Here is a 56,962-nt window from a genome sequence, read left to right as displayed (position 1 = left end):
GGCAAGCTGCTCGCTCCAGCGCGCGCTGCCGGCGAGCAGCAGGTGCAGGTGCGCCGCGCGATGTCCGTCGACCACGAGGACCAGGAACCGGCGGTACGGCCTGGCGTCGAGCTCGGCAGGGACGAGGTGCCAGCCTGCAGGAGCTAGCACCCGCGCGATCAGCTCCGCGCACCCGAGGTCGAGGACCGCTGCCTGCACGTCGAGGATCGGCTTCGCAGCCAGGCCCGGCACCGCCGTCGAGCCGACGTGCGCCACCGGAGATTCGAGCCATGGCGCGAGGGCGACGTCGAGCTGCATGCACAGCCGTTCACCGCGCCGCTGCCAGGCCTCCTGGGGCGACTGCACGTGCACCTGCTCGGTTGCCCACACAGGCCAGAAACCCACGTCCGCAACATCCCACGACGGCGCCGCGACGGGAGCAATCGTCCAACAGACCCTTGTTCCGCCAGCCGATCCGTAGCTGGGGATCCCGGTTCGGGGAGGGCCGCTTCTCCTGCGTCTCGCACGGGTCGTGCGTCTAGCGTGACGGGATGCCGCAGCAGCGAGGGGTGGTCCTGACCGGCGCGGCTGGACTGATCGGTCGTTCGGTGAGCCAGGAGCTGGCTGACGCGTGGCGGCTGCGCCTGACCGACAAGGTCTTAGAAGGGCCGATCGAAACCTTGGACGTGACCGACCTGGACGCCTGTCGAAAGGCCTTCGCCGGTGCCGACGCAGTCGTCCACCTCGCGGCCGTGCCGGACCCTGAAGCGACCTGGGAGCAGCTGCTCCCAGCCAATGTCGTGGGTGCCTACACGGTGGCACGTGCGGCGATGGACGCCGGTGTCCGTCGACTCGTGCTGGCGAGCAGCCTCCAGGCGGTCGCCGGGCTACCGGAGCACGCCCAGCGGCGGGCCACCGACCAGGCGCGCCCAGCAAACCTCTACGGCGCAACCAAGGCATGGGCCGAGGCCCTCGGCTCCTGGGTGGCCGCCACGTCACGCACGTCGGTGGTCGCCCTCCGCCTGGGCTACTTCCCCGGCAGGCGGCTGGACGTGGCCACGACCCCGGTCTCGGAGCTTTCGGCATGGCTGAGCGCTCGTGACGCTGTCGGCTTCTTGCGGGGAGCAGTCGAGGCCGAAGTGGAGGGCTTCCTGGTCGCCAACGTCACGTCGGCGAACCGGCACCGTGTCGCCGACCTTCACGGGACAGAGGAAGCGCTTGGCTATCAGCCCGTCGGCGGCGCCTGGACGCTCGACTGATCCAGGTGCCGGGTCAGCCTTACCGCCCAGCGCGTCCCGACAACCGATCCTCTGTATGACGGACGCCGGAGGCCTGCGGCCGGTCCCGCGCGAGAGCTCTCGCCGCCGGACAGGGGTCGGCTGTCGGGACGGACCGAGGTGCAGTCGACGCGGGCCGCAGCCAGCCCGTCAGGTCCAGGTGTGGAACAGGTCCCCCAGCGTCCTGGGCCCGGGGGTCGGGAGGAGCACCCGTGAGGCGATGACGGCGACGGAAGCCATGGGCTCGCTGTCGTCGACGGGTAGCCCGGTCACGACGGGATGGTTCTGGTACATGTACCCCCGCGCCCGGGCATGCCCGGCTACCCACCGGGCCGTGGGGACCTCCCTGACGAGCGTCTCACCGAGGTAGCGAGCGAGGCCGTCGATCAGCGAGAGGGACTCTGCTGACCACCGCGCCCACCCGGGCACGACCGGGTCGAACCAGCTCGGTAGCTCGTCCTCGGGTTCCAGGACGTCGAGGGGGACACGGCCCCCCGGCTCCCCTGGCGCCGGCGGCGTGTACCCGTCGCGCCAGGACAGCAGGGGCGCAGCCCAGCCCCAGAGCGGGTCCAGCGACGCAGCGCTCAGGTCGAAGATCCCTGGTCGCGGTCCGTCGAGGCTGGCAGCGAGCTCCACGGTCCGGGCCAGGGCCTGAGGGGTCTCCCCCAGGAACCGCTCGAGGTAAGCCGCGGCCTCGGGGCGCGACAGCGCCACGAACCGCACCATGCGGCGATCGTAGGTCCGGGCGGTCAGCTCGTCCGCCCTGCGCCGGCCGATGCCGGCCCCCGGTGCAGCCCGCAACGAAAGGACGGGCCCCGCTCACAGCGCTTCGCCGCTTGACGATCATCTGCGGGACGAGGTAGCCAGGTCCGCCAGCCGTTGTCCTGCGACGCCGGCGTCACCGGGCAGCACGACGCCGCTGCGAACAAGCCGCCCCGCCCGAAGATGAGACCGGCGCCGCCCCTTCTCCGGCCGCTCAGGAGCTGTAGCCAGCGGAGGGCGGGCGCACAACGTCGGCGGTCACCTCCACCCGACCCCGTTCACCACCGCCTATCTGCAGTGAAGTCGACGGGTCGGCAGTTGGTGCGGCAGGCGGCGCGACGGACCCGGCTGCTCGGGCCGCGACGGCCCGGAGCCGTGCGACCTCTCGAGTGCTCAAGGCCCCGTCGGCGCACCAGTCGACGACCTCGCGGACGGTGAGGCGCTCCTGCTGAACAATCCGGTCCAAAGCGGCGCCGGCCCGAGCCTCGGCGGACGCGATGGCTGCGTCCCGCTCCCGGACCGCCACTAGCACCTCGACCACCAACGCCTCGACACGTTGCTCGCGCTCGGCGCGCTCACGTCGCCGCGCGGACTGCGCGTCCAGCACCGCCCTTCGCGCCGCCTGCCGCACCGACTGCCGACCCGTCGACCTCACTGCCTGCTCATTCACGCCTGCTCACCTGCTCACTCCAGTGTGGTTCGCCTACGGACTCCGACTCCCCCACAGGTACCTAGCCACTCCCCCGGCGGTCACCTCCACCCGATCCCGTTCACCACCGCCGATCTGACCTACGCGGACCGCGGACCCTGACCCGACGCAGAGCTCCGCGCAAGCCGACCGTCTCAGCGCCCCTTCGTCCCCCCTCCAGCGCGACGAGATCCATGTGCCACACACCTCTTGCATTTCCGGTGCGACGTCCGGGCGTCCCCTGCTGACCGCCGACGGCGTTCCGTTGCCGTGTGGGGGTCGTGATGAGCGTCCACAAGCTGACGGCGGGGTCGGGGTACGACTACCTGACCCGTCAGGTCGCGGCCATGGACGCCACCGAGAAGGGCCATACCGGGCTGGCCAGCTACTACACCGACCGCGGTGAGACCCCAGGGCAGTGGGTGGGTTCCGGTATGACCGGGATCGATGGGCTCGCCGTGGGAGACGTCGTGACCGCCGAGCAGATGCAGGCCCTGTTCGGCTCCGGGCACCACCCGCTCGCCGCGCAGAGGCTGGCCGCGCTGGAGGCGGCCAACCCGGACCAGCCAGGTCGGCCCGGGGGGCTGAGCGTGCGGGACCGGCAGGCCGTGACCCGGCTCGGGGCGCCGTACAAGGTGTTCACCGGCGACGTGAGCCCGTTCCGCCTCGAGGTCGCCAAGCGCATCGCGGCTATCAGCACCGACGCTGGGCTGCCAGGGGACTGGCCGGTCCCGGCCGAGGAACGGGCGCGGGTGCGCACCGAGGTGGGTCGGGAGTTCTTCCTCGCCGAGCACGGCCGGCAGCCGTTGGACGCCCGTGAGCTGGCCGGGGCGATCGCGCGGCACTCACGGTCGAAGACGACCGCGGTGGCCGGTTACGACCTCACCTTCTCCCCGGTGAAGTCCGTCAGCGCCCTCTGGGCGATCGCCCCGCCGGACATCGCCGCCCGGATCGAGCGAGCACACCAGGGCGCGGTCGCCGACGCGCTGCGGTTCATCGAGACCCACGCCCTGTACACCCGGACCGGGACCAACGGCGTGCGTCAGGTCGACGTGCGGGGCCTGGTCGGGACCGCGTTCACCCACCGCGACAGCCGTGCCGGGGACCCCGACCTGCACACCCACGTCGCGATCGCCAACAAGGTCCAGACCGTCGGGCCGGTCGGCAGCGAGGCCCCTGACGGCGCCCCTGACGGCGCCCCGGACGGTGCCGGGGTCGAGGGCGGCCGGTGGTTGGCGATCGACGGCCGGATCCTGTTCAAGGCGGTCGTCACCGCCTCGGAGACCTACAACACGGCGCTGGAGACCCGGCTGCGTGACGACCTCGGCGTGCAGTTCGACTTCCGCGCTGACGACCGGGCGAGCAGCCGGGCTGAGGCGCAGAAGCGTCCGGTGCGGGAGGTCGTCGGGTTCGAGCCGGTCCTGCTGCAGCGGTGGTCGGCGCGGCGGGCGAGCATCGAGGTGCGTCAGGGCGAGCTCGCCACCCGGTTCCAGCGTCAGCACGGTCGCCCGCCTACCCCGGTCGAGGCGCTGCAGCTGGCCCAGCAGGCCACCTTGGAAACCCGGGACGCCAAGCACGAACCACGCACCCTGGCCGAGCAGCGCGCCGCGTGGCAGGCGCAGGCCGAGCACGTCCTGGGCGGCGCCCAGCAGGTCCAGCGGATGCTCCGGGGAGTCCTCGACCCCTCGACGCGTCGCCCGTCGGCACAGCATCGCGGGCTCGACGTCGCCAGCCCGGCGTGGCTGTCGGGAGCTGCGGGACGGACGCTCACGGCGATGCAGGAGCGTCGCTCTACGTGGCAGGTCTGGCACGTCCGGGCAGAGGCGCAACGGCAGGTCCGCAGCGCCGGCGCCGGAGCAGAGGTGAGCGGACGGGCGGTGGACGCCCTGGTCGAGGAGGTCCTGAAGCGGCGTTCGGTGTCCCTGGCCGTGGCCGAGCGCGACGTGCGGGGGCGTGCGCTGACCGAGCCGGGGCAGCTGCGTCGGGCCGACGACAGCAGTGTGTACCGGGTCGCCGGCGCCGACCTGTTCACCTCCGCCGCCGTCCTCGCTGCCGAGCAGCAGATGGTGGGGCTCGCCGGCAGACTCGACGGGCGGGTCGTCGACGACCGTGCCGTGGACGTGGCGCTGTTGGAGGCCACGGCCAACGGGAGGGTCCTGAACGCCGGCCAGGTCGCGCTGGTGCGTCAGATGGCCACCTCCGGTGCCCGGCTCCAGCTGGCGGTCGCACCGGCCGGGTCGGGCAAGACCACCGCCATGTCGGCGCTGGCGGCGGCATGGACCGAGGGCGGCGGGCACGTCGTGGGGCTGGCCCCCTCGGCGGCCGCCGCGGCCGCGCTGCGGGAGCAGACCGGCACCCAGACCGAGACCCTGGCCAAGCTGACGTGGTCCCTGAACCAGGAGGCGCATGGGTCACCAGGACCCCTGCCGGAGTGGGTGCGACGGATCGACGCCACGACCCTGGTGGTGATCGACGAGGCCGGGATGGCGGACACGATGTCGCTGGCGACCGCGGCGGCGTTCGTCATCGAGCGCGGCGGCAGCGTCCGGCTCGTCGGCGACGACCAGCAGCTCGCCGCGATCGGCGCCGGCGGTGTCCTGCGCGACATCGCGGCGACCCACGGCGCAGTCCACCTCAGTGAGCTCCTGCGCTTCCGCGACCCCGCCGAGGGCGCAGCCACGCTCGCGCTGCGCGAGGGCCGCGCGGAGGCGCTCGGCTTCTACCTCGACCAGGACCGGGTCCACGTCGGGGACCTCACCACCATGACCGACGAGGTCTTCCAGGCCTGGCGGGACGACCGCGCCGCCGGCCTGGACTCCATCATGCTGGCGCCCACCCACGACCTGGTCGCCGACCTCAACCAACGCGCCCGTGCCCACCGCCTCAGCACCGCCGCCGAGGACAGCACCAGCACCGTCGGCAACGAGTTGACGTCGGGGACGCCCGCAGCGGCGGTGGTGGTGGTGGTGCGGCTGGCGGACGGGCTCGAGGCCAGCGCCGGGGACCTGCTCATCACCCGGACGAACGACCGGTCGCTGCGGACGACGTCGACGGACTGGGTGAAGAACGGTGACCGGTGGACCCTGACCGCCGTCCACGACGACGGCGCGATCATCGCCCGGCACCTAGGCAGCGGGCGCAGCGTGCAGCTGCCGGCCTCCTACGTGCGAGCCTCCGTCGAGCTCGGCTACGCCACGACCGTCCACACCGCGCAGGGCGTCTCTGTGGACACCATCCACGGCCTCGTGGGAGGCCAGCAGGGCGGGCAGCAGTCCCAGCTGTCCCGCCAGCAGCTGTACACGATGCTCACCCGCGGCCGGATGGCGAACCACGTGTACCTGGAGGTGGTCGGCGACGGCGACCCCCACAGCGTGGTCCGCCCCGAGGTAGTACGTCCGCTGAGCGCGACCGAGGAGCTCGAAGCCATCCTCGCCCGCGACGGCGCCCCGACGTCGGCGAGCACGCTGCAGCGTGAGCATGCCGCCCCAGCCGTCCTGCTCGGCCAGGCCACGGTCCGCTACGTCGACGCGCTGCACGCCGCCGCGCAGCACGTCCTCGGCCCCGACGTGGCCCGCCGGATCGACACCGCAGCCACCGACGTCGCGGGCGTCGTCGACGGCCTGCCGACCTCCCCCGCATGGCCCGTCCTGCGCGCCCACCTCATGCTGCTCGCCGCGGCCGGCACCGACCCCGTCGACGCCCTGCACCGCGCCGCGGAGATCCGGCCCCTGGACGGGGCAGCAGACGCCGCCGCGGTCCTCGACTGGCGCCTGGACGCCTCCGGGTCCCGCAGCAGCGGCCCCGGGCCGCTGCCATGGCTGCCCGGCGTCCCCACGCAGCTCGCCCAGGACCGCATCTGGGGCACCTACCTGAAGGACCGCGCCGACCTGGTCGTGGACTTGGCGGCGCAGGTACGCGCGAGCGTCGGCGACGCGTCAGGCGTGCCGGGGTGGCTGGAGCAGGCCGGTCCGAGGCCGCCGGCAGACGTCGTCGCCGACGTCGAGGTGTGGCGGGCTGCGATGCAGGTCGAGCCGGGAGACCGCCGCCCCACCGGCCCGCCACAGCTGCAGAAGGCGGCCCGCACCTGGCAGCGCACCCTGCAGGAACACCTCGACAGCGGCCGCACGCCCGCCATGGCCGAGTGGGGTGAGCTGCTGCGCCTCACCGCGCCAGCCGTCGCCGCCGACGCGTTCACCCCTGTCCTGGCTGGACGTCTCGCCGCGCTGTCGCGCGCCGGGATCGACGCCCGCCCCCTGCTGGTGGACGCCGCCCGGGTCGCTCCGCTGCCCGACGACCACGCCGCGGCCGCCCTGTGGTGGCGGATCAGCCGGCACGTCTCCCCCGCTGTTGCCCTGGCCGTCGCCCCCGACCACCGGCCCCCCGCCCCTGACGTCAGCGGCCAGCCGCTCCCCGTGCCATGGGCGGACCGCGTCGCTCAAGTGCTCGGACGCCACGGCGCCGAGGCTGTGCAGGCCAGCACCTTGTGGCCGGCGTTGGTGGCCGTGGTCGAGCACGGCCTGCAGCGCGGCTGGCAGGTCGACGCCCTGCTCAGCGCCGCCACCCCACCCGGCCTGGCCGCCGTCGGCACGCCCACGGCCGCGTCCGAAGCTAGTTCCGCGGCGGTGCCGGCCGAGGAGATGTGCCTGGCGATGGTGTGGCGGGCCTCCGTCCTCACCGACCCGAGCACCGCCCCCGGCACCAGCCAGCACCCCGACGTCTCCGAGAACCCGCCCCCGACAGACCTGTGGGACGGCGTCGACCCCGACCTCCCGGTCCGCGCCGGCGACGGGCCCCCCATAAGCGTGGAGCCGGCGCACATCGCCCCCCACGACGACCTGCTGCACGCCTTGTCAGTGCGGGGGGACTTCGGGGTCTCCGGCCACCCCGCATCGCCCGCTGCCGTGCCCAACCCGGTCGACCGCACAGACGTCCCCGACGCCCCAGCCGCGCTGGACCTGCACGACCATGCGGCCGCCGTAACGGCCGACCTCGCGGTACAGGCCCGGCTGCGGGACGTGCTCGGTGCGCCAGAGCCCAGCGCCGGCGACGTCGAGCGGCAGCTGCAGCGGGCCTACGAGCTCGAGACCGCCCCGGTCTCCCGCGAGCGGGTGGTGCAGGTCAACCAGCTCGCCCTGGACTGGTTCCAGAGCCAGTACCGCGGCTCGTGGGCACAAGCACACCTGCTGGAACGGTTCGGGCACGACCTCGTCGACGACCCTGCCGACGACCCTGTCGAGGGCCCTGCCGCCCGGCCCGGCTACGCACCCCGCGGCTGGAACGGGCTGGTGAGCCACCTGGGACACCTCGGCGTCACGGACGAGGAGATGCTGGCCGCGGGCGTCGCCACCACAGCCACCACCGGCCGGCTCATCGACCGCTTCCGCGACCGGGCCGTGCTGCCCATCACCCACCACGGCGAGGTCCTCGGGTTCATCGGCCGCCGTCATCCGCACGTCACCGACACCGAACAGCGTGGACCGAAGTACCTCAACACCGCCACCACCCTGGCGTTCGTCAAGGGTGCCCAGCTGTACGTCGCCGGCGAGGACCTCCTGCGCGGCGGAGCCGTCCCGGTCATCGTCGAAGGACCGATGGACGCGATCGCCGTCACCCTCGCCACCAGAGGCAGCCACGTCGGTGTCGCGCCGCTGGGGACCGCGCTGACCGACCAGCAGGCCGCCCAGCTCGCCGCCCAGATCACCACTCAGATCGCCACCCATGTTGACCCGGTGAGCGGCCCGCTGGCCGTCCGTCCCGTGGTGGCCACCGACGCGGACCTCCCTGGCCGGATGGCCGCCGAGCGTGCCTACTGGACCTTGGCCCTGCACGGCCTTGACCCCGCCGTGGTCGAGCTGCCCGACGGCACCGACCCCGCCTCCCTATACACGACCCGCGGCCCTGCGGCGCTAAGGCAGACCCTCAGCCAGGCCCGTCCGCTCGGTGAGGTGCTCCTCGAGGAACGGCTGAGGAACCTGCCCCCCGGCCAGGCCGTCGGTGAGGCGATGGCCGTGGCGGCCGCCCGACCGCCACACGAGTGGCCTGCCACCGCCGTCGAGGTGTCGCGTCGGCTGGACCTCGGCCGCGCCGAGGTCGACCAGCAGCTCCTCGAGCACGTCAGGGCGTGGAACGCCGACCCCCGGCGCGCCACAGACACGGCCCTGCAGGACGTCCGGGCTGTTCGGGAGCGGCTGCAGACCGCCACCCGGACGGGGACGCACGGATCCCCGGCAGCCCTGGGGACAACTACACCCTTGGTTGGGGCGCCGGCGGAACGCTGGCACGAGGTGGCCGCGACCCTCGACCCCCGGCTCGTCACCCAGGACGACTGGCCTGCCCTGGCCCACCTCATGCAGGCCGCCAGCGACCAGGGTCACGACGTCCCGGCCGCCACCCGGCAGGTCGTGCAGGCCGCGCCGCTCGGCGACCGCCCCGCCCAGGAACTCCGGTACCGGCTGGTCGCCCACCTCGACCTGCCGATGCCTGCGACCGAACCCACCGTCAGGCACCGGACCGACCCAGAGGCGGCCGCGGAGACGTCGCGGGCCGTGTCCTCGCCCTCGGCGTCCCCAGCGCCGCGGCGCTGAACCCGGCAATCGGGGCCAGACCAGAACGCCACCGAGCCCAAAGTCGGGTGCAATCACTCAACTGGGCCGGTGGAGGCGGACGGTCGTCCTGGGTGACTGACGGCCTCAGACGCCTCCTTGCCCTGTCGCAGCACCGCGGCCTCAGGCCAGGCTGGCCCCGTGCTGGTTGCTGTCACGGGGAGGCGGGTGCAGCGGGTACTGCCGCGCCTGCCGCCCCAGGGCGCCCTGCCCGCGGTCATGGAGGTGGCCCTCGCCCACGCTCTTCCCTTGCGACGACGAGACCAGCTGCTCGTCCTGAACGACCTTCTGCAGCCACCGCAGCCTGGTCCCCAGCCGGGGCCAGTGGTGGGTTCAGACCGGGTCAGTCAGCTGCGGGCCGAGGCAGCACGTTTCGCGCGGGGCACACCGGTCCCGCGCGCGATCGAGCAGGTCGCCGGGACGTTGGCCCGGGCGGGGGTCCGGACAGTCGACGACGTCGTTGACGAGCTCGTCGGAGCCGGTGCGCTCGAGCGCCCGCTGTCGCTGCCGGTGCTTCAGCGGCTGCTGGCCTTCTACGGCGTGGACGCCCCGGGCACGGACGTCTTGTGGCCCACCTCAGCGAGCCGCGGGAGACCCGCTGAGGCGTCCCCGGTCGACCGGGTCACCGCGACGCGACGGGCAGCCGCCGGGTCGGCACCCGCAGCGCGGACCGGCCCGGCTCGTGCCGGCGGTACGGCCAGCGGGGTGCTGGTCCCCGCGGTCGACAAGGCCGCGGCGATGAAGCTCGTGACAGGGGCGGTGCGCCGGCTGCAGTCCGACCTCGCCGTCGTCGTGGACACACCGTCGTGGGTGGCGGGCCCAGTTGCGCTGGCGGGGCTGCTCGCCGCGCACCCGTCCCTGCACGTGCTCCCGGTGCATGCCCGGCAGGTGTGGGTGTGCCTGGCGTGGACGGGAGGGCCCCGCCCGGGCACCGCGGCACGGACCGCGCGGCGCGTCCTGTCGGCGGAGAGGCTCAGCACGCCGCAGCTGCGTGCCTGGCTGCAGGCGGCGTGGGAGCAGCAGCCGTCCACCACGCGCGGCCCGGGCAGCGGCCCACCGCCCGTGCCGGTCCTGCGTGCGTGGCTGGGGTACGTCGCCCAGCAGGACCCCACCCTCGTCCCGCCCGGATCACGGGCCCCCGGCGCAGGGGTTCCGCCGCGAGGCCGGGGCCGCGGCTGGTGGTGGGACCACCCGCCCGACGCGGACGCCGCGCTGCGCCGAGCTGCGACCGCGGCCGAACCAGGCAGCGTCACCACCGACTCGCTGCTGCAGGTCCTCACCCGCCTGGGGTGCTCATTCCAGGCCGCGACCCAGGTCCTCCTGCGGTGCCCGCTGCTCGAGCGCGTCAGCAAGGGCCGCTACGTGCGTCGGCGCCGAGGCTGCTCGGGTCGAGCCGCCGCGAGCTGAGGACACCCTGGTCGGTGGTCACTCGTGGCAGAGCAGGCGCGAGCCCTCGATCAGGGGTTGAGCTCTCCCGTTTCCAGATCGACGACGCTGAGCCGGGCCGGTCGTGGCGGGGCCGGCGAGGCCCCTGCCTGGGAGGCGAGGGCGTCCGCGTCGTACACCTCGGCCCGGGCTCGGTGGGCCGCCTCGGCGGTGTGGCGGGTGTGGCGTCCCTTGGCGGGCCAGGGCTCGTGCCCGTCCTGGCAGTGGCCCTTGGTGCGGGTCCGGGTGCGGTCCTGGAAGGCGGGCAGGCTGTAGCGGTGCCAGTCCTCCAGGGCCTCGCTGGTCAGCTCTGCGCCCGTGCGGCGGCGCTGGTCGGCGAGGACGGCGATCTCGTGAACGAGGTGGGGGTGCTGGGGCCAGCAGGGCAGGACGGCGGCCTCGGCGTCCCACACGTATTCGGAGTTGAGCCAGGTGACGACCTGCTCGAGCCACTCCCACACCTGTCGACGTAGCTGCGGCTGGATGCACGAGGCGGGGTCCCACGGGCGCGGAAGCAGTGCCGGGTCACCGAGGGCAGCGATCTGCTCCTTGGTGCCGGTGGCCGCGATGTGCAGCTCGCGGTAGGCCAGCCGCACCAGCTGGGCCGGCTGCGGGAACGGCGCCACCATCAGGCCCGCGGAAGGCCGGGGGGCAGTGGACGGGGTGGTCACAGGGGTTCCTCTTCGTGGGCGGCGAGGCCGTGCCGGCGGGCTTCGGCGTGGGCGGCGACGGCGCGGGCGGCTGCGCTGACGGTGCCGCTGCGGGTGGCGCAGACCCGGTCGCGCTGCTCCTGCTGCTGCTGCAGCAGTCGTCGGCCCGGCCGGCCGTCGATGCACCGGTGCAGGCGGGCGATGATGGGTTTGCCGTTCTCGGCCACCACCAGGGCGCGCCCCTCGGGCAGTTGGCGAATCTCTTCTGGGCGCAGGACGGCGATGTCGTCACCGGACACGGTCCGGCCACCTCGGCCGGTCTGCCAGCTGCTGCGGGACACCCGTGTCGTGCCCACCAGGTCGGACACCTCCTGGTTGAAGGCGACGTCCTTGGAGCCGCCGAACATGACGAGGACGTTGGTGAGGCCGAACAGGGCTCGAGCCTCCGGTTCGCCGAAGATGGCCGAGAGCTGTCTCCAGGTCTGCGCGGCGTAGATGAACGAGATCCCGAGGGCCCGCTCGTTCGCCATCCGGGTGCGCAGGGTCGGGATGGGTGCGGTGGAGGGCAGTTCGTCCAGGCACGCCAGCATCGGCGGGCACAGCCGTCCCCAGGGGGACTCGTTAGCCAGGGTGAGGGCGGTGTCCAGGACGTGCTCGGCCAGCGCCGTCATGAGGGGTGAGGCGGAGGCGTAAGGGTCTTCGCGGCCGAGGAGGTAGATGGTGCCGTGGCGGCGGATGACGTCGGCGATGTCGGTGCTGGCCCGCCCCGGGCCGGGGGTGCAGCGGGTGCGGATGTCGGCCTGGAAGAACAGGCTCATGGCCTGCTGCACCGTCGTGGTGGTGTTCCCGGCGGTGCGGTCGTCACCGTGGAGGGCACCGTGGAGCAGGCCGTGCCAGAACGGTGCGGCGTGGGGGTGTTCTCGCAGGATCTCCGACGGCTCGCTGGCGCTGCGGGGGTTGGCGACCCAGCGCAGCACATGTTCAAGGGACCTGCCGGTCAGGGCGGCGGCGTGGAAGAACGCCTGGATCACCTTGGCGGCTTCCGCGGCGTAGAAGCGGGCGGCGGTGTCGTCCCCGCCGCCGGAGCTCACGGCTGCCTTGACGGTGCCGGCGGTGAACGCCTTGGCGCGTCGTTCGGCGACCATCGGGTCGACGCAGCCTTCGATCGGGTCCCACACCAGCTCCGGCAGGCCTGGTGCCAGGCCGAACGGGTCCAGGACGACGCAGGGACGATCACCCTGCCGTCCGTCGCGGGAGCGGGCGGTGACGCTGAGGAGCAGGTCGTCGACCTTCGTCAGGGTGACCAGGGCCGCGCCGTGTGCGCCCAGCAGGGCCGGGGTGAGCAGGTCCAGGGTCTTCCCGGACCCTTGGGGGCCGATGACGCCGGCGGTGCGGTCCCACGGCACCCACAGCTCGCCCCCGCGGGGTTCCTGCGCCTTCCCGAGCCGCCAGCCGACCTCCCGGCATGCCGCCGCCTTCACCTGCGCCGCCCGGAGCCCGCGGGGGCGGCAGCCGTCGGGAGAGACGAAGGGACAGACGCAGGGTGCCGGGCGGTCGGGGTCCCGTGGTGGCGGCCGTAGAGGTCGGGCCGGATGACGGCCCGGTTGGCTCGCAGCCGGGACCGGCCGAGCATGCGTCCCACGTCTGCGGTGCTGGCCATGCCCTTCAGGCGGCCCGGTCCCCACCGGGCCAGGGCCTGCCAGCCGAGCAGCCCCATCACTACTAGCGCCCCGACCTCGACGGCGGCGATGCAGGCCCACAACGTGCCGGTGGTGGCCACCGTCTCCGCTGCGCCTGGTCCGGGTGCCAGCGCGGGCGGGGTCTGGAGGCCGGCGGCAGCGTCGCCCCGGAGGAGGGCGGGCAGGCTGGTGAACAGCTCGGTGCGCGGCGGGAAGCGCCAGGGCTGCCCGGCGAGCAGGTTCGCGACGGCGCGGCCGCAGTGGGCGGCCAGCACCAGAACCATCACCACGGCGACGGTGATGCCGAGCGGGAGCTCCCACGTCCACGGGTAGGGGTCGTGACGGCGTGACCGCTGCATGCTCATGCTCCCCACACGTCAACCCGGCACCCTCGGCGGTCACCAGTGCGGGGGGTCCTCGGGCGCGTGCGGTGGCGCCCCTGTGCGGGGTGCGGCTGGCTCAGGTCCGGCTGAGGGTGGCGCCGTCGGAGAGGTTGCCGACGCGCCAGATCTCGAACCGGTTGCGCTCGGGTCCGTCGGCGTAGCTGAAGGTGCCGGTTCCGTCGCGGCGGTCGCGGGCCTCGATGGTGCTGAAGGTGGCGGGGTCGGCGACGAGCATGACGTGCCCGATCCGGTCGGGTCCGAGGTAGGAGTCCCAGAAGACGAGGTCGCCGGGGCGCTCCTGGCCCAGCTGGACCCGGTACCCGTTCCCTGCCGCGAGCCAGTCCCGTTGCGCGGCGGCGGTGCGGGGTGCGCTGATCCCGATCTGGGCCAGGGCGGTCTGGGTGAAGGAGGAGCAGTCCCAGGAGTCGGGGCCGTTGGCGCCGAAGACGTAGGGCTCACCGTCCTGGGCGTGCGCCCAGGTGAGCATGGTGACCACCCGGGCGTCGTCGATCGGGGGCAGCAGGGGGTTTCCGCCGGCGGCGGTGCTGGTGGTGCCGGGCCCGCAGTCGGTGAGGTCGCCCAGGACGTTCCCGCCGCCGTAGGCGTGCGCGTAGGCCAAGACGTCGTTGACGTACCAGTCGGCGCGGTTGTAGGCGAAGAGTGCGGCGCGGACCCCGTCGGGTCCTTCGGTGAGCCCGGAGACGGTGAGGTAGTGCGCGGCGGAGTGCACGCTGTCGGCGTCGTTGGTGATGTCGGCGCGACCGTCGCCGTCGCCGTCCACGCCCATCGTCGTCCAGGTCGCGGGCATGAATTGCATCAGTCCCCGGGCCCCGGCGGAAGAGGTCGCGGTGAGCCGGCCGTGCGCGGTCTCGGCCATGCCGATGCCGGCGAGCACGGTCCACGGGATCGCGTAGCGTTCGGCTGCCGCGCGGTAGAGGGCCTCGACGTCGGCGGGGACAGGGACCGGCGCGTTGATTACGGAGGCCTTTCGGGGTTGTCCTGCCGGGGGCAGCTCGAAACCCACACCGCCCTCGCCCGCCTCCCCCGAGGCGTCCGGCTGGGTGGCGGTGCCGGCGAGGAGGGATCCGGTGAGGACGGTCCCGGCAGGGGGGACGTCGTCCGGCGCGCTGGCCCGGGGGGGGACGGCCGTCCCGTCCAGGGGTGCGCCTCGCTGGGCCATGAAGGCGACCGGGTCGACCGCGGTGCCGTGGCGGAGGACCTCGAAGTGCAGGTGGTTGCCGGTGCTGGTGCCGGTGGAGCCCTCGACGCCGAGCCGTTGCCCGGTGCTGACCTGGGCGCCGGCGCTGACGGCGGGGTCGATGCTGGCCAAGTGGGCGTAGCGGGTGCTGATCCCGCCGCCGTGGTCGATGTCGACGACGTTGCCGTACGCGCCGCCGTCACCGGCCCGGCTGATGAGGCCGGCGGATGCGGCGACGACCGGGCCGGGTCCGGGCCGGGAGACCAGGTCCTGCCCGGTGTGGGGGCGCCACTCGCGGTGGATGGGGTGGAACTGCCGGCCGAAGCCACGGTTGGACACCGTGTACGCCTGCTCGAACGGCACCCGCCACTCCCCGGCCCCGGCCCCGGCCGCACCTGCACCGGCCGGGGTGCTACCCGGTCCGGTGCACGCGAGCGTGGCCAGGTGCGCGCCGACGGCTGGGGCGGTGACCGTGGCGAGGAGCAGCGCGACGAGGAGTGGGCCGGCGAGCAGGCTGGCCGCGACGGTGGCGACGGTGACCTTGACCATAACCATCTCTTTGTCCGCCGTCAGCCGGCGCCCTGGATGGCGTCGTTGGTGAACGTCAGCTGCTTCTCCAGGGGGTGCAGGACGGTCTGGACCTTGTACAGCTGCTCCCCGACCCCCCACACGGCGCGGCCCTTGCCGTGGCGGGCCCAGCCGGTGACGAGGTTGCGGGCGATCGGGCCGAGGGCGAGGAGCCGCTCGAGGTCGTCGCCGACGGCGGCGTCCTGGCCGTGGAGGATCTTGATGTCGGCCAGGTGCAGCATCTCCTTGGCGATGACGGCGGCCTGAGAGCCGGCGGCCCCGGCGGACGGCAGGTCGCCGGGCTTGTGCGCGACGGCGATCTGCAGGTCGCCGCGCCGGGACAGCCGGAGGTCGGCGTCGAAGCTCTTGACCGCGTCCGGGCCGAGGCGTAGCTGGCGCCACGACTCGTCCCGCACGACCAGGCGAAGGTCCCCGGGTGCCGCGGTCTCCCGCATCGCCCGCCCCCAGGAGTTCAGGCACAGCAGGGCGATCCCGACGGCCTCGTCGCCGAGCGGTTCCAGCCGGGACAGGCTCAGCGACTGGATCGGGGCGCGCCAGTCCACGTCGATGCTGGTGTGGTCGTCGAACAGACCGGCCAGGGCGCCGGTGACGAGCTGGCCCAGGGCGTCGCGCAGCAGCCGGGTCTCGTCGAGGAACTGCCTCTGCGAGGCGTACCGGCACTGCGTGATCAGCCTGTCGGTGGGGTTGTCCAGCAGGTGCCACAGCTGGGGGATGGTGACCTCCACCAGCCGCGAGCCGCCGGCTGCGTAACCGGTGAGCTCCTGCAGGGCTGCGGTGACGACGACCTCGTCGCTGGGCCCGAACGGCACCAGGCTGTCCCCGATGCGCTGGCTGCCGACCAGACCCCGGACCAGGGTGAGCCACCGCCCGAAGACGAGCGAGGACCGGCGCTGCACCTCCACCGGGTCCAGGTCCGCCCACCCTTGCCCGAGCGGGCCGAACGCCAGCGGGTTGACCCGGGCGGGCAGTCCCGGGCCGATGGTGAACGGCTCCACGCCGACCGCGTGGCAGAGCTTCTCGTACTCGTCCTTGACATCGCCGAGGATGAGCGCCCGGTACCCGAAGTCCAGCAGCCGCAGGACCATGGCCTTCACCGTGGCGCTCTTGCCGACCCCGGGGTTGCCGAAGCAGAAGATGTTGGGGTTTGTCACCTGGATGTCGTCGCGGACGACCCACCCGAACGGGTCGACGTAGAAACTGCCGCCGCTCAGCTGGTCGATGCCCATCCAGGCCCCCGTCGGGGGCAGGCCGGGGGTGGCGATGAACGGCCACAGCACCGGCGCCTGGTCGCTGGTCATCCGCCACGTCGACACCGGCGCCGGCGCCGTCGCCCACCCGCGGCCCGCGCGCCGGGGTCCGCGTCGCCCGGCGTACCGGAACAGCCGGGCGTCCTTCTCCTCCATGGCCGGGGCTGGCGCGACGGGCAGGTCGTGCCCGAAGTCAGCCAGCAGCCGACCCACGTCCCGGCCCGTAGCGCTTCCCTGGGCGCGGCCCGTGGCATGGCCGTTCATGCGGCTCAGGACGCTGCTCATGCGTCACCGCGGCGGCTGAGGCTGACGCCGAGCGGCACGGATGATGCGGCGAAGCCGAGGTCCTGGGACAGGTCCAGGCGCAGTGGGGCGAACCCGGCCCTGCGCACCGAGGCGTCCAAGCGGCGACCGAACTCCTCCACGCGGGCGGTGCTCGGCACGGTGACGGTGCACACCGCGTACGGGCGGGTCATGGAGTGACCGCGGGCGAACTTGCCGTCCAGTCCGCGTGCGCGGGTGGCCTCGGTCCGCTGCCGGGCGCGCATCTTCACCCCGGCCTTGGCGCGCAGCTCCTCACCAAGGTCTGCCGACCACTCCCGGGTGGCGCTCTGCCGGTCCGCGGTGGCCTGCCGCAGGATGGGGTAGGCCACCATGAAGCTGCGCCGCTCCCCCGGCTCAGAGGGTGTCAGCACCGGTGCGAGGGCCCCCATCACGGCCCCGCTGTCGGGCAGGGTGATCGTCGCGCTGATCGAGCTCCACGCGTCGTGGGTGTAGTGCCTCGTGGTGGCCTCCGCCCCGGCCGGGCCGGCCAGTGCCCACGGCACGTCCGCGGCGATGCGCGGGGCGCCGCTCCCGTCACGATCAGAACCGCCAGAGCCACCAGCGGCGCCGGGAGCACCGCTGGAACCAGCGGCGCGGGCGGCGTCGGCCTGATCCCGCTCAGCCAGTGCGGCGACGACGCCTGCCCGGTCGCCGGGGGCGAACCCTGTCCGGCACGCCAGCGCCAGCTGCGGTGACGTCAGCCAGCTGACCTCGTTCATGGCCATCCCTGCGCGCAGCTGGGCCTCGACCTCCCCCATCAGCCCGTACAGGACCCTGGCCCGACCATCGAGCCCTCCACCGCACTGCCTGGCCGCGCGGGCCATGCGGGTCTCGGGCACCACGACCGTCACCCAAGCCTCGGTCCGGACCGATGCCTGCGTCAGGGCCTGGCGAAGGTCGTCGTTGACCGCCCGGGCCAGCGGGGGCCCGTCGGCCCGCCGGTGCCGCAGCATCCACAGATCCCGCTCTGCGCCGTCGTCGGGCACGGTGCGGACGGTGAAGAGGACCTCGTCGATCAGCTCGGTGTGCGAGGCCAGGTCCAGCAGCCCGCCCAGGCCGTTGGCCTGGTGGGCACGTTCTTCCGCGTCGACGAACCCCAGGCCGGGGTGGACGACGGCGGCGGTGACCGCCCACGTCCGCGCGGCGTGGTCCTGGACGATGGCGGCGCGGGACAGCGACGCCCCGCGGGGCGGGCCGTCGTGGACCTCGATGCCGTGCAGGACGCCCGGCAAGTCGGGTGCCTCCATCACCCCGGCCCGCCCCACCGAGGCCCGGGCCCGGAACTGGGTCCAGCCCGCGACGGTCCCGACGAGGTAGGACAGCGACGCGATCAGCCAGCCGGTCGCCGGGCGGCCCCTGACCGGGACCACCGTCACCAGGAGCACCAGCAGCCACCCCCCGCTCAGGGCGGCCGCGGTGAGCCAGAGGCCGGACCGGACAGCGAAGAACACGGGCAGGCTGGTCGTCACCAGGGTCGCCAGCTGCCAGCCGTTCAGGCCGAAGAACCAGCCGATCCGGTCCCTGCTGTAGTCGTCGAACACCAGCGCCATGACATGTCCTCTCAGGGGTAGATCAGTGGGTGTCGCCGAGCAGCCGGGCTGGACCGCCGGTCACGTCTCAGACGGGGACGATGGGCACGGCCGCCGCCGCCCCCCCGGCACCTGCACCGGCCCCGGCACCTGCACCTGCACCTGCACCTGCACTTCCGGCGACGGTTCCGCCGGCGCTGCTGGGCCCTGCGGGCGCCGGTGCGGCGGGTACGGGCGGAGCCTGGGCCGGCGGTGTGGACGCTGAGGACCGTGCGGGTGCGCTGGCCGGGCTCCCTGCAGCGGGGGCGCCGCCCGAGCCGCCGGTGCCGTCGACGTCCGGGGAGCTGGTCGGGTCGCCGCCTTGGTTGCCTCGGCTGCCTCCGCGACCAGGTCCTCGGTCGGTCGAGGTGCCACCGCTACCGGTTCGGTTGCTATGGGGTCGCTCCCCGGGGTCAGGGAAATAGTTGGAGCTGCCGACACCCATCTGGCTGGCGGCGTCGGCACCGACCGCGGCGCCAGCGGTCCCGGCTCGCTGCATCAGGCCTAGCCCGGAGGCGGCCGCGGTTCCTAGGGCCCCACCCGCACTGCTGAGCCAGCCACGCTCGGCCTGGCCGAAGCGGGCGCTGGTCACGTCCTCCCCCGCGGACTCCCCGGAGGAACGGCCGCCGTCCGAGGCCTGCACCGAGGCCCCACCTCCGGAGCCCGCACCGACGCCGCTGGAGGACCCGCCGCCCAGCAGGCCCTGCACGCCCCCGGATACGGCCAGCCCTCGACGCAGCGCCGCACCGGAGGAGGTGCCCGGGTCGACGAAGGCGAGCAGCTTGAACAGCGCCAGCGGGGAGAAGCAGGCGATGAGGATGAGCAGCACTCCAGGGATGGCGGTACCGATCGCGGCCATGGTCCCGTCCGCCAGGCCGTTGGCGACGCCGGTGGTGGCCTGCACGCCGGCCCCGAGGACCAGGACCATGAGGACGGGGCTCAGGGCAGCAGCGTGGGTCCAGCGCAGGCTCTTCCAGAACCACGCCCGTCCGGCGTCGGACAGCAGGCCGGCAGCGGCGATCGGCGCGGTGGCAGCGAGCACCATGAGCGCGCCGGCACGGGTGAGCATAACCAGCAGGTGACCGAGCGCGGCCAAGCACAGCAGCAACCCCAACAACCCCAGGACGGTGGCGACGGTGCCGTCGACGACGTCCTGCAGGGCGATGTCCTCGAACGGCTTCCACGCCGACCATGACGTCACGTCCAGCAGGGCCTGCATCAGGGCGCGGGTGAGACCGCCGCAGGCGGCGACCAGGGCCACGATGTAGCTCAGCCACCCGCCCCAGACCACGGCGAACTGAGCGAAGCCGATGCCTACCCGGGCGAGGCTCTGCCCGTCGCGGCGGGCGGCGGTGACACCCAGCTGGAGCATGCCCATGAGCAGCACCAGCGCACCCGCCAGCCAGAGCGTCGTCCGGTACAGCTCCGCGCCGGGCCCGTCTGCCCGCAGGTCGGGGGTGACGAAGGCGTCCATCAGGTACAGCACCATCCGGAGCACCCACAGCCCCGCGTTCCACATCGCCAGCATGGCGACCGTCCAGGCGTCGGTCACGATCTTCCCGGCCGTGCCCGCGAGCACCCCGAACGGGTCGAACCACTCCTCAAGCACCGTCATCGCCCCCGGAGCCGCCATCCAGCCACGGAGCGCCGGGACCTGTGGACGGCGGGAGGACGTTGTCGTCCCCTCGTCCGGTGGTGGTCTCGGGGTCCGCCTGCACCCAGGTGCGCCAGCCGGCGTCGAGGCTGCGTTGGCTGCCGGGCCAGGTGGACGGGGCGCGGGCGGGCGCGGGGCCGGGGTCGATGACCCATCGCCCCTCGTGCCACTGCATCCGCTCGCAGTGCCCGAACCCGAGGCGGGCTTCGGTGACGATGACGGCGCGGACCTCCAGCAGCACGCACGCCAGGACCCATTCCGACCCGTCGACGCCCTTGACCTGGGCGGCGGCCGGGGTAACGGTGACGGTCGTGGTCAGGTCCTTCTCCGGCCCCATCTGCGCGGTGCCGAGGAACGACTGGACATGGCGGGTGATCTCCCAGCCCGCCAGCTCTGCGGCACCGACGGCGGCGTGGTCCTCGGCTGCCGCGGTGCCTGTCGGGTCGGTGCCGGTCCCGGGATCGGTGCCGGGATCGAGGACCCACTGCTGGTGGATCTGCTCGGTCAGCGGGATCGACATCGCCTGGAACACGGACGTCTCGATCGCGGCGAGCTGGGCGACGGCCCCTTCTGGTGTGCGGGGGAAGCCCGAGGGGACGTCCGCCGGTCCGACGGTCGTAGCCGGCGGGATGACGAGGACCGGTCCGACGGTGGCAGCGGGCACGGCCGGCTGGGCGTCACCGGGGGCGACCGCGAGCATCGGTGCGGCCGCGATCCGGTCCCGGCGGGCCTGGGTGTCGTCGGTGCGGCCGTGCGCTCCGGACGCGGTGGCTGTGGCTGTGGCTGTGGACGTACCGCCCGCCACGGCCAGGTAGACGGTGTAGCCGAGCCCGGCCGCCAGCAGGACGGCGGTGACGGCGACCGCGGTGAGGACACCGAGCAGCCGCTGCCGGCTCCAGGTCTCGGTGTCCCCGGCGCGGGTGGCGGTCACGCCGAGACGGCTCATGCGACCGGGACAGTCACGAGCCCGGGCAGGGTCGCAGCCACGCAGCCGTCGCCCATGAACCCGTCCACCATTCCGGGCAGGACCAGGTAGCCGATGCCCGCGGCGAACATGACGACGATGCTGACGACGCCGGCCTTGCTGGCGTGGGGCATGGAGAAGATGCGCCCGGCGACGATGGCGCCGATCCCGATGATCACGCCGACGCTGAACATGATCAGGACGCCCCATAGGACGTAGCCCATGATCTCGTCGATGTACTGCTGGGCGTTGCCAGGGGCGACAGGGCACACCGCCGCCAGCACCTGGGTCGCTGTGGAGTCCGTGGAGAGGGCGAGCAGGTCGGTGACGGTGGGCAGGTGGCGGGTCATGGCGTGACTCCTTGGGTAGGGGTGGTGGGGGGCAGCAGCCGGGCGGCCGCCCGCAGCAGGGCCGTCGGGAACGGGGCGGGGCTGAGCCCGAGGACCGCCAGCCCGCGGTCGTGGGGGACCTCGCCGAGCCGGCCGGCCTCGTCCAGGGCGCGGGTGTGCGGGCCGAGACCGTGCGCGACTGCGCGGGGCCAGCGGCGCCGGCGAGGCCCGATGACGGCGGCGTGGACGGTGCGGCCAAGGTCGGCGAGCAGGTCCAGCTGGACCTCCAGGCGCCGCAGCCCTGGCACGGTCGCCGTGGTGACCAGGAGGAGGTCCTCCTGGGTCGTCACCTCGTCTCGGAGCCAGGAGGGCCGGGCCAGGACGTGCTGCAGGTCCCAGCCGACGTCCAGGACGGTCAGTCCACCCCCGCCCGGGGGCATGACGCTGGGCACGGCGGTAAGTGCGAGGTCGGACCTGGACGTTGCCGGGCCGGCGGTGAGGCCGGCGGTGGGGAACGGGGAGGGGAGAGGCACCCCGTCCGCGGCGTCCACGTCGTCCGCGATCCGCTCGAGCAGCAGGTCCCCTCGCTGCCCCCGCAGCCAGCCCGACGGGTCCCGGCCGAGCTCGGAGGCGCTGGCCGCAGCTACCCCGGAGGCGGCGGGAGGGCTGCACTCCACCACCCGGACCGCGGTGCCCGATGGGGTTCCGGTGGCGCCCCCCAGGGCGGCGGTCGCGACCGCGACGGCCACGGTGGACGCCCCGCAGGCTCCGGTGCAGCCGAGCACCGGTAGTACCCGCTCGCCGACCGCCTTCTCCCACGTCCCGGGCCAGCCGTTCGCGGTCTGGCCCGTCGGGTCGTCCTGGGCTCGGGTGTCCGACCAGATCGTCACCGGGTCTCCCGCCCACGGGGCGTCGGTCCCTGCGCGGTAGGCGCCCGCCTGTACCGCTGCCCAGGCACGCCTCAGCTCCGGCACCGACACCGCCGGCCGGTGCGGACGACCGGCAGGTCCCGGTAGACCCTGGCCCGGCGTTGCGAACGCGGTGGTGGGGTTGGTGGCGGTGGTGGCGGTGGTGGCGTTCATGCGGTGTCCGCGCGCAGCAGCGCCTGCCGGTACCGCAGGCCGGCGCGCAGCTGGGTGGGGGTGAGGCGGCCGAGTTCGGCTTTCGCCTGCTGCACGTCCCGCAGCAGGCTCACGCAGCCATCGAGCTGCCCGATCGCCTCGCCCTCGCGGCCGACGATCTCGAAGAGCCGTGCCACCTCCGCCGTGGCCCGCTCGTCCGCACGCTCGTCCATGTCGATCACCTCCACCGCCCTCAAGGCACGCGGGCGGGTCCGGCGGTCACCGTCTGGGCCGCCGGCGGAGCGGCCGACCAGGTGGCCGGCGGGGCGGCCGGCGAGGGGGTCGGCGCTGGTCATGCGGCGTCGCTGTAGCGGCCGTCACGGCAGGCCTGCGCGAGGGCCTGGACGCTGCGTCGGGTGCGTCGGCGCACCGTCACCGGTGACACACCCCAGCCGCGGGCGACCTCCTCGCTCAACGCGTTGGACATCAGACCTTCGCCACCGCGGCGGCGGCGGCCTACCGGGTTCCGGGCCGCGGCCTCCATCAGGCTCAGCAGCAGGTCGCGGTCCTCGCTGCTGATGACGTCCCTTGTGCACGCCCACCGCAGGACGTCCACCAGCTCGTCCGCCGCGGCCGCCTCCGGCTCGAAGCAGCTGGGGTCGTTCATGCCGGCCCAGAACGCAGCGGAGGGGTCGACCGGGCAGGTCGCGGACCAGGTGCGGTCGACGGGCCGCCCCAGCGGGCGGTCGTCGCACTGGCGGAGCACCCCGACGCGGGTGTTGGCGCGGATGTTTGCCGCGACCTTGCGCAGCCGCTGCCAGGGAAACGTCCGGACCTCAACCCAGAGCTGGGCGGCGACGGCTTCGTCGACGGACGGGGTGAGGCCGCGGAGCTCGTTGGCCACGGACACCGCGGCCGGCAGCAGGCTCCAGCACAAGGTGGTGGCCGCGGCGGGGTCGTTCCCGCCGTCCACGGCCGCCAGGGACGCCAGGGCGTGCAGGACGTCGTCGGCCTGGGCGCGGTCTGCGGCCAGCGTCCACGCGGGTACCTGCAGCGGGCCGGGCAGGCCGGCCAGGCGGGGGTCCTCCTGGGCCCAGTCCGGCCACCGACGCTGCGCCTGGTGCATCAGGTCGCTGGTGTCCGGATCGTCCAGACCGAGGTGTTCGGCGACGCTCATGGGGCTCCTCCCGCCACGTGGATGTGGCGGCAAGGTGCCGAGCAGACGTCCCCGGTTTCGTCCCCCCGGCCCCGTCACGGACGGGGGGACGCAGGGGGGACGCGGGGGGGACGCAGGGGGGGACGTCACGGGGGGACAGGTGTCGTCGCAGGTCAGGCCACGTCCCCCAACTCGTCGGGTCCCGCGACGAGAGGGTTGGCGCAACCCCCGGTGGTCGGGTGGCGGGGCGGGCGGGTACCGGCCTTGTCAGCTGGCGCGGGTGCCGCGTGACAGCCAGCCGTGGCGGTCGATGATCTGCTGGCTCCGTTCGGGCAGTTCGTCGGGCGGGCCGCCGTCGTCGCTGCGGTTGCACACCTGCCCCCGGACGATCTGCTCCGCGGCCTCCGGATGCCCTCCGGCTGCGGCGACCGCGGCCAGGTCCAGGCGCGGGATCTCCTCGTACGGCGCCGCCGTGGCGGCGAGCTCCGCGGTGGCCCGGGCGGCGGGCAGGTCGCCGACCTGCAGCAGGTGGGTGGCTACCAGGTGCGCGACGTCGACGACCGCGCACAGCATGTGCTGGTCGAGCCGGTCTCCCTCGACCAGCCAGCTCCAGCCGCCCGGGCGCTGCTTGTCGAACGGCGGCCCGCTGACCAGGCTGAGCGCGGTGCGGAGGTCGGCGATACCGGCCGCGCCGCGGGTTTCGCCCCGCAGCCGCAGACGCCGGAACAGGTCGGCGTCCACGAGGAGGTCCTCCACCTGGTAGACCCCGACGCCGCGGAGCCGGCCGGCTGCTGACAGCCGGGCGTCGGGCAGGTGAGGGTTTCTGGTCCGTGGGTTCGTGCCGAGCCAGTCCCGGACCACCCGGACGTAGTCGCGAGTCTTCGTCGCCGTGATACCGAAGGCGTCTGCGACCTCTTCGGGCGTGGCCCCGTGGGGGCGGGTGGCCAGGAACGCGAGGAGCTCGGTCCAGTACGGCTTGCGCTTGGTGACCGGCGTACCCCGGGTGCGGGCACCGATCGGGCCCAGCAGCGTGAGGCGGGGAAGCTCGCAGGTGTCGGAGAACCAGGCGTCCACGTCGGCGTCCAGGCCAGGGTCGGCCTCAGCGACGGCATGACGGACCTGGACCGAGACCTGCGGGGCCAAGGCGTCCAGGTCCTGCGGCGTGGTGGCCGCCACGACGAGGTACTCCTCGTCCCGCATGGGCAGCAGCGACTGCGGCTGGAGGACGCCGGCGGGCCGACCCTTCTCCTCGTCCGGGCCGATGCCCGCGACTTCGGTTTCAGGGTCGTGATTGTGGTCGGCCGCAACGTCGTCGCCGAGGTGCTGGGAGCGGCGTGCCGGCGTGTCGGGGCCGGGGCGGGCCGCCGAGGCGGCCCCCGCTCCCATCGTCCGGTCCACGAGGTCAGGGGTGTCGTGCCTCGGAAGGGTGTGCTCGTCCCTGATGGAGCCGGCGTCATCGGCCCAGGAACGCCAACCGTCGGCGGCGCCGCCGTCTGCGGCGGTGGTGGGCATGGGCGTGTCGAGACCCCCGACCGCGTAGAGGGCAGCACAGCCGTGGGCTTCCTGGCTCGACAGGCCTACCGCGGTGAGCTGGGAGCCCACCACAGGAAGGACCAGCCGGCCGGAGGCGCCTACCCGAACCACCACGGCACTGCCGGACCAGCCCTTCGCCGGGCGGACCGAATGTCGCACGCCGCTCACGTCCCGCGACGCCGCATCCCCAAGCTCTGCGTCCCCCGGTTCTGCATCCCCCGGTTCTGCATCCCCCGGCTCCGCGTTGTCGGCCCCTCCCGCCTCGAGCAGGACGACGCTGGTCCCCGTCCTGCCCGGGTGCGCCTGCAGCAACGCCGTGAGTTCGTCCAGTGCAGGCGTGCGGCGGCTGGCGTCGATGAGGAGGACTCGGGCCGGCCAGCTGTCGTCCCCGGCCTGCCGGGCGCGGGCCTCCGGCACGTCCAGCCCGAGGGCGGCGCCGCGGTCGATGGTCGCCACGGCACCGGCGAACAGGTCACCGGCGAACAGGTCACCGGCGACCCGGTCAGCGGCGACCCGGTCACCTGTGGTGTCGCCGTTGTCGTGGATGCGCAGCCGGTCCGGGTTCATCGCGCTCAGTTCTTCCCCCACCCCCACGCACTCCACTCGCACCCCGTCCGACCAGAGGCTGCACGCGAGCTCGGCCGCCATGTACCGGACGAGGGCGAAGGCGCGGTCGGTGTCGCCGACGACGCGCACCGCACCCAGACCCTCCAGGTTCAGCAGCCACGTGGCCCCGGTCTCATCGGCTCCCACCGTGACCAGGACGGGGAAGGGGGCGGGCTGGTCGACCTCCAGCGGACCGACCTCGGTGGCGTCGGCCGTCGGGGGGATCAGCCACCGCAGCCCGTCGGTGCTGCCGCTCCAGGGGGCAGGTAGCACGGTCGGTCTGCTCAGGTGCAGGACGATGCCGGCCTCGTCGAGCGCGACCGCGGCCACCGCGGGCAACGGCTCACCGGACATGCCGCAGGCCGTTCCCAGTCGCCGGAGGATCTCGTCCAGCCTCGCCACGACCTCCACCGCAGGTTCGCTGAGGAGGACGCTCCGCTCGGTCGGGAACAGGGCAGGCCCGGGAAGTGTGAGAGCGCGACCCGGGCGGCGGGCGCGGGCCTGCCCACGGCGCCGCTGCCGCAGCAGCAGCAGCATGCCGGCCGCGAGGACGGTCCCCGCCCCGGACAGCCCTGTGACCAGCCAGGCCGGGTCTACGTCTTTAGAGACGGCATCGGCGTCATCCTCGGCGTCGTCGCCTGCTTCGACGACCGGCCCGACCTCGAGGGTCCCGGCTGCTGGGGTCGTACGCCCCGCCTCGTTCCGGTCATCAGCTCGCCCGCTCCGCTCGACGGCGCCCTGGCCTGTCCCGGGCAGGGCCGCGTCGCCGACGGCCGGGAGACCCCCGCGATCCCCTGCGGGGCCTTGTGCCTCAGGTAGGGCAACGTCGGGAGCGGACGGCAGGTCCTTGAGCACCGGCGCCGGCGTCGGTGCGGGTGCAGGCGCGACGGGGTTGTTGGTGGTCTCGGTGACGGCGGGGACAGGGATCACCCACCCCGGGCGGATGACGTCCGGGTCTGTCAGCTCCTGGCCGTCGGGCTGTGGCACCCCCGACGCGGCGGCGGCGAGCTCGGGAAAACGGTTCCCGTCTCCCAGCTCGCTCTCGGCGATCTCCCACAGGGACTCCCCTGCTGTGACGACGTGCTGTCCCGGCGGGGCGGGCGACCCGGGAGATACGTCGGTCGTGTCGGTGCCGGTGCCCATGGTGGTGGGAGTCCAGGCCGGCAGGTGCGCCGCATCGGCGGGCATCCGCAGTTGCCACCCGGGCTTGATGATGTCGGGGTCGCTCAGGGCCGAACCGTCCGGCTGCGGGAGGGCGACGTTCAGGTCGTAGATCTCGGCCCAGCGGGCGCCGTCACCGAGCTCGTCCTCCGCGATGCGCCACAGGCAGTCGTAGCGGCCTGCCGCCGGCGCTTTGACCAGGTACGCCCTGGTGGCGGCCGCGGTGACGCCGTCGACCGCTCCGGGGTCCGGCACCGAAATCGTCGTGTCACTGCGCCCGACGTGCCCGGGCAGCACGTCGACCGGCCCGGCGGGCAGAGTTCTCTGCGTCGGTCCGGACTCGTCGGGCCCTGTCGCGGCTGGCCCTTTCACGGTGAGAGCCGGTGCGCCGGGCGCCGTCATCGCCTGCTCCGCAGCCGAGGCTGCCATCGCTGTAGCCGCTGTGGGACCGGCTGTCAGTGGCGCTGCGGCACCCACAAGGAGCAGGGCCACTACCAGGTTTCGGGCGAGGTCCTGGCTGGGTCCCCACAGGGGTAGCCGGAACTGAGGGCGGCCGCGGCGCGCGGTCGCGTTGACCAGTTCGACCAGGACGCTGACGGTGAAGTGCGCCCAAGCCAGCCACGCGACGACGGTGAGGACGGCGAGGACGGCGCTGCCCGGCAAGGGCCGGGTCGCCAGCCCGGTCAGCCCGGTGAGCTCTGGCATGTTGCTCGGCAGAGGCCAGCCCACCAGCACGCCCAGGAGGGCCGGGACACCCAGTACCGCGGTTGACAGGACTGCCCCAGCCACGACCTGACGTGCACGGTCCTGGCCGGTGACCGTCCTCACGGGAGGCTCACCTCCCGCGTGTCACCGATCGCGGGTCTGGCACCGACGGTGGCGGACACCACCTGCGTCCCCACGCCGACGGCGCCGAGGATGACGGGGCGGTAGGTGATCGTCACCGTGACGTCCACCTGCCCTTCCGGACCCACGGTGGCGGCACACGAGGCGTCCGGACGGTACTGCCCGATCCAGGTGCACGCCGCCTGAGCGGCGCCCGGAGCAACGACCCTGACCGCTCCCTGCTCGCGGAACCCTTCGACGTCCATCCGGTCCACGGCGGCCCGGGCGCCCTCCGAGGCCAGCCCGATCACCTCCTGGCGGGCGGTGATCGCCCGTCCACCGTCCACGACCAACCCCGTCCCGAACACCAGCGCGGGGACCATGAGGATCGTCCACACGGTCGCCGAGCCCCGGTCACCCCCACCGACGCGGGAAGCCGCACCCTCCGGCGTCGGGCCAGGCGGGCGTCGTCGGGGCCCCACCGAGCCGGTCCTGGTCGGAGAAGCGTTGGACGGGGTCAAGGTGGACGGGGTCTTGGTGGACGGGGTCATGCTGGACGGGGTCATGGCTGGGACCTGTACTGCTCGACCGGGCTGGCGGCGGTCGCCGTCAGCGTCTTCGTGGCGGGCAGGCCAGGCAGGCCGAGGTCGCCCAGGCGCGCTCGGCAGGTCACGGTGACCTCGACCAGACCTCCGGGGGTGAAGCGAGTGACGTCGACGAGCACCTCGGGCCCAGAGCCGCAGGTGACGGACTCCTGCGACAGGGCCACGTCGGCGGCCGTCTCGGCCCGCGACAGGGCCGCCGGCACGCTCCGGGCCAGGGAGGCGGCGCGAGCCCCGTCACGGGCAGCACCGGTGACCTGTAGGCGCGCCTGCTCCACCCGCCCTGCTGCGACCACGAGCAGCAGGGCCACGACGATCACCGGCACGATCAGGAGCACCTCCGCGGTGGAGAAGCCGGCATCGCCATGGCCCCGGGCACGCCGATCACGACTCTGCTCACGACGCTGGCGGCGTGGGGTGCGGCGGCCGGTCACGGGGCACCCACGAAGCGTTCGACGCTGCTGCTGGCCACGCCTGTCACCTTCAGGTCGACCCCCGGGACCATAGACAGCCCGACCGCAGTGACGGTCGCCGTCGCGACGTCGCTGCCCCGCACGACGGTGACCGCCCCCAGCTGCACGGCGTCGCTGTCGCCGAGCAGACGACCCGCCGCCGACTCACCCAGGGAGGTGGCCTGGGCGGGCGTGAGGTCGGCTGCCGCAGCTGCGTGGGCGGCCTCCTGCGCCGCCGCTGTCACCAGCTGGCGCTCGTGCATCCAGAGCCCCACCTGCACCGTGCCCAGGGTGAGCACGACCACCAGCGGGGTCAGCCCGATGAGCTCGACGACGCTGGAGCCGGTGTCCCTGGCATCACCGGGGCGCCGGCGTGACCGTCCGAGCCGCCGTGAGCGGCGCATCGTGCGTTCCGTCATGGGTGCTCCTCGACCGGTAGGGACGTCGGCAGGTGGCGCGGCTCTGCCCGGGTGGGTGGTGGGGCTCGAGGTTCTGGGCCGTCTGTCAGGGGGTCGTCAGGTCCAGCTCGTTGGCCTTGGTGGTGAACTTGGTGATCACGATGCCGCCGATGGCGATCGCGGCACCGATGACCAGCGTCGTGATCAATAGCCACTCAACGATGGAGGCGCCTTCGTCGTGCATCTGTGCCATGCGACGGGTCCGGGCATTCAGCCCCGCCAGGAGGGTGGGGAGGAGCAGGGTCATCGCGACGGCCAGGGTCATCGCGACGGCCAGGGTCATCGCGACGGCCAGGGCCGGGCCCCGCTGGGTGGTGTCGGTCGTCGTCCGGGTGGGGGTGCGCATGGTGTTTTCCTCTCGTCGGGTGCTTGTCGAGCGGGTGCGTGGTGGGTGTTGCGGTTCCGGGTGTCCGTAGGGGTCTGAGCGGCTCAGAGGCTGATGACGACCGCGAGGGCCGGGTAGCCGACGAGGACCATGTAGGCGGCGGCGAGCAGGATCTGTCCGAGGACGAGGGTCTGGCTGCGGGCGTTGGCGTGGCCGTGCAGCTCGATGCGCTGCCGCTCGCGCAGCGCCTCGGCCTTGGAGCGCAGGGTGGCCTCTGTCTGGACACCGGTGGCCTCGACGAGGCCGAGCTGGGACGCGAGCTCTGTGAGCTCGGGGACGGCGATCTCCTCACCGAGGTGGCCCAGGCCGGCCGCCGGCGATTCGCCGGACAGGCGGGCGCTGCTGAGGGCGTCCCGCAGCCGACGCCACCCGTACCCGGAGCCGACGTGGGAGGCGTCGCGCAAGGCCTCCGCGACCGCGGAGCCGCTGGCGACACGCATCGACACCAGCTCCAGGTAGGACGTGAGGGTGCTGATGAACGTGCGGCGCAACCGCGCTGCACGGTTGCGGACCCGCAGGTTCGGCACCATCACGGCTGCGGTGGCGGCGAAGACGCCAACCCACCCGGCGGCCAGCCACGGCAGGCCAAGCACGGTGGCCGCACCTAGCAGAGGCAGAGGGGTCAGCACCAGCACGCTGATCCCCAGCAGTGCCTGCCGGGCTGCGTGAGTCTGCGGGTCTACCCCGAGCAGGTCGAGGTCGGCGCGCACCGAGGCGTCGGTCACCCGATCCGCAAGCGATCCGACGTGCCGCCGCAGGAGACCCTCGAAGGCACCGACCCGGCCTGACAGCCCAGTTACCGCAACCGGCTGGGACCCCCCGATGGGACCACCGGAGGCTCCGGCGTTCTCGACACGGCGCAACTGTGCGGTGAGGCCCGGTCGGAACCTGGCCCAGCTCAGCAGCAGCAGCAGACCTGCGCCGAACAGGGCACCGGCGGTGGCAGCGGCGATCACCGAGCACCACCACCCACGGGCTGACTGCGTGCGGGTTGGCTGCGTTCGATCGGGCTGCCGATGAGAAACCGGTCCGGTGTGGCGTACCGCGACAGGCTGCGGATCACGGTGAGACCAGCGCCGAGCAAGCCCACGACCAGGACCAAGACCGCCTGCCCGGTGGGGGTGGCGTAGGGGGCGGCGTAGTCCCGGGCGAACACCGCCATGAGGACCATCACCGCGACGGTGGCAACGAGGATCACGCTGACGGCCCGGCGGGTGGAACGGCGGTCGGACTCCACCGTGCGGCGGGTCTCGACCTCCCGTCGGGTCGCGGCGGCCAGCCCTGTCAGGGCCGTCTTCAGCTCGCGGCCCTGGACGCGGTAGTTCAAGACCAGCGCAGCGATGGCCTGGTCGGCGATCGGGTCGTCCAGGTCGTCCGCGAGCCGTCGGAGCACCGCCTCGACAGGCTCGCGGGCCGCCATCCTGGCCGTCATCTCCTGCAGGGGACCGGCGATGGCGGGATGTGCCCGGGCCGAGGCCGCCGGCAGCGCCTCGGGCAGACCTCGGCTGGTGGCCACCGCGTCGCGCAGGGCCTCCACCCATGAGGCCAGCGCCTCCAGGCGCGCGATGATCACACGCTGCTCAGCTGCGGCACCGAACATCGCCGGCCAGACGATCACAGCGACACCGGACGCGGCAGCGACGGGCACCCACCGGGTCGCCACCAGCACCACCAGCCCGACTCCGACGCCGATCGCGACGCGGAGCCCGGCCGGCCCCGACAGGAACACCTTGAGCCGGAGCAGCATCCCCGGCTCAGCGGTGGAACGTGCCGGCGCGGGGACCGCCAGCAACCACAAGCCGGTGCCGCACCCGGCTCCGGCGAGAACCGCAGCCACCAGCTGCCAGCTCACCAGATCCCCCCCGCCCGGTGCTCGACCTGACCATCGACCTGACCATCGACACGGCCATCGACACGGCCACGACCGTCACCGCGTTGCTCGCTGCGGTCGTCGCCGAGGGATTCGTCTTCGCGGTAGTCGTCCAGATGGTCGACCGTGTCCTCCCAGCCGCACGCACGCAGCGCAGCGGTCCGCTCCGGGGACACCGCAGCGGCCGGGACGGCCCGGCGGCTGCCGGGCGGTGCGCGGAAGATCTCGCTGGTGACCACCTGCTGGCCGTCGAAGGGGCCGACCTCCACGATCGAGGACACGTAGTGCGCGATGCGCCCGTCAGGTAGGTCCTCCCGGTGCATGTGCACCACGAAGTCGACCGCGGCCGCAGTCAGGGACAGGGCCGCGACCCGGTCCATGCCGACGCGGGAGGCGTACAGCGCGATCCGCGCAGGGACCTCACGGGCGGAGCGGGTGTGGATGGTGGTGAAGCCGCCGTCGTTGCCCTGCGTCATCGCCTCGAGCATGTCGACGATCTCCGGGCCCATCACCTCCCCGACGATGAGACGGTCGGGGTTGATCCGCCGGGAGGTCTCCACCGCGTCGGCCAGGGTGATCGCACCGCGACCCTCGGCGTTGGGCTTGCGCTCCTCCAGCGCGATGCAGTCCGGGTGGGCCACCGGGTCCCGGTCAAGGCCGAGCTCGGGGAAGTGCTCGACGGTGACGATCCGCTCCTGCGGAGGGATCTCGCTCGCCATGGCCCGCAGCAGGACCGTCTTCCCGGAACGGGTCTGCCCGCTGATGATCACGTTCATCCGGGCGGCCACCATGGCCTGCAGCAGCACCTGCTGGCGGTGGTCGAAGTCGCCCTTGGCGCGCAGGTCGTCCAGCGTGAAGTCGGTCCAGCGGGCCAGCCGGATGGACACGATCGGGCGTGGGGAGCAGCCGAGGGCACCCACCAGGCGTGACCCGTCGGGCAGGGCCATCTCGATCTTCCAGTTCGTGACATCCCAGGGCTTGGAGGACGTGCCGCTGTAGGTGGCCGCGTTGCGGACCCACTCCACGAGCTCCTCGTCCGAGTTCGCGACCGGCGCCCCCGCCCGCTTCGTCCCGTCGACCGACGTCAGCCAGACGGAGTCGTGACCGTTGATGTTGATCTCCGAGAGGTCCTGGTCCTCGAGCAGGTTCTGCAGCCGGCCCAGGCCGAACAGCGCAGCGAACGCCGCGGCGAGGACCGCGTCGTCCTCGGTCTCCGCGGGAAGGGGCACCCCGGCATCGACCTGCTCCGTGCGACGCTGCGACAGAGCTCGGATCAGCAGGGACCTGCCGAGTCGTCGTTCGTCGTCGCGGGTCAGCTCCTGTTCTCCCGCATCGAGGCGACGACGCCGCTCCTCGGCCATCTGCATGACCACGACGCCACGCAGGCGGCCCACCAGTCCGTGGTCCACGACCGGGGTCTCCCCGCTGTCGGCCAGGGCACGCTCGGCGAGGTTCACGACCGCACCTGCGTGGTTGCGGTGAGGGACTGAGCGCGGGCCGCGAGGGTCGCGGCCGCGGAGCGAGCAGTCAAGAGCAGCGGGGAGCGGTCCAGACCGCGCCCGCTCGGCGACAGCCCGGCCAGGGCGGCCGCGGCGCGCGGGTCGTGGGCCAGCACCCCCACGACGGGGACGTCCTGCAGGCCAGGCGTCCCGTCGAGGACTTCACCGACCTCCCGCTGCTGCACCTTCCGGCTGCCGGGGCTGCGCGGGTCGTCCACGACCAGCACCGCCAACCGGTCCAGACCCGACCCCGCCCTCGGGGCGTCGTTCAGCACCCGGGCGGCTACGCCCAGGCCGTGGCGGGCGTGAGCCACCCCTGACACGGTCGGCCGGGTCACCAAAACCACCAGATCAGCGCGCTGCAGCACCGCCGCAGCGGGGGACGACCTGGACAGCAGCCGCCCGCAGTCGGCGACGACGTCGACCTCGCCCGCCACCCCGGTCCCGGCGGTCTCGTCCGGGTCGGTCACGCCGGCGAGCAGGTCGGCGATGGTGCCCCAGGCGCCGCCCATGGCCTCTGCCTGCTCCGGCGCCTGGGGGCCAACGAGCACGGACAGGCCACCGTCCAGCCGCTGCACGTGATCCCACACCCGCCGGTGGCCCCCGGCCACCCCACGGCTGGACGTGGCCAGCGACACCATCCCGACGCCCTGCACCAGGGGTCCGCTGGTCCCGTTGACCCGCCACGGCAGGTCCGCCCCGGCGGGGTCGCACTCGGCCAGCAGCACCGGTCGAGGCCATCCGAGCGCCAGCACCAGGCACGAGGTGGTCACCCCCGGTGCCCCCTTGTCAGCCATCACCGCGATCAGCACGACCCGCTCACCCCTGACCCTCGTCGGCGGCGCCGTCCGTCCCCGTGCCGGCCGTGCCGTCGCCGGTGCCGACGTCCGTGCTGTTGTTCGTGCTGTTGTTCGTGCTGTTGTTCGTGCTGTTGTTCGTGCTGTTGTTCGTGCTGGCGGCGGCAACCGGGAGCATGACCAGGGTGGTCCGGCCCGCAGCGGCCGCAGCGGCGACCGCCGGCGCGTCGTCGCGGTCCACGGCGACGGTGACCAACCAGGCGCCGGAGGGGTCGGCGGTTACCGACAGCACGAGTGCTTCACCTACCAGCACCGTGCCAATGGGGTCCTGGGCCGCCGCGTCGGCCGCGGCGGGGACCTGGACGATCTGCACCAGCCGATCCGGGGCGAGCTCGGTAGCAGGCAGCTGTCCAGCGCCGAGCGCGAGCCCGATGGCGACCTTGCCCTGCCCCGGCGGGGGCGCCAGGTCGAACATGTCGGTGTGCAGCAGAGCACCGGCAGGGATGCGGGTGGTCGCGCTCTGCCCGAGCAGGAGGCGGGCGTCCGACCCGGCGACGTTCCCGATGCCCTCCCCTGACATTTCCGCGGCGACCAGGTCCGCGGCGCTGATCACTGTTCCTACCGGGATGTCTCGAGCAGCGACCACCACCTGGGTGCGGTCGTCTCCCGCCAGGTACAGGGCGGCGCCGATGGCGGCACTGGCCACGATCAGCAGCACAGCCAACGCGGCCCGGCTGCCGCCCCGGGCCCCCCGGGGGGCCCGGGTCGTCGGTGACGGGCCGGACGGGCGGGAGCCGCTCGCCGCCGACGCCACCCGGGGACGGGCGTGGGGCGAGGACGAAGTCGCAGACGACATGGTCAACGGCCTTCCTTCGGGTCGAGGTCGGTGGACGAAGGGGCTGAGGACTGGTGTGGTGCAGGCGGGGTCGGTGCTGAAGGGTGAGGCTCAGTCCACGGCCGTGACGATGGCCTGCCGCTCGTAGACCGGCACCGCCTGGCTGGCCGTCATCGTGAAGGGGTCCAACGTGCCGCTGGTTCCGCCGGAACCGACCCAGCTCACCCGCCACACCACCTGGACCTCGGCCTGTTCGCCCGCGTCGGCCTGGCGGTAGGTGTGCGAGCACGACCCTCGCTCGTGGTCGTCCATCCCCCGGGCCCACGCAAAGCCGAGGCCGGCGCACTCGGACCGGTCTCCCTCGCTGGTCACCCACACCGACGTCACCGGCTGCGCGCTCACCTCTGCCCAGACCGGACCCACCGCCGTGCGCTGCGTCAGGGGCTCAGCGTTGGTTACCCACCACCAGGTCGGCAGGTTGACCAGTGCCGGGTTGCCGTTCAAGCCGTCGGGGTTGACCCCCACCGCAGGCGTCGGCAGCTGCAGGGAGTTCCGCGCCTCCTGGGCGAGCATCGCGGCGGTGACGGCTGGCACCCCCGCCGGCACGGCACCGTCACCGGCCGGCACCCAGAGCACAGCCCGCCCCCCGCCAGAGGCTGTACAGTCCCGGCTCACGTAGGACCCCTCGACCCGCTCCACGTTGTCGACGCCCCCGTCGTCCGGGGACCGCATGCCGGCAGCCAGAGCCTCTGCCGGGGTCACTCCCGTGTAGGTGCAGGCCCGCGCACCGCCGGACCCCGAACGCCCTGCCTGAACTGCCCCGCCGCCCCGCCCATTGGACGCCGGAGCACCGGGCGCCGTCACCACGGTCTCCACCGTGTCGCCATCAGTGCCACCTCGCCCTACCGGAGGGTCAGATGACGCCGCAGCCATCGGCAGCAGCACCAGGGCGGTGGTGAGTTCGACGGCACGAGTGATAGTCGATAGACGCATCAGCAGAACACCCCGGCGGGCTCGGGGTACGTGGTGCCGGCCACCTTCCAAGTGCCGTCCACCCGCTTGAGGGTCGACTCCACGGAGTCTTCAGCCATCCCGACGAGCAGCACCTCCCCCGTCTCGACGTCCCGCCGCACCGCCTCGCGCGTGTCCTGGCAGTCGTGGACCACCGCAATGTCCCCGTCGATGGACGCGACCCTGGGAGCCAGCAACGGCGAACCGACCGATTCCTCCCCCGCGAGGAAGTCCGCCTTGATCGCGCTGTTGGTCTGCTCGAACTGCGCGCCCGTGGCTACGGGGGCCAGGTAGTCCTGAGACCGCGGCGGGTCGGCCTGGGCTTGGTCGAGGGCAGCCCAGAAGGCGCGGTAGGCGTCGAGCACTGCCTGCTCCTCCGCCGACACCACGGCGGCGCTGGGCTGGACCGAAGCACTAGGGACAGCGCTGCTCGGGGCGGGGTCTGCACCCACGGTGGAGTCCGCGGTGCTTGAGGTGGCGGTGGGGTCTCCGAGATTCAGCCCGTCCCGTTCACCGCTCGTGCACGCTCCCAGGACCATCGCGACGCTCAGTGCTGCCGCGGCGGCCGTGCAGTTGACGATGCGCTTCATGGGACCCCCGCCCCGTGCGTCAGGAACGCTACGACTATAGCCACGAGTCGTCATGACTCGGAGCTCTTACTGCCCTCAAGGGCGCCAAATCCCGCTAGCGGTCGCTACCTGTCAAGGTGATCCAATCACACTAGCGTGATCAGATCAAGACATCAGGAGTCAGGCCCGTCCGGGTGGTCATCAGTCCGCAGGGCGGGGTACTGCCCGCCGGGCTCACGAGGCGGGTCACTTCCCGGTGGCCGTGTCCTGACCCGGGGACGCGTCCTGGGAGGGTGATGAAGGTGCAAGTGCCTGCTGGACGCGCTCGACCGGGACGTCGAGCGACTGCGCCAGGAGCCGGATGCCCTCGTGTCGTAGGGGCCTGGTGAAGCGGCCCGACTCCCAGCGCGCCAGCGTGGGTACGGACACGTGCACCTTGTCTGCGAGCTCTCGCGCGCTCAGGCCGGCCGCAACGCGTAGCTGCCGAAGGCCCATGACCTCGCTCGGCGCCAGCAGCTGTTCGGCCGGGACCTGCAGCACCTGCACGAGGCGCTGGACGAGGTGGGCTCGCGGGACGACGGCGCCCCGCTCCCAGCTGGCGATCCGCTCCCCGCCGGCGACCTCGATGCGACGAGCCAGCTCGTGCTGGGTGAGGCCGGCCGCTAGACGTGCCGCGCGCAGCGCACCGGGACGCAGGCCCGGGGTGCTGTCCACCAGCCGACCATAGGGCCGCCCGGCTTCTCATCGGGCCCAGGCCGCGCTCGGTAGCGGCAGCACCATCTGCACGACCCGCTGTTCGTGGCGGCGGGAGGCCGCCTGCCGCTCCGAGGCAGCCATGGCGGCGGGGCCTGCGTGCGACCGCTCGAGCACCGACGCGGCGGACATGGCCGTTCCCGCAGCGGTGACGGTGTCGTCCGCAGCCTTCACCAGGTCTGCCCGGACCAGTGCAGACAGGGCGACCGGCCGGTTGCTCTGGACGTCGCGGGGGTCGACGGGGCTGGCCAGCGGCTCCGACCCGGGTCTCTTTGAGCCTGCGGTGCCGTCGTCCAGGGTCCGGTGTATGGCGAGCACCGCACGTGCCGGCGCGAGCAACTTCGGGTCGCGGGCGGCGTCACCGACCACGTTCGCGAGATCCGCGGCCGCCGCGAGGCCTTCCTGCAGGGAGTGGGCGACGTCGCGGACATCGACTCGCTCGGCGATGGTCTGGGGGTCGGCGACGGTCGTCCTGTCGTGGGTGATCTCCAGAACCGCCGCCCGCAGCTCCCCCACCGCGGTGAGGAAGTCCTGGTCGACGCGTCGCGTGGTGGGAGCGGTCAGCGCCTGCCAGCGATCCGCCAGCCCTGACCACGCGATCACGGTCGCCTCCGCCGAGGCCCCGACGCGCCGCACGTCGCTCTCGACTAGCTGGCCCGCGGCCAGCCCGGCCCGGACCACCACTCCGACCGCGTTGGCCAGGTCGACCTGGGCGGTTGAGATCACCGCGAGTGTCGCCGGGGTCGGCGAATACGCGGCGGCACGGTGGGCGTGGATGTCCCAGCGCACCAACGCCTCCTGCAACCGGCCCTCTCGAGGCGGTCCGTCGACGTGCTCGCCCGCGCTGGCCCGCGCCAACCGTGGCCCGGCGTGCGTGGTCAGCCGCTCGAACACCTCGAGCCGGGCCAGCGCCTCCTGCCCGCGCGGGAGCGCACGCTTCACCCGCTCGTTCCGGGAACGGTGGTTGCGCACCCACTCGTCGTCGACGTGCCGGCGCACTGCCACACCGATCGCGTGAGCGCTGACGTTGAGCACATGCAGCACGCGGACCCGCGTCGCCTCCACGTCGGCCCGGACCTCCGGGCTGAGTGCGTGGACGGACTGCCGCGGGCGGTGGTAGCGCTCGATCAGGTCGGCTGCCCGCGTGAAGGTCTCCGCCATGTGCAGCAGCCGGACGTCGAGTGGCCCCTCTCCGGGCCACCCGGCTCTGACCTGGCTGCGGTGCATCGTCTGCGCGAGGGTGTCCAGGCGCGTCATCACCGTGTGGTCACGCTGACCGGACGCAGTCCACTCCGGGGCTGGGAGTGCCCGCCACAGGTCTCCGGCGGACTGCACCGTCTCCCCCCAGGTCCGCAGCAGCGCCGGCGCGTCATCACCGGTGACGTCGTGAAGCATCGACCGTGACAGCCGGTCAGCCGAGCGCACCAGCTCCCCCACGCTCCGCCGGTCGCTGGCCCATGCCTCGGGCACCCGATCGGCATCCCGAGACCCACTAGGCGCCGACCCGGCACCCCGGGGTCTGTCGCTGCTCCCATGGCTGACGCTGCCATCCTTCACGGCGTCCAGTCCCGGATCAGATCGATTAGGGACACCACCAGATCCGAGTAGCCGGGCTCGAAGTCCTCGGGCTCGTGCACCCGAGTGAGCTCCTCGGCTGCGCACAAAAGCCCGAGGGGCTCCCCGGCGGGCGCCTGTAGTCCCTCTACCTCCGGCGGCAGAACGTCATCGCCACAGCCCTCGGGGAGCAGGTTCGCCGCCCTGCTCGCGATCAGCACCATCCCCAGCACGAAGGACGTATCACCACCGCCCGGCCGGCTCTTCTCAGCGGCGATCGCGGAATCGACCAGCATGATGATGTGGACGAGGCAGACCACCACCGGCGAGTCGTGACCCGGGCGCTGCCGGGCGGGCCCCTCCAGCGAGCCGGGGGCCCTCTCCGTCTCCGCGACGCGCAGGTAGTCGCCCACGTCGGCGCGGGCGCGCAGGGCCAGGAGGTCGTGATGGTCCACGGCCTTGTCTCCGGGTGCGTTCATGACTGCTCCTCCCCGCCCCGGTCACGGGCGGCGCCTGGGTGTGGTGGTCAGGGCGAGCAACGCAGACCCGCATCACAAGGGATCAGCCCGCCGCCTCCCGCTGTGGACCGGGCAGGACCGCTGGAGGCTGTGGACGACGCTGCCGACGCCCACAAGGAACAGACCGTCGCCCGGCGGTCAGCCGGGTAGGCCGTTTCAGCCGGCACCGCGGACCCCGCCTCACGTCCCCGCAGCCACCAGGCGTGGTCGCTGATGGCCGACGTCGGCTCCATCGCCCAGGGCCTCGCGCACCTCGACGAGGACCTCGCCCGCGCCGCGACCCGGATGAGCGTCGACGTCCAGGCCCAGCTCGGAATCACCCCCGGCGTGCTGTCCGACCGCTACGCCGCCGCCACCACCGCCGGGCTCCGGGCAGCAGGAGAACGCACCCGCGAGCTCGCCGCCCGCGGTCCCCTGCCCGACGTCGCCCCGCTGCGCCAGCCGTTCACCCGACCCGCCGCGGTCAAGGCCCCCGTGCACGTCCCCCTCGCCCAGGACGCCACCGTGGAGCTGCTCGACCGGGCCCACACCATCAGCCCCCGCGACCTCACCCAGCTCGCCCGCACCCAGGCCCGCCTCGTCGAGCACGTCGCCCGCCTCACCGGCGACACCGACGACACCGGCATCGCCGGCGCCTCCCGCGCGCAGCTCGCGCAGCTGCAGGCCGTGGTGCCCCGTCAGCTGCAGACCATCGAACCGACCAGCGACCAGCGACCGCTGCAGCAGGCACAGCTCCTGCTCACCTACGTCGCCGCCATGAGCCCCGAGCACCCCGACGCGCCCCGGGTCGCCGCCGCGATCGCCCGCAGCCAGCCCGCCGTCGTCGACGCCCTCCATCGCGCCGCCCGCCACCAGCTCGCCACCGCCGGCTGGCTCGTCACCAACCCCAACGAACGCGCCACCAGCACCCTCTGGGTACGTCAGCCGCCTCAGTCGGAGTGGCAGCCCGACCTGATGCACCGCCTCGTCCGAGCACGCACCACCGCCCACCAGCTCGCCCACGCCGCGGGGCCCAACCCGTTCCCCAACAGCGAGGCAGCCATCGCCTTGGCCACCGCACGACAAGGCCTCGCACCCCGCGACACCATCCGCGCGCCCGCGTTCTCACGAACCACGGAACGCCCGACCTCGACCTCACGGGGGCCGTGCGCGCCAGCACAGACCTGGAGCGGTAGAAGGCGGATTGGCGGGGTCTGTGCCGTCGAGCCGAACTATTGCTCCATCAGACTTGACTCAATGTTCACTGACTGATTGCCTGGCTCTCGTGACAGTGCAGGCAACTCGGCGTGCAGAGCTTCATGCCGCTCTCGGGGACGTCGTCCGGGTCGAGATCGTCGACGCTCTGGGCGTCGGGGACCTGTCCCCCGGTGAGCTGTCTGGTCGCCTCGGCATGGCTTCGAACCTGCTCGCTCATCACCTCAAGGTCCTGCAGGCCGCTGGCGTCGTCCGACGGTCGCGCTCCGAGGGGGATCGACGGCGCACGTACGTCGCCCTCGAGCTGGGTGATCCCGCTGTTCTCGAGGTGGTGGGGAGCCGGCCGATGATGCCGGGGGCGCCCCGGGTCGTGTTCGTCTGCACCCACAACTCCGCGCGTTCGCACCTTGCCCGGGCAGCGTTCGAGCGCGCCAGCGGCATACCCGCCGCCTCGGCCGGCACCGCCCCGGCCTCGTCCGTCCACCCGGGAGCGGTGGACTCCGCAGGGCGCCACGGCCTTGACCTATCCGGGCACCCCACCGCCCACGTGGCCGACGTCCTTCGCCCCGACGACCTCGTCGTGGCGGTGTGCGACAACGCCTACGAGACCTCGCTCGGTTTGGACCGTACGGCGGTCCACTGGTCCGTGCCGGATCCCGTGCGCACCGGGACCGATGCCGCCTTCGACGCGGCCCTCGCCCAGATCCTCGTCCGCGCCGACCGGCTCGGGCACGCCCTCACCGACACGCAGGAGTCCTGAGATGACCGACACCCAGCTCGACACCTCGCAACGCCTCTCCCTCCGCATCGCTGCGAGCAACCTCACGAAGGAGTTCGCAGGCACGTTCAACGAGAAGACCGTCGACCGGTTCCTCGTCACCAGCTACGACCAGTTCGCCGGCCGCGCCACCATCACCCGGTTCCTCCCGCTCATGGCCGAGCGGTTCGCGCGGCAGCGACTGCGCGCGCTGGCCAAGGTCGAGGGCCACCACGACGACGGCCTGCCCACCGTGCTGTTCCTCTGCGTCCACAACGCCGGCCGCTCCCAGATGGCCATGGGCTTCTTCCAGCACCTCGCCGGGGACCGCGCCGTCGCCTGGTCCGGCGGGTCCGAGCCCGGCGAGCGTGTGAACGCCGCCGCCGTCGCGGCCATGGCCGAGCGCGGCATCGACATCTCCGCCGAGTTCCCCAAGCCCTGGACCGACGAGACCGTCCGCGCCGCCGACGTCGTCATCAGCATGGGCTGCGGCGACGCCTGCCCCATCTTCCCCGGCAAGCGGTACGAGGAATGGGTCCTCGAGGACCCCGCGGGCAAGAGCGTCGACGCGGTCCGGCCCGTGCGCGACGAGATCGAGCGCCGGGTACGGGCACTGCTGGACGAGCTCGCTGTGCCTGCCAGGACATAGTCCCTCCGGCCGCGGCCCGGCGGGTAGCAGCCGTCACGTCGACACCGTCGCGTCAAGACCGTCGCGCCACGGCGTCGGGTCCACGTGGGTCAGGCGGGGCGTGGGCTGTACATGATGACCGCCACGCCGACGAGGCACACCAGTGCGCCCGTCACGTCGTACCTGTCGGGACGGAACCCGTCGACGACCATCCCCCAGGCGAGGGAGCCGGCGACGAAGACGCCGCCGTACGCGGCCAGGATGCGCCCGAAGTTGGCGTCCGGCTGCAGGGTGGCCACGAAGCCGTACAGCCCCAGCGCGATCACGCCGGCCCCGACCCAGACCCACCCACGGTGCTCACGGACCCCCTGCCACACCAACCAGGCGCCGCCGATCTCCGCGAGGGCGGCGAGGGCGAAGAGGACGAGGGACCGCACCACGTCGTTCATGCCGGCAAGCCTGGCACCATCTCGCTCCAGGGCCAGGGACGGGCGGCGCCGACCCGTCAGCGGTGGTGGGCCGGCTCGTGCTCGCGGTGCCCGACGGGCTCGAGCTGGAAGGTGCAGTGGTCGACGTCGAAGTGCCCGGTGAGGCAGGCGCCGAGCTGGTCGAGAACCTCACCGGAACGCCCACGGGCCAGGCAGTCGTCGTCGACGACGACGTGGGCGGACAGGACCGGGACTCCGCTGGTGATGGTCCAGGCGTGCAGGTCGTGGACGTCTTCCACGCCGGGGACCTCAAGGATGTGGGCACGGACCTCGTCCATGTCCACGCCCCTTGGGGTCGCCTCGAGCAGGACGTCGAGGACGTCGCGCAGCAGCGACCACGCCCGCGGCAGGATCATCAGGCCGATGACGACGGAGGCGATGACGTCGGCGCGGGCGTACCCCGTGAGGACGATGACGACGCCGGCGACGATGACCGCGAGGGAGCCGAGCAGGTCCCCCAGGACCTCCAGGTAGGCACCGCGGACGTTGAGGCTCTCCGCCTGACCACCCCGCAGGAGCAGCAGGGACGCCCCGTTGGCGACCGCGCCCACCACCGCGGCGGCGAGCATGATGCCGGTGGACACCTCCGGCGGGTCCTCCCACCGGCCGGCGGCCTGGACGAGCACCCAGACCGCGATGCCGGCCAGGAGCAGGGCGTTGGCGAGGGCGGCGAGGATCTCCGCGCGCTGCCAGCCGTAGCTGCGGGCGTCCGTGGGGGGCCGCATCGCGATGTGGCTGGCGAGCAGGGCGATCCCGACCCCGGCGGCGTCGGTCAGCATGTGCCCGGCGTCCGCGAGCAGCGCCAGCGACCCGGACAGCAGCCCGCCGACGACCTGCACACCCACCACGGACAGCGTGATGCCGAGGACCAGCAGCATCCGGCGCCGGTGCCGGGCCGACGCCGGGCCGGCGGCGGCCGACGGTAGGCCGTGGCTGTGGGAGTGCGCGCCGCTCACCGTCGCGCTCCGCCGGCCTCGGCCCCAGCGGTTCCCCGGGCGACCGTGTCCTGCGTGGCGCCGGGGCTCACGCAGCACGCCGAGGTGCACCCGGGCGAGCAGCCGGTGGAACATCCGTCCTCGCTGTCCACTCCGGCGCGGCTGCCTGCCGAGGGCGGCGGGGCGCAGCAGTTGTCCCCGCGCCAGGCCTCCAGGCCCTCCTTGACCGCGACGGCGGCGATGACGAGGCCGACGACCGGGTCGGCCCATGACCAGCCGAGCGTGGCGTTGAGAACCAGCCCGAGCAGCAGCACCGCGGACAGGTAGGTGCACAGCAAGGTCTGCGTCCCGTCGGCGACCACGGACCCGGAACCGAGCTGGCGGCCGGTGCGCCGCTGCGCCCAGGACAGGAACGGCATCACGAGCAACGAGGCGACTGCCAGTCCGATACCGACCGGCGACGTCCCGACATCGGCCTGGCCGACGAGGGCGCGCACCGACTCGACGCTGACGTAGGCGGCGAGGCCGAAGAACGACAGCGCGATCAGGCGTAGTGCCTGCCGTTCCCGGGCCTGGGGGACCTTGTGCCGGAACTGCCACAGGATCACCAGGCCGGAGAACACCTCGACGATCGAGTCCATCCCGAACCCGATGAGCGCGATCGAGCTCGCCGCCACGCCCGCGGAGATGGCGACGACGGCCTCGACGACGTTGTACGTCACCGACGCCCCGGCGATCAGCTGTGCGCGACGTCCCAGCACCGAGCGGCGCTGCGCCGTCAGCGTCCGGGGGACGACCTTGGCGCCGCTCACGTGCCGCTCACGTGTCGGCTCCCGGGCCGTACGTCGGGCACAGCAAGACGGCGTCCCCGGTCGCGGCGAGGACCTTCTCCGCGGCGGCGAACAGGTCCATGAGCTCGACCTGAGCGAGGGAGTACAACGAGGCCCGTCCCACCGCCCGCGATGTCACGAGGCCGCAGCCGCGCAGGCAGGCCAGATGCCCGGACACCGTGGACTGGGCCAACCCCAGGTGCTCGGTCAGCTCCACCACGCGATGCTCGCCGAGCGACAGATGGCGCAGGATCGCCAGCCGCGCAGGGTCTCCCAGGCCCCGGAACAGGCTGGCTGCGGTCTCGAGGGCAGCTGCCTCGGCCACCTCGACGTCGAGCGGCCCCGCGGCAGTTTTCATCGGCATCGGACGATGATAGCGGTCTCACCGCTGTCGGTCGACGTCGTCCTGACCCGGCCGGACCGGCTCGACCAGGTCTCACCGCAGTCGCCCGGCGTCAGCTCGGGGCGAGCGGCGCGAACGTCTGCGCTGCGTCTGAGGACTCCAGCACGGTGTCGGCGGTGACGACGAGGACCCCGAGTCGACCGTCGGCCGTGGTGTGGGCGCCGACCGCCTGAGGCGCGCTTTCGGTCTCGGCGCGGGTGGACCAGGTAGCGCCGGCGTCCTCGCTGACCGCGACCGAGCCCGTCGGGGTGACACCGACCACCGTCTGCTCATCGGCCCAGTCCACGACCTGCAGCAGGGGTGCGGTATCGATGGCCTCCCACGTCTGCCCGCCGTCGGTGGAGCGGCGCGGCCCCGACCGGCTGGTGATGAGGATCTGGGTGCCGTCGGGGGACACGGCGACGGCGTAGGGGTCGACCGGTGGGTCAAGGATCTCCCAGGTCTGGTCGTCCGTGCTCTGGCGCAGGGCTCCGTCGAAGCCGAGCACGCCGTCGCCGGTCGCGGCCAGTGTGTGGAAGTCGGACTCCCCGCCGCGGGAACGGACGGCCCAGGTGTCGCCGCCGTCGACGGACTCGATGAGTCCCACGGGCTGCGGGAGGTCGACGCCCGGGCCGGGATGGCCAGAGGCGTAGAAGCGGTCGGGCCCGGCCACGGTGAAGCCCATCAGGTCGATGACAGGACCGACCCGCACGGGCCCGCCGGCGTCGTAGCGGAACAGCCCGTCATGGCTGGCCAGGTACACCCGACCATCGGCCGGGTTGAGCGCGACGCCGTGCACGTGGGTGCTCGGCAGGCCGACAGCGGTGTAGCCGTCCCCCGCCCCCGCCCCCGCCTCCGTCGCGGGGGACGGCATGGCCGACATCCCGTCGTGCTCGTCCCCCGCGACCTGAGCTGGAGCGGTGGCATTCACCGCCACCCCGCCCGCCTCCACGTCGCCGGTAGCGCAGGCACCGAGCAGCGGCACCGTCAGCAGCAGCGCAAGGCCGCCGCGGATGGGTGTGCGGTGGCGGGCCAACATGTTCATCAGTCCCTCTCGTTCCTAGTCGACGCCGCGATCCACGCGGAGGCGGTCCCGGCGCCACGGACCTGAGCCCAGCCCCGACGAACGGCGACGGGGTGCCGGTCACGGTCTCAGCACAAGTCTGGGGTAGTGCTCCCGCCGGTGCGGAACGGGGTGCTCCCGCCTCGAGGCCACCGGAACCCTCGACCCCCCGTCGACCGTCAGGTACTCCCCTGGTGTACCTTCAACACTCCGGGGGAGTACCCGGCCCTTCAGCTCAGGAGCATCCACCGTGGACATGGACATGCAGATCCTGCCCTCATGGGTCACCCCAGTGGCGATCGTCTTCGTCGTGCTGTCGGTGCTCTGCGCCGCTGCGGTCGCCTACGACATCTACGGCAGGGGTCACCGCCAGCCCGTCCGGATCATGGAGGCGGTCTGGGTGCTGAGCGCGCTCTGGCTGGGACCGTTCGTGCTGCCCCTGTACGCCGTGACCGGACGCCGCCGCAGCACCCGCTGGCAGGCCGCCCACCCGGGTGCTCACGCGGCCGGCCTCCCGCTGGCCGCCGCGGCCGGCGGCCTCGCCGGTGGTGCCGCGTCGCTGGTCGGGCACGTCATCGGCGTACCCCTGGTCCTCGCGACGGGGCTCAGCCTGTTCGGCGTCGACATGTTCGCGATGATCGCCGTGATCGCGGTCCTGGCGGTCCTGATGCTTCTGGCGTTCGAGTTCGCGGTGCGCGGGCACCTGGCCCGTGAGGCCTCCGCCGGTGCCGGTCTGGGCACCGCCCTCCTGGTGGCCGTGGTCACGGTCGTGGCGTTCGACCTCGGCATGGGCGGCTGGATGCTCCTGCTGCACTTTGGCGGCTACATGCCCCCCGTGACCAGCGTCAGCTTCCTGTTCCTCATGCAGGTCGGCATCGTCCTTGGCTTCATCACCGGCTACCCCGCCGTCGCCCTGCTCCTGCGCCGCGGCACCAAGGTCGCGACGTGACGCGGTCGGCCGGTGACCCCGGGCCGGTGCACCCGGCAACCGGAGGCGCGAGCCCGGACCTGGCGGGAAACGTCATGGCGGACCCGGCCAGGAACGGTGACGCCCCGCGCGACACCGAGACAACGGCGGCCGGGGTCTCCTGCGAGTCGGACAGCCGACCGATGATGAGCGAGCAGGTCCGGGCCGACGTGCTGCTGCGGCTCCGGAAGGTGAGCGGCCAGGTCGCGGGCATCACGCGGATGGTCGAGGACGACCGGTACTGCGTCGACGTGCTCCAGCAGCTGTCCGCCGTCACCTCGGCCGTGGAGGCGGTCAGCAAGGTCGTGGTCCGCAACTACCTCGAGCGGTGCGTGACGGACGCCATCAACGGCGGCGACCCGCTGATCTACGACGAGCTCATGCGCGTGGTCTTCAAGCACCGATGAGGTCTTCGCGACTGCACTCCACCGGCCAGGACGTGGTGGACGACGACTGGGGCCGGGTCCCGGGGCTTCGGCCGCCGCTGCCACGGTGGGCCCCGGCCGCGTGGTTCCTGTCACTCGCCCTCGTCCTCACCGTCGTCGTCGTCCTGCTGGTCCGCCCACCCGGACCGCTGGACCAGCCCGACCCCGCCAACCAGCGCAACCGGCTCCTGCTGGCCGGGCCGTCCGTGGCCCCGGAGGTGGCAGGCGTCGACTTCGGGGGCCGGCCCGTGGTGCTGCTGTTCGACCGCGACCTACCTGACGGCGCCGACCTGGAGCGGTGGGTCGAGCAGGTGCCCGCCGGCGCCGAGGTGCGCCTCGTCGTCCCCGGCCCCGTGGACCCGGAGGCCGCCGCCGTCCTGGGACCCCCGGTCGTCGTCGACCCCGAGGCGCGCCTCGCGGCCGCGGTCGACCTGCCCACGCCGGTCGACGGCGGACCCGGCGTCGGCTACGCCGTGGTCGACAGCAACCAGCAGGTGCGGTACTTCACGCTCGATCCGGTCTACCTGGAGAACGCGTTCGAGATCGCCACGATCGTCGGGGCGGTCCCGTGAGCACCGCCGCGCCAACGGCGAGCACCGCGCCGACCGTCCGGAGAGGCTGGCCGCGCGCCTACCGGCCGCTCCGTCCGCTCACCCTGCTCGTCCAGCTCGGGGTGCTCGTCGTGGCCGAGGTCGGGCTGTACGCCTCCTACGCCGCGCACGACGCCCGGTTCCACTGGGCCACCCACTTCCTCGTCGCGCTCCTGCTCACCGCCGTGTGGCAGGCGGTGCACCTGCTCGTCGCCGCCCGCCCCGCCCGCGGGCAGCTGCTCACCATCGTGGTGTTCCACCTGTGGGCGATGTGGCCGGACCTCGCCTTCCGAGCGGGCCTGCCGCACTACCGGTGGATGGACTGGCTCGCCCTCGGCCACATCCAGGTGCACTACATGCCCGGCGGGGACAGGTCGTGGCTCGTCCTCGCCCTGCTCGCCGTCGCCGGGTACGTGCTCCTGCTGTCACGCTGGGTCGAGGCCCGCCGCAGCGAGGCCGCCACCGGGATGCCGCCGGCCCTGGGCATCGGCGGACGCGCCGTCATCCGACCCCAGCTCGACCCCCGCGGCCGGCCGCTGGCGCACGAGCACCTGATGGCGGCCGAGACCGCCGACGGCCAGTCGTCGGCAGAGCCCATGCTGCTGGTCCCCGGGCTCGGTGGGACCTCCTCGACGTGGCTGGCCGCGGGCCGGCTGCTCGCGGCGGCCGGGCACCCGGTCCTGGCACCCGACCTGCTCGGCTTCGGCGCCTCGATGCGCCTGGGCACCCGGTTCCGCCTCGACGACCAGGCCGACGCCGTCCTGCGGCTGATGGACCACCACGACATCGACCAGGTCCACCTGGTTGGGCACAGCTGGGGCTGCGTCGTCGCCGCTGCCGTCGCCGCCCGGGCCCCCGGCCGGGTCAGCCGGCTCACCCTGGTCGCACCCGCCGCCTTCGCCGACCCGGCAGAGGCACGGGCGAGGATGGCCCGGGAGTCCTTCCTGGCCCGGACGGCCTTCGCCGGCGAGGACCTCGGCGGGCTCGTATGCAACGCCATGTGCATCTCACGACCCCTGCTGTCCCGGATCATGCCCAGGCTCAAGCCACGCGTCCCCGTGGACGTCGTCCGGGGCGGGGTGCAGCACTCCTACCCCGCCTACCGCGACGCCCTGACCAGCATGTGGCAGGACAACCCCCTCCCCGCCTTGCTCCGAGCCCCCACCCACCCGGTGACCGTCGTGCTCGCCGACAGCGACGAGACCGTCCACCCCAACGACGTCCTTCGGCTGCCAGTCAGCGACGAGGTCGATGCCGTCCGGGTCGAGGGGACCCACGGGCTGCCCTACGAGCAGCCCGACATGGTCGCACGCCTCATCCTCACCGGATGACGTGGCCAACACCCGTTGCCCACGTGGAGAACCGCAGGGGTCGATCGCGTACGTCCTCTGCGGCCCCGTATCCTGGAGCCATGCAGGCCAGGGGGGTGCTCCGCGCAGGGGCCGCACCCCAGTCGCGCCGGCTGGCGGTCCTGTTGCTGGTCGGCCTCGGATTCCTCACGATGCACGGGTTCGTGGCGTCTGCCGGACCTGCGACGGCTGCTGCCAGCAGCCTCCCGGCTGTCGCTGCCGCCTCGCATGACGGCGATCGGACGTCGTCCCTCGTCGAGTCGACGGGCGAGGTAGCGGGCGGCCACGGCACGGTGCTCTCCGCGGGCCCGACCGCCGGCGCCGGAGCCCCACCGGAGGCCGGCGACGGGACCGGTCACGAGCCGGCAGACCACTCCGACCTGATGGCCGGGTGCGTTCTCGCGCTCGTCGGGGTCGCCGGCCTCGCCCTGGCGGTCGCAGCGCTACGACGTCGCGGTCTCCTGGGCGTGGACGGCCTGATGCGTCGTGTCCAGGTGGTCGCGGAATCCTTCGCGACCGCACCCATCCTGACGTCCTCCCCCCACCGCCTGTGCGTGATGCGGGTGTAGGAGCGGCGCTCCGGCGACCGTCCACACACCCACACACACAGGAGAACTGACCCATGACACCGTCGCGCCGTCGCGCGGCCGCCCTCGGGGCTGCCGCCGCACTTTCCCTCGTCCTCACAGCTTGCGCGGACGACACCACCACTTCGGCCCCCGAGGCCGAGCAAGCAATGACCGAGAGCTCGGACTCCGGCTCGGACCCCGCCCCGACCTCGTCCGAGGAGGTGGAGGGGTCGTTCAACGACGCGGACGTCTCCTTCGCCCAGGGGATGCTCCCCCACCACCGTCAGGCCGTCGAGATGGCGGAGATGGTGCAGGGCCGGACCGACACACCGGAGGTCCTCCAGCTCGCGGAGGAGATCGCCGCAGCCCAGGGCCCGGAGATCCAGACCATGACCGCGTTCCTCGAGGCGTGGGGAGCCGAGGTGCCCGAGGAGGGCATAAACATGGGCTCCGAGATGGAAGGGATGGACCACGGCGGCATGGAGGGCATGGAGGGCATGGCCGGGATGATGTCCACGGAGGACATGGCCGCGATGGAGTCCGCCACCGGTGAGACCTTCGACCGGATGTTCCTCGAGGGCATGGTCGTCCACCACGAGGGCGCGGTCGAGATGGCCCAGAAGGAGCTCGACTCCGGGGAGAACCCGTCGGCCCTCGCCCTTGCGCAGGAGATCGTCGACGCCCAAAAGTCGGAGATCTCGCGCATGCAGGACCTGCTCGGCGCGGCATGAGCAGGGCCCACGGCCCGACCCGCGCCCTCACGCGGGTGGGCGCGCGGGCCGGTTCCGTGGGCGTGCTCGTCGTCCTGCTCGTCGGATGCGCCGGCGAGCAGGACGACGGCGCTGCGTCGATGTCCGACCCGGGGATGGGTCATGTCCACGGGGTGGGTGTCGACCCCGCGGGCGGGGACGTCCTCGCCGCCACACACACCGGGCTCTTCGCCCTGCGCGACGGGTGGGCTCCCCGACGCGTCGCGGACCGGTGGCAGGACACGATGGCGTTCACCGTCGACGGCGACCGCCTCCTCGGCAGCGGCCACCCGGACATGCGGGACGACCTGCCCGTCCACCTCGGCCTGATCCAGAGCACGGACTCCGGAGAAACCTGGGACGCAATCTCGCTGCAAGGCGAGGCGGACCTGCACGCGCTGTCCGTGAACGGGCAGCGGGTCGCCGCATGGGACAGCGTGGGAGCGGCCCTGCTCCTCAGCGACGACGGCGGGCGGACCTGGACGACCGGCGCCTCCCTGCCGTCCCCGGCCGCCGACCTCCTCCTGCAGGAGGACGGCAGTCTGCTCATCACCACCGCAGGAGGCCTGCTCCACAGCACGGACGGACAAGCGGTCCAGCCGTTCGAGCCGCCACCGCCGACCACGCTGGCGCAGGTGGAGCAGACGCCGTCGTCCGTCCTGGTCGGCGTCGACACCGACGGGGCGGTGTGGACCCTGGACGGGACCTGGACCTCGGCCGGGTCCTTGCCCGGACCACCGACGGCGTTCGCCGGGGTAGGCGACGGCACGCTGGTCGCCGCCACCGAGCAGGAGGTCCTCCGCTCCCCCGACGCAGGCGCCACCTGGCAGACGGTCGCCGCAGTCGGGGCAGGGGGCAGCTGATGCCCACGTCGCTGATGCTGGAGCTGGCCGCCTCGCCGGGCATCCCGAGCCCATCCCAGGGGACCTGGTACGTCGGGATCGTGCCCATCCGGGCGTACGCCCTGTTCATCCTCGCCGGCATCTTCGTCGGCGGATGGCTGGCCGACCGGCGATGGATCGCCCGGGGTGGCCGCCCTGGCACCGTGGTCGACGTCCTGACCTGGGCGGTCCCGTCGGGCATCGTGGGCGCGCGGGTCTTCCATGTCCTCACCCACCTGCAGGACTACACCAGCCCCGAGGACCCCCTCGAGTTCCTGAGGATCTGGGAGGGCGGGCTCGCCATCTTCGGCGGACTGATCGGCGGCGCGCTCGGCGCCTGGTACGCCTGCCGCCGACGCGGCATCCCCTTGCCCGCCTTCGCCGACGCCCTGGCCCCCGGTATCGCCGTCGGGCAGGCGTTCGGGCGGTGGGGCAACTACTTCAACCAGGAGATCTACGGCACGCCGACCACCCTGCCGTGGGGGCTGCGCATCGACCCCGAGAACCGGCCAGCGGCCTACCCGGACGCCGAGACCTTCCACCCCACGTTCCTGTACGAGTCGCTGTGGAGCCTCACTACCGCAGCCGTGGTCATCTGGGCTGACCGCCGCTACCGGCTCGGGCACGGCCGGGCGTTCGCCCTGTACCTGGCGATGTACGGCACCGCCCGGGCGCTGTTGGAGCTGCTCCGCACCGACGAGGCCAACCTGGTGCTGGGCCTACGGGTCAACCAGCTCGTCGCCCTCCTCCTCGTGGTCGCCGCCGCGGTGTACGTCATGGTGAGTGCCCGCCTGCGGCCGGGACGGGAGCGGGAAGTCGAACCGCCGGACGTCGACGACCCCTCCGTATCCACGCCGACGGATGGGGCCGACGGGGCCCCCGCACCGGGCACTAGAGGGCGTGCCGAGGCGGTCCCCGCGGATCCGGACGACCCGTGAGGGCTGCCCAGCTGGTCGTACGGACCGTCGGCGAGCTGATGATCACCAGCGGCGGGCTCGTCCTACTGTTCCTCGTCTGGCAGCTGGTCTGGACCGACGTCGTCGCGGACCGCTCCCAGGCCCGTACCACCGACGCGCTGGTCGAGCAGTGGGACGCAGACGCCCAGGCCGCCCCTCTCGAGCCCCTCGGTGACGACCCGACCCTCGTCGCTCCGGGGGACGAGGCGTCGACCCCACTCGCGGAACCGGTCCTTGCGGCGCTGCCGTCCGCAGCCCTCGCCGTCCTCCATGTGCCCGAGTTCGGCAATGACTACGCGGTCCCGGTCCTCGAGGGGACGACGGCGGAGGTGCTGAAGGAGGGGATCGGGAGGTACACCGGCAGCGCCGATGCCGGGGAGGTCGGGAATTTCGCCCTGGCCGGGCACCGGACGACCTACGGCGCCCCGTTCAACCCGATCGCCGAGCTCGACCTCGGGGACCCGGTCGTCGTGGAGACGGCGGACGCCTACTACGTGTACACGGTCGTCGACACGCTCATCGTCGACCCCAACGAGGTGTCCGTCATCGCCCCGGTGCCTGGCCGTCCAGGCGAGACGCCCACAGAGGCGTACCTCACCATGACCAGCTGCCACCCCATGTACAGCGCCCGCCAGCGCTACATCGTCCATGCCGTCCTGGAGAGCACGAGCGCGCGGGCCGAGGGACCGCCAGCGGCGCTGACGCCCTGAGGCCTGGGGTCACCTCGGCAGCAGACCTCCGACCACCAGGGCCATCACACCGTCCCGCGCACGCTCGGGGGGCCACCGCTGGGAGTGCCGGAGCTGCACATAGCCCCAGCCCGCCGTGTTGAACAGCACCGTCGCCGCCTCCACCGGGTCGTCCTGCACGGCGAGGGTCCCGTCCGCTGCCCCGTCGGCGAGCAGCCTGACGAACGGGGCGACGAAGACCGCAGCCGTCGGCAAGGCCCCGGTGTCATCGGCGGCGTCGTGGAAGACACCGTCGTCGCCGTCGAATAGACCGGCGAGCAGCGGCAGGTGCCGGTCGGCGACCTGGAACAGGGCGGCCAGAGCCCTCTCCAGACGCTCACGCCCGGGCGCGGTGCTGGCCAGCACGGGGAACAGGACCACCCGCAGCTCCGCCGCAGCCCGACCGCTCAGTCCCGCCACGACCTCACGAACGGTGACACCGCGACGGTGCAAGGTCATCCGGGAGGACCCCGCCGCCCGCGCGAGCCGCTCCAACGTCAGACCGGCGAAGCCGTGCTCCTGGATCACAGCAGCAGCAGCGTCGAGGAGCTCCTCAGGCAGCTGGGGGCCGATCGGGGTCTGTCGACCACCGTCGCTCCGGGTGTCTTGACGTCCCATACCCCGCAGCCTAGCGTTCTGTTACATGAATGTATCAGTTGAGGGACACCCGAGTAACACCGCGGTGTCGGCGGTTGTCGGGCTGTCCGGTGGGGCCGGCTCTCTGCTGGCCCTGCTCGGGGTGTACCTCGACGACGCCTGGCACACCGACGTGGGGCGGGACGGGTTCTTCTCCCCTCCCCACCTCCTCCTCTACGCCGGCGTGCTCGTCACCTCCCTCAGCGTCCTGGTCTGGGTGGTGCGGTCCTGGCGCCAGGCAGGGGGTGGTGCCGCCGGCGCGGCCGACGTGCTCCGGTCGCCGGCGATCTGGCTGGCTGGCGTGGGAGGCGTCACCACCGTCCTGAGCGCCCCGCTGGACGACGCGTGGCACCGGCTGTTCGGCCGCGACGCCGTGCTGTGGTCGCCGCCGCACCTGGCCGCGGTCGCTGGGACGTGCGCCCTGGCCGTCGGGCTGCTCGCAGGCCTGCAGACCACCCGGGGTCGGGGGGCCGGTGCAGCGCGTGTCCTCGCTGCGGCAGCGGTCGTCGGAAGTCTGCAGGTGCCCGTCCTGGAGTACGACTCCGACGTCCCCCAGTTCTCCCCCACGTGGTACCTGCCGGTGGCCGCGATCGGGGTGTGCCTGGCGCTGGTGATCGTGGAGGACCTGTTCCCGGGCGGGCGCGCGCTGGTGCAGGTCGCTGTCGTGTACACCGTCGTCCGTGTCCTCGTCGTGGCGGTGCTCGCGGCTCTGGGCTCCTCGCTGACCATCGTGGCGCCGGTCGGGCTCGCCCTCGGGCTGGCGGTCCTGCTGCGAGGGACCCGCCGGGTGTGGCGTCTGCTCCTGGTCGGCGCCGCGGTCCCCCTGCTCTGGTGGCCGGCTCTGGTCGTCCAGGAACCCGTCGGCACCTCGGTGGCGATCACGACGCTCCCCTGGCGGTGGCCCTGTCCGCCGCAGGGGCCCTGGCGGTCGCCGTGCTGCACGGCGACATCCGTGGCGTCCCCCGCCGCGCGGAGGCGTCGGCTGGTGGTGTGGTCGTGCTGCTGCTACTCACGCTCCCCGTCGCCACCCCAGAGGCGGCCGCGCATGACCCAGGACAAGGGCCGGTGGTCCGGGACGTGCGGATCGAGGCGGCCCGCACGGGTTTGTCGGGCTCGCTCGAGGTGACGACGGCGTCGGCGTGCCCGGACGCAGGACGCACGCGGATCCTGGCCCGGCGAGCGGGGCTCGAGCGGAGCGACGCGATGAGGGCCGAGGCCCTGCCGACGGGTTGCCTGCTGACCGGATCGGTCGGGGACCTCTCCCCGGGCCGGTGGTTCCTCTACGCCGAGATCACTGCACCCGACGGGGTGGTGCAGGAGGTGTGGCTGCCGACCCCCGGTGACGGAGAGCGGGCCGCAGCGGACCGACAGCTGTACGAGGTCTCGCAGCAGCGCACACCCCCATGGCGCCCGGTGGCCGAGGTGGGCACGCTCGGGGCGGCCGCGGCGATCCTGGTCGCGTGCCTGCAGCTGTCCCGACGGGCGTCGCGACGCACGGGTCAGCCGGCAGGGCAGCGGTCAGAGGGCTGACCGGTCACGACGCAGCGGGTGGGTACTTCATGCTCGGGCGCCGGCGCGGCCGTGCCGGCGCTTGGCGACGGTCTGCCAGAACGTGCCCCACTGCAGCAGCAGCAGCCCGGCCGCCAGCGCCAGCAGCGGGGTGCCGAACCAGTTCGGCGGCGGTACGGCACGGTGGAATGACTCCGTGTAGTGCACGAACAGGAAGTACCCCGAGTGCAGGATGGCGAGATAGAAGGCGACGTTCGCGCCACCGTGCACCCACTTCCACGCCTGCGGGCCCAGGAAGTCGACGGCGCGATCAGACGAGGTCGCCAACAGGACGACCATCCAGATGACCGCAACCAGGCCGACGAGGTTGGCCAGGCCGAACCCCGGCTCCATCCGTGCCTCCCGACCCAGCTGCGGGACGAACTCGTAACCGAGGAAGCGCCGGACGCTCCACCGCGCCCACCCGTCGATGATGAGAACCGAGTGGACGACCGCCATCACGGCCGCCCAGATCCCTACCTGACGACGCCACGGCAGGAGCAGCACCCCGCGTGGGTGCAGCCGCGACACAGGCCCGATCGCCAACGACAGCAGCAAGAGCACGATGGCGGCGTCACCGAACGCCCGCCAGAGGCGCATGTCGGCCGACCACTCCATACGGGTGAACCAGAACAAGGCAAGCAAGGCCCCGGCGCCCATCGCGACCGCGACATGCCGGCGACCGGTACCCGACGACACGGGCGCGCTGGGGGTTGATCTCCCCGTCGCTACCATCCGAACTTGGCCCTCACGATGCCCTCCTCGGGGTCCATCTCGACCGCACTCGCTCCCGGCCTTGTCGCCCGACTCGCGGACCCGAACCTGGTTGTCGGAACCGTAGCAACGGTGACGACTCTCCATGGGCCGACCGGTCATGACGCGGCTGAGGTGCACCGGCAGACAGCACGATCCCCGGGCGATCTGGATCCCGTGTCCCCGCAGGGTCACGCCGGCCGCCGGGCGGTCAGAGGTAGCGCATCGGGTCGACCGGCGTGCCTGCCAGCCGGGTCTCGAGGTGCAGGTGGCACCCTGTCGAGCTCCCCGTGGTGCCGATGTACCCGATGACCTGCCCGCGGCTCACGGTCTGCCCGGCACTCACGGCCAGCCTGCTCTGGTGGGCGTAGGCAGTGGCCAACGAGCTGCCGCCCACGTTGCCGTGGGCGATGACGACGAGGTTGCCGAAGCCGCCGCCCCAGCCGGCGGTGACGACCGTCCCGTCCGCAGCGGCCGTGATGGGCGTACCGCACGGCGCCGCGAAGTCCGTGCCGGCGTGCAGTTTCCGATAGCCCAGGATCGGGTGGATCCGGTACCCGAACTGCGAGGAGATGCGAGCACCGACAACGGGTCGTGACAGGAACCCGCTGCCCGACGGGGCCTGGGGCGCAGGCGGGGCCTGGGGGGTCCGAGGCGTGACGGGAGGCGGGGGCGCTGGGGCGGGTCGGTTGTCGCGTTCCGCCTGCTCGCGCTGTCGTTGGATCTCGACCTGTCGTTGCCGCTCCAGCTCCGCGACCCGTTGCCGCTCCAGCTCGGCTAGCCGCTGGCGTTCCAGCTCCAGCTGGCGTTGGCGCTCGAGCTCGGCGAGCCGTTCGGCTTCGGCGATCGCGGCCAGCTGCTCGACGAGCTTCTGCTCCTCGACCTCGAGGGCCGCAATCTCTGCTTCCTCGGCGGCCTTGGCGGCTTCGAACGTGGCGACAGCCTGGTCTTCTTGGGCGACCAGCGTCTCCAGCGCGTCCTGCGCGTCGCGGGCTGCCGCCTCAGCGGCCTCAGTGGCCACGACCTGCTCAGCGGCCAGACGCTTCAGGTCCTCGACGCGGGCGCGCTCGGCCTCCAGCCGGGCCTCGGCGTTGCGGATGTCGACCTGCTGCACCCGCAACCGCGACAGGGCCTGGTTCTGGCTACGACGGGCCACGGCGGCGAAGGCAACCATGTCGGCGTACTCGCCGGCGCTGTCAGCGTCGACGAGGATCGTCAGCGGCGTGAACCCTGAGCCCTGGTACACCTCGCGCGCGACACCGGCCACGACCTTCTCGGTCTCATCGGCCGCACCGGTGCGCTCCTGCAGCTGCAGACCGGCGGCCGTGACCGCGGCCTCGGCCAGGGACAGCTCCACTGTCAGCTCAGCATCCCGCTGCCGGGCGGCAGTCACATCGGCCGCCGCCTTCTCGACCGCAGCCCGGGCCCCGGGCAGGCGCGCCTGCAGCCCGGCCAGCCGCTCGGAGGCCGCAGACAGCTCGGCACCTACCTCATCGAGCTCCTGACGGGACGAGTCCAGCCCCTCACGCACCTCGCCCTGACGCTGCTCGACGCCCTCGCGGTCCTCCGGTG

General features: G+C 73.1%; 55 protein-coding genes and 1 pseudogene (2 of these 56 running past the window's edge). 16 read left to right on the top strand and 40 right to left on the bottom strand.

Annotation, left to right across the window (positions count from 1 at the left end; all coding sequences use genetic code 11):
- Positions 1-345, bottom strand: partial view of a GrpB family protein gene (locus WCS02_RS01345; protein ID WP_340288587.1) — the 5' portion only. 162 nt of this gene lie to the left of the window's left edge; 345 of the gene's 507 nt are visible here — the first part of the coding sequence; it begins with the start codon at positions 343-345; its stop codon lies beyond the left edge, outside the window.
- Positions 346-530: 185 nt separating this feature from the next.
- Between WCS02_RS01345 and WCS02_RS01340 the strand changes: the two genes are divergently transcribed.
- A complete protein-coding gene (locus WCS02_RS01340; RefSeq protein ID WP_340288584.1) occupies positions 531-1,238 on the top strand; it encodes an NAD-dependent epimerase/dehydratase family protein in 708 nt (235 codons plus the stop codon).
- A gap of 168 nt (positions 1,239-1,406) precedes the next feature.
- Here the strand turns inward: WCS02_RS01340 and WCS02_RS01335 are convergent, their stop codons facing one another.
- Both WCS02_RS01335 and WCS02_RS01330 read right to left on the bottom strand, forming a co-directional pair.
- On the bottom strand, positions 1,407-1,982 hold the full coding sequence (locus tag WCS02_RS01335) for a hypothetical protein (protein WP_340288581.1): 576 nt from the start codon (positions 1,980-1,982) through the stop codon (positions 1,407-1,409).
- 250 nt (positions 1,983-2,232) lie between these two features.
- A complete protein-coding gene (locus WCS02_RS01330) occupies positions 2,233-2,688 on the bottom strand; it encodes a hypothetical protein (protein ID WP_340288578.1) in 456 nt (151 codons plus the stop codon).
- Between the two features lie 302 nt (positions 2,689-2,990).
- Here WCS02_RS01330 and mobF point away from each other — a divergent pair, with 302 nt between their 5' ends.
- Positions 2,991-9,290: a MobF family relaxase gene (gene mobF / locus WCS02_RS01325; RefSeq protein WP_340288575.1), complete on the top strand. Its 6,300-nt coding sequence runs from the start codon at positions 2,991-2,993 to the stop codon at positions 9,288-9,290.
- 723 nt (positions 9,291-10,013) lie between these two features.
- Positions 10,014-10,715 (top strand): hypothetical protein, encoded by a 702-nt coding sequence (locus WCS02_RS01320; RefSeq protein ID WP_340288573.1) that lies wholly within the window; start codon positions 10,014-10,016, stop codon positions 10,713-10,715.
- 50 nt (positions 10,716-10,765) lie between these two features.
- On the opposite strand, the gene WCS02_RS01315 is transcribed toward WCS02_RS01320, so the two are convergent.
- The 27 genes from WCS02_RS01315 to WCS02_RS01185 all read right to left on the bottom strand — a co-directional run bounded on the left by WCS02_RS01315 (position 10,766) and on the right by WCS02_RS01185 (position 38,923).
- Positions 10,766-11,404, bottom strand: a complete 639-nt coding sequence (locus WCS02_RS01315; RefSeq protein WP_340288570.1) for a hypothetical protein — start codon at positions 11,402-11,404, stop codon at positions 10,766-10,768.
- A complete protein-coding gene (locus tag WCS02_RS01310; RefSeq protein WP_340288567.1) occupies positions 11,401-12,864 on the bottom strand; it encodes a type IV secretory system conjugative DNA transfer family protein in 1,464 nt (487 codons plus the stop codon). The genes WCS02_RS01315 and WCS02_RS01310 overlap by 4 nt, the downstream gene beginning before the upstream one ends.
- Complete coding sequence (locus WCS02_RS01305; protein WP_340288564.1) at positions 12,861-13,427, bottom strand: hypothetical protein; 567 nt, start codon at positions 13,425-13,427, stop codon at positions 12,861-12,863. Before WCS02_RS01305 ends, WCS02_RS01310 begins: the two co-directional genes overlap by 4 nt.
- A 94-nt stretch (positions 13,428-13,521) precedes the next feature.
- Complete coding sequence (locus WCS02_RS01300; RefSeq protein ID WP_340288561.1) at positions 13,522-15,198, bottom strand: peptidoglycan DD-metalloendopeptidase family protein; 1,677 nt, start codon at positions 15,196-15,198, stop codon at positions 13,522-13,524.
- Between the two features lie 14 nt (positions 15,199-15,212).
- Positions 15,213-16,763, bottom strand: a complete 1,551-nt coding sequence (locus WCS02_RS01295; protein WP_340288558.1) for a TraG/VirB4 family ATPase — start codon at positions 16,761-16,763, stop codon at positions 15,213-15,215.
- Positions 16,760-18,352: an SCO6880 family protein gene (locus WCS02_RS01290; protein WP_340288555.1), complete on the bottom strand. Its 1,593-nt coding sequence runs from the start codon at positions 18,350-18,352 to the stop codon at positions 16,760-16,762. Before WCS02_RS01290 ends, WCS02_RS01295 begins: the two co-directional genes overlap by 4 nt.
- Positions 18,353-18,419: 67 nt before the next feature.
- Positions 18,420-19,985 (bottom strand): hypothetical protein, encoded by a 1,566-nt coding sequence (locus WCS02_RS01285; RefSeq protein ID WP_340288552.1) that lies wholly within the window; start codon positions 19,983-19,985, stop codon positions 18,420-18,422.
- Positions 19,972-20,970, bottom strand: coding sequence for a hypothetical protein (locus WCS02_RS01280; protein WP_340288549.1), 999 nt, complete (start codon positions 20,968-20,970; stop codon positions 19,972-19,974). Before WCS02_RS01280 ends, WCS02_RS01285 begins: the two co-directional genes overlap by 14 nt.
- Positions 20,967-21,338 carry a hypothetical protein gene (locus tag WCS02_RS01275; RefSeq protein ID WP_340288546.1) on the bottom strand — a complete coding sequence of 124 codons (372 nt, stop codon included), beginning with the start codon at positions 21,336-21,338 and terminating at the stop codon, positions 20,967-20,969. Before WCS02_RS01275 ends, WCS02_RS01280 begins: the two co-directional genes overlap by 4 nt.
- Positions 21,335-22,399: a hypothetical protein gene (locus WCS02_RS01270; protein ID WP_340288543.1), complete on the bottom strand. Its 1,065-nt coding sequence runs from the start codon at positions 22,397-22,399 to the stop codon at positions 21,335-21,337. Before WCS02_RS01270 ends, WCS02_RS01275 begins: the two co-directional genes overlap by 4 nt.
- On the bottom strand, positions 22,396-22,626 hold the full coding sequence (locus tag WCS02_RS01265; RefSeq protein WP_340288540.1) for a hypothetical protein: 231 nt from the start codon (positions 22,624-22,626) through the stop codon (positions 22,396-22,398). Before WCS02_RS01265 ends, WCS02_RS01270 begins: the two co-directional genes overlap by 4 nt.
- A gap of 104 nt (positions 22,627-22,730) precedes the next feature.
- Complete coding sequence (locus tag WCS02_RS01260; RefSeq protein ID WP_340288537.1) at positions 22,731-23,555, bottom strand: hypothetical protein; 825 nt, start codon at positions 23,553-23,555, stop codon at positions 22,731-22,733.
- A gap of 246 nt (positions 23,556-23,801) precedes the next feature.
- Positions 23,802-27,089: a hypothetical protein gene (locus WCS02_RS01255; RefSeq protein WP_340288534.1), complete on the bottom strand. Its 3,288-nt coding sequence runs from the start codon at positions 27,087-27,089 to the stop codon at positions 23,802-23,804.
- Positions 27,090-27,658: 569 nt separating this feature from the next.
- On the bottom strand, positions 27,659-28,057 hold the full coding sequence (locus WCS02_RS01250) for a pilus assembly protein TadG-related protein (protein ID WP_340288531.1): 399 nt from the start codon (positions 28,055-28,057) through the stop codon (positions 27,659-27,661).
- Positions 28,058-28,221: 164 nt separating this feature from the next.
- A complete protein-coding gene (locus WCS02_RS01245; protein WP_340288528.1) occupies positions 28,222-28,695 on the bottom strand; it encodes a TadE/TadG family type IV pilus assembly protein in 474 nt (157 codons plus the stop codon).
- On the bottom strand, positions 28,692-29,132 hold the full coding sequence (locus WCS02_RS01240; RefSeq protein ID WP_340288525.1) for a TadE family protein: 441 nt from the start codon (positions 29,130-29,132) through the stop codon (positions 28,692-28,694). The genes WCS02_RS01245 and WCS02_RS01240 overlap by 4 nt, the downstream gene beginning before the upstream one ends.
- 85 nt (positions 29,133-29,217) lie before the next feature.
- Entirely contained in the window at positions 29,218-29,517 is a 300-nt protein-coding gene (locus WCS02_RS01235) for a hypothetical protein (protein WP_340288522.1), read from the bottom strand.
- 83 nt (positions 29,518-29,600) lie between these two features.
- Positions 29,601-30,512 carry a type II secretion system F family protein gene (locus WCS02_RS01230; protein WP_340288519.1) on the bottom strand — a complete coding sequence of 304 codons (912 nt, stop codon included), beginning with the start codon at positions 30,510-30,512 and terminating at the stop codon, positions 29,601-29,603.
- Entirely contained in the window at positions 30,509-31,303 is a 795-nt protein-coding gene (locus WCS02_RS01225) for a type II secretion system F family protein (protein ID WP_340288516.1), read from the bottom strand. The genes WCS02_RS01230 and WCS02_RS01225 overlap by 4 nt, the downstream gene beginning before the upstream one ends.
- Before the next feature lie 101 nt (positions 31,304-31,404).
- Positions 31,405-32,883 carry a TadA family conjugal transfer-associated ATPase gene (locus WCS02_RS01220; RefSeq protein ID WP_340288514.1) on the bottom strand — a complete coding sequence of 493 codons (1,479 nt, stop codon included), beginning with the start codon at positions 32,881-32,883 and terminating at the stop codon, positions 31,405-31,407.
- Positions 32,880-33,722: a MinD/ParA family ATP-binding protein gene (locus WCS02_RS01215; RefSeq protein WP_340288511.1), complete on the bottom strand. Its 843-nt coding sequence runs from the start codon at positions 33,720-33,722 to the stop codon at positions 32,880-32,882. The genes WCS02_RS01220 and WCS02_RS01215 overlap by 4 nt, the downstream gene beginning before the upstream one ends.
- 22 nt (positions 33,723-33,744) lie before the next feature.
- Entirely contained in the window at positions 33,745-34,428 is a 684-nt protein-coding gene (locus tag WCS02_RS01210) for an SAF domain-containing protein (RefSeq protein WP_340288508.1), read from the bottom strand.
- A 240-nt stretch (positions 34,429-34,668) separates the two neighbouring features.
- Entirely contained in the window at positions 34,669-35,289 is a 621-nt protein-coding gene (locus WCS02_RS01205) for a hypothetical protein (protein ID WP_340288505.1), read from the bottom strand.
- Positions 35,290-35,549: 260 nt separating this feature from the next.
- Entirely contained in the window at positions 35,550-36,158 is a 609-nt protein-coding gene (locus tag WCS02_RS01200) for a hypothetical protein (protein WP_340288502.1), read from the bottom strand.
- Positions 36,159-36,383: 225 nt separating this feature from the next.
- Positions 36,384-36,851 (bottom strand): helix-turn-helix transcriptional regulator, encoded by a 468-nt coding sequence (locus WCS02_RS01195; RefSeq protein ID WP_340288499.1) that lies wholly within the window; start codon positions 36,849-36,851, stop codon positions 36,384-36,386.
- A gap of 27 nt (positions 36,852-36,878) precedes the next feature.
- Positions 36,879-37,955, bottom strand: coding sequence for a hypothetical protein (locus WCS02_RS01190; RefSeq protein WP_340288496.1), 1,077 nt, complete (start codon positions 37,953-37,955; stop codon positions 36,879-36,881).
- Positions 37,956-38,443: 488 nt separating this feature from the next.
- Entirely contained in the window at positions 38,444-38,923 is a 480-nt protein-coding gene (locus WCS02_RS01185; protein ID WP_340288493.1) for a hypothetical protein, read from the bottom strand.
- Positions 38,924-39,175: 252 nt separating this feature from the next.
- On the opposite strand from WCS02_RS01185, the gene WCS02_RS01180 reads away from it, so the two are divergent.
- Positions 39,176-40,213, top strand: coding sequence for a hypothetical protein (locus tag WCS02_RS01180; protein ID WP_340288490.1), 1,038 nt, complete (start codon positions 39,176-39,178; stop codon positions 40,211-40,213).
- Here WCS02_RS01180 and WCS02_RS01175 read toward each other — a convergent pair.
- On the bottom strand, positions 40,203-40,379 hold the full coding sequence (locus WCS02_RS01175) for a hypothetical protein (protein ID WP_340288658.1): 177 nt from the start codon (positions 40,377-40,379) through the stop codon (positions 40,203-40,205). The genes WCS02_RS01180 and WCS02_RS01175 overlap by 11 nt on opposite strands.
- Here WCS02_RS01175 and WCS02_RS01170 point away from each other — a divergent pair.
- Both WCS02_RS01170 and WCS02_RS01165 read left to right on the top strand, forming a co-directional pair.
- The gene (locus WCS02_RS01170; RefSeq protein WP_340288655.1) at positions 40,293-40,916 is read left to right on the top strand and encodes an arsenate reductase/protein-tyrosine-phosphatase family protein; all 624 of its coding nucleotides are present in this window, start codon (positions 40,293-40,295) and stop codon (positions 40,914-40,916) included. The two genes, WCS02_RS01175 and WCS02_RS01170, sit on opposite strands and share 87 nt — an antisense overlap.
- Before the next feature lies 1 nt (position 40,917).
- Positions 40,918-41,562: an arsenate reductase ArsC gene (locus WCS02_RS01165; RefSeq protein ID WP_340288487.1), complete on the top strand. Its 645-nt coding sequence runs from the start codon at positions 40,918-40,920 to the stop codon at positions 41,560-41,562.
- A gap of 89 nt (positions 41,563-41,651) precedes the next feature.
- Here WCS02_RS01165 and WCS02_RS01160 read toward each other — a convergent pair whose 3' ends face one another.
- From WCS02_RS01160 to WCS02_RS01140, 5 genes are all read right to left on the bottom strand, one after another.
- Positions 41,652-41,990, bottom strand: coding sequence for a YnfA family protein (locus tag WCS02_RS01160; RefSeq protein WP_340288485.1), 339 nt, complete (start codon positions 41,988-41,990; stop codon positions 41,652-41,654).
- A 56-nt stretch (positions 41,991-42,046) separates the two neighbouring features.
- The gene (locus tag WCS02_RS01155; RefSeq protein WP_340288482.1) at positions 42,047-42,985 is read right to left on the bottom strand and encodes a cation diffusion facilitator family transporter; all 939 of its coding nucleotides are present in this window, start codon (positions 42,983-42,985) and stop codon (positions 42,047-42,049) included.
- The gene (locus tag WCS02_RS01150) at positions 42,982-43,776 is read right to left on the bottom strand and encodes a cation diffusion facilitator family transporter (RefSeq protein WP_340288480.1); all 795 of its coding nucleotides are present in this window, start codon (positions 43,774-43,776) and stop codon (positions 42,982-42,984) included. Before WCS02_RS01150 ends, WCS02_RS01155 begins: the two co-directional genes overlap by 4 nt.
- A gap of 7 nt (positions 43,777-43,783) precedes the next feature.
- Positions 43,784-44,158 carry an ArsR/SmtB family transcription factor gene (locus tag WCS02_RS01145; protein WP_376983899.1) on the bottom strand — a complete coding sequence of 125 codons (375 nt, stop codon included), beginning with the start codon at positions 44,156-44,158 and terminating at the stop codon, positions 43,784-43,786.
- A 91-nt stretch (positions 44,159-44,249) separates the two neighbouring features.
- Positions 44,250-45,221 (bottom strand): F510_1955 family glycosylhydrolase, encoded by a 972-nt coding sequence (locus WCS02_RS01140; protein WP_340288478.1) that lies wholly within the window; start codon positions 45,219-45,221, stop codon positions 44,250-44,252.
- A gap of 274 nt (positions 45,222-45,495) precedes the next feature.
- Here WCS02_RS01140 and WCS02_RS01135 point away from each other — a divergent pair, with 274 nt between their 5' ends.
- The 8 genes from WCS02_RS01135 (at position 45,496) to WCS02_RS01100 (ending at position 52,435) form a co-directional block, all read left to right on the top strand.
- Complete coding sequence (locus tag WCS02_RS01135) at positions 45,496-46,188, top strand: DUF4396 domain-containing protein (RefSeq protein WP_340288649.1); 693 nt, start codon at positions 45,496-45,498, stop codon at positions 46,186-46,188.
- Between the two features lie 161 nt (positions 46,189-46,349).
- Positions 46,350-46,613, top strand: coding sequence for a metal-sensitive transcriptional regulator (locus WCS02_RS01130; RefSeq protein WP_340288475.1), 264 nt, complete (start codon positions 46,350-46,352; stop codon positions 46,611-46,613).
- The gene (locus WCS02_RS01125) at positions 46,610-47,203 is read left to right on the top strand and encodes a hypothetical protein (RefSeq protein WP_340288472.1); all 594 of its coding nucleotides are present in this window, start codon (positions 46,610-46,612) and stop codon (positions 47,201-47,203) included. Before WCS02_RS01130 ends, WCS02_RS01125 begins: the two co-directional genes overlap by 4 nt.
- The gene (locus WCS02_RS01120; protein ID WP_340288469.1) at positions 47,200-48,552 is read left to right on the top strand and encodes an alpha/beta fold hydrolase; all 1,353 of its coding nucleotides are present in this window, start codon (positions 47,200-47,202) and stop codon (positions 48,550-48,552) included. The genes WCS02_RS01125 and WCS02_RS01120 overlap by 4 nt, the downstream gene beginning before the upstream one ends.
- A gap of 754 nt (positions 48,553-49,306) precedes the next feature.
- Positions 49,307-49,870, top strand: coding sequence for a DUF305 domain-containing protein (locus WCS02_RS01115; protein WP_340288466.1), 564 nt, complete (start codon positions 49,307-49,309; stop codon positions 49,868-49,870).
- Positions 49,867-50,751, top strand: coding sequence for a F510_1955 family glycosylhydrolase (locus WCS02_RS01110; protein ID WP_340288463.1), 885 nt, complete (start codon positions 49,867-49,869; stop codon positions 50,749-50,751). The genes WCS02_RS01115 and WCS02_RS01110 overlap by 4 nt, the downstream gene beginning before the upstream one ends.
- Positions 50,751-51,707 (top strand): prolipoprotein diacylglyceryl transferase, encoded by a 957-nt coding sequence (lgt, locus tag WCS02_RS01105; RefSeq protein ID WP_340288460.1) that lies wholly within the window; start codon positions 50,751-50,753, stop codon positions 51,705-51,707. Before WCS02_RS01110 ends, lgt begins: the two co-directional genes overlap by 1 nt.
- Positions 51,704-52,435 carry a class E sortase gene (locus tag WCS02_RS01100; RefSeq protein ID WP_340288458.1) on the top strand — a complete coding sequence of 244 codons (732 nt, stop codon included), beginning with the start codon at positions 51,704-51,706 and terminating at the stop codon, positions 52,433-52,435. Before lgt ends, WCS02_RS01100 begins: the two co-directional genes overlap by 4 nt.
- Positions 52,436-52,444: 9 nt before the next feature.
- On the opposite strand, the gene WCS02_RS01095 is transcribed toward WCS02_RS01100, so the two are convergent.
- Positions 52,445-52,873 carry a hypothetical protein gene (locus tag WCS02_RS01095; RefSeq protein WP_340288455.1) on the bottom strand — a complete coding sequence of 143 codons (429 nt, stop codon included), beginning with the start codon at positions 52,871-52,873 and terminating at the stop codon, positions 52,445-52,447.
- A gap of 33 nt (positions 52,874-52,906) precedes the next feature.
- Positions 52,907-53,071 (bottom strand): annotated as a pseudogene (locus tag WCS02_RS21130) (helix-turn-helix domain-containing protein); the annotation flags it as partial.
- Positions 53,072-53,135: 64 nt separating this feature from the next.
- On the opposite strand from WCS02_RS21130, the gene WCS02_RS01090 reads away from it, so the two are divergent.
- On the top strand, positions 53,136-54,215 hold the full coding sequence (locus WCS02_RS01090) for a hypothetical protein (protein ID WP_340288452.1): 1,080 nt from the start codon (positions 53,136-53,138) through the stop codon (positions 54,213-54,215).
- A gap of 77 nt (positions 54,216-54,292) precedes the next feature.
- Positions 54,293-54,619, top strand: a complete 327-nt coding sequence (locus WCS02_RS01085; protein ID WP_340288450.1) for a hypothetical protein — start codon at positions 54,293-54,295, stop codon at positions 54,617-54,619.
- Between the two features lie 27 nt (positions 54,620-54,646).
- Here the strand turns inward: WCS02_RS01085 and WCS02_RS01080 are convergent, their stop codons facing one another.
- On the bottom strand, positions 54,647-55,255 hold the full coding sequence (locus WCS02_RS01080) for a ferric reductase-like transmembrane domain-containing protein (protein WP_340288447.1): 609 nt from the start codon (positions 55,253-55,255) through the stop codon (positions 54,647-54,649).
- Between the two features lie 346 nt (positions 55,256-55,601).
- Positions 55,602-56,962: the 3' portion of a peptidoglycan DD-metalloendopeptidase family protein gene (locus WCS02_RS01075; protein ID WP_340288444.1), read on the bottom strand. It continues 88 nt past the right edge of the window; the window shows 1,361 of its 1,449 coding nt (coding positions 89-1,449); its start codon lies beyond the right edge, outside the window — the gene reads right to left on this strand; its stop codon occupies positions 55,602-55,604.

This window comes from Aquipuribacter hungaricus (assembly GCF_037860755.1).
Classification (GTDB): Bacteria; Actinomycetota; Actinomycetes; order Actinomycetales; family JBBAYJ01; genus Aquipuribacter; species Aquipuribacter hungaricus.
This window is presented reverse-complemented; position numbering and strand designations above follow the sequence as displayed.

Bases quoted from the DNA above. Each gene is read 5' to 3' on its own strand.
- WCS02_RS01185 (WP_340288493.1), bottom strand. From the start codon at position 38,923: ATGAACGCACCCGGAGACAAGGCCGTGGACCATCACGACCTCCTGGCC.
- WCS02_RS01130 (WP_340288475.1), top strand. From the start codon at position 46,350: ATGATGAGCGAGCAGGTCCGGGCCGACGTGCTGCTGCGGCTCCGGAAG.
- WCS02_RS01295 (WP_340288558.1), bottom strand. From the start codon at position 16,763: ATGAGCAGCGTCCTGAGCCGCATGAACGGCCATGCCACGGGCCGCGCC.
- WCS02_RS01275 (WP_340288546.1), bottom strand. From the start codon at position 21,338: ATGACCCGCCACCTGCCCACCGTCACCGACCTGCTCGCCCTCTCCACG.
- WCS02_RS01340 (WP_340288584.1), top strand. From the start codon at position 531: ATGCCGCAGCAGCGAGGGGTGGTCCTGACCGGCGCGGCTGGACTGATC.
- WCS02_RS01140 (WP_340288478.1), bottom strand. From the start codon at position 45,221: ATGAACATGTTGGCCCGCCACCGCACACCCATCCGCGGCGGCCTTGCG.
- WCS02_RS01205 (WP_340288505.1), bottom strand. From the start codon at position 35,289: ATGCGGTCCCCGGACGACGGGGGCGTCGACAACGTGGAGCGGGTCGAG.
- WCS02_RS01160 (WP_340288485.1), bottom strand. From the start codon at position 41,990: ATGAACGACGTGGTGCGGTCCCTCGTCCTCTTCGCCCTCGCCGCCCTC.
- WCS02_RS01145 (WP_376983899.1), bottom strand. From the start codon at position 44,158: ATGCCGATGAAAACTGCCGCGGGGCCGCTCGACGTCGAGGTGGCCGAG.
- lgt (WP_340288460.1), top strand. From the start codon at position 50,751: ATGCCCACGTCGCTGATGCTGGAGCTGGCCGCCTCGCCGGGCATCCCG.
- WCS02_RS01165 (WP_340288487.1), top strand. From the start codon at position 40,918: ATGACCGACACCCAGCTCGACACCTCGCAACGCCTCTCCCTCCGCATC.
- WCS02_RS01300 (WP_340288561.1), bottom strand. From the start codon at position 15,198: ATGGTTATGGTCAAGGTCACCGTCGCCACCGTCGCGGCCAGCCTGCTC.
- WCS02_RS01085 (WP_340288450.1), top strand. From the start codon at position 54,293: ATGAGGGCCGAGGCCCTGCCGACGGGTTGCCTGCTGACCGGATCGGTC.
- WCS02_RS01240 (WP_340288525.1), bottom strand. From the start codon at position 29,132: ATGACGGAACGCACGATGCGCCGCTCACGGCGGCTCGGACGGTCACGC.
- WCS02_RS01135 (WP_340288649.1), top strand. From the start codon at position 45,496: ATGGACATGCAGATCCTGCCCTCATGGGTCACCCCAGTGGCGATCGTC.
- WCS02_RS01115 (WP_340288466.1), top strand. From the start codon at position 49,307: ATGACCGAGAGCTCGGACTCCGGCTCGGACCCCGCCCCGACCTCGTCC.
- WCS02_RS01180 (WP_340288490.1), top strand. From the start codon at position 39,176: ATGGCCGACGTCGGCTCCATCGCCCAGGGCCTCGCGCACCTCGACGAG.
- WCS02_RS01270 (WP_340288543.1), bottom strand. From the start codon at position 22,399: ATGAACGCCACCACCGCCACCACCGCCACCAACCCCACCACCGCGTTC.
- WCS02_RS01335 (WP_340288581.1), bottom strand. From the start codon at position 1,982: ATGGTGCGGTTCGTGGCGCTGTCGCGCCCCGAGGCCGCGGCTTACCTC.
- mobF (WP_340288575.1), top strand. From the start codon at position 2,991: ATGAGCGTCCACAAGCTGACGGCGGGGTCGGGGTACGACTACCTGACC.
- WCS02_RS01235 (WP_340288522.1), bottom strand. From the start codon at position 29,517: ATGCGCACCCCCACCCGGACGACGACCGACACCACCCAGCGGGGCCCG.
- WCS02_RS01290 (WP_340288555.1), bottom strand. From the start codon at position 18,352: ATGGCGCTGGTGTTCGACGACTACAGCAGGGACCGGATCGGCTGGTTC.
- WCS02_RS01080 (WP_340288447.1), bottom strand. From the start codon at position 55,255: ATGGAGTGGTCGGCCGACATGCGCCTCTGGCGGGCGTTCGGTGACGCC.
- WCS02_RS01215 (WP_340288511.1), bottom strand. From the start codon at position 33,722: ATGGCTGACAAGGGGGCACCGGGGGTGACCACCTCGTGCCTGGTGCTG.
- WCS02_RS01200 (WP_340288502.1), bottom strand. From the start codon at position 36,158: ATGAAGCGCATCGTCAACTGCACGGCCGCCGCGGCAGCACTGAGCGTC.
- WCS02_RS01225 (WP_340288516.1), bottom strand. From the start codon at position 31,303: ATGCTGCTCCGGCTCAAGGTGTTCCTGTCGGGGCCGGCCGGGCTCCGC.
- WCS02_RS01285 (WP_340288552.1), bottom strand. From the start codon at position 19,985: ATGACGGTGCTTGAGGAGTGGTTCGACCCGTTCGGGGTGCTCGCGGGC.
- WCS02_RS01125 (WP_340288472.1), top strand. From the start codon at position 46,610: ATGAGGTCTTCGCGACTGCACTCCACCGGCCAGGACGTGGTGGACGAC.
- WCS02_RS01260 (WP_340288537.1), bottom strand. From the start codon at position 23,555: ATGAGCGTCGCCGAACACCTCGGTCTGGACGATCCGGACACCAGCGAC.
- WCS02_RS01305 (WP_340288564.1), bottom strand. From the start codon at position 13,427: ATGAGCATGCAGCGGTCACGCCGTCACGACCCCTACCCGTGGACGTGG.
- WCS02_RS01110 (WP_340288463.1), top strand. From the start codon at position 49,867: ATGAGCAGGGCCCACGGCCCGACCCGCGCCCTCACGCGGGTGGGCGCG.
- WCS02_RS01280 (WP_340288549.1), bottom strand. From the start codon at position 20,970: ATGAGCCGTCTCGGCGTGACCGCCACCCGCGCCGGGGACACCGAGACC.